Source organism: Pseudomonas sp. MWU13-2105, assembly GCF_023242315.1.
Taxonomy (GTDB): domain Bacteria; phylum Pseudomonadota; class Gammaproteobacteria; order Pseudomonadales; family Pseudomonadaceae; genus Aquipseudomonas.
This window is the reverse complement of the sequence record NZ_JALLIY010000001.1, coordinates 508,545-565,170: the sequence shown is the minus strand read 5'-3', so window position 1 is coordinate 565,170 and position 56,626 is coordinate 508,545. Positions and strand designations below refer to the sequence as shown.

Here is a 56,626-nt window from a genome sequence, read left to right as displayed (position 1 = left end):
GGCTTTCCTGGTAGAGACGTTCCAGGCGCGCGGTCAAGACCGTGTTCACCTGTTGGTCGCGTGGGTGCACTTTGAGTAGGGCCAAGGCCTGCAAGCGCTGCTCGATCTCTTCCGGCAAGAGCACGCCGGGGTTGTTCTCGATGATCAGCGAGTGTTGTTCGCTGGTCAGTGGAATATTGACCTGGGCCTCGAGCAGGCCGTTGTTGTCGTAGGTGAAGCGCACATCCAGCGCGACCTCGCCGGCCTTGCGCTTGGGCACCGCTATTTCCAGTTGGCCAAGAAAGACGTTGTCACGGACCAGGCGGCTTTCTCCCTGGTAGATTTTCAGCAGGACCACGGCCTGGTTGTCTTGCAGGGTACACACGCGCTTGACTCGGCTGACCGGTACGATGCTGTTGCGCTCGATGATGGGCAGGTAGTGCCCGCTGTCGATCTGCTGGCCGAACTGATGGGAGGTTTCGATGCCGAGTGTGTAGGAACAGACGTCGGTCAGTACCACTTCTTCCAGTGCGGCGGCGCGCGCCTTCAGGGCGGCCTGAACCGCGGCGCCGTGGGCCACGACTTCGTCCGGATTGAGGCTGATGGACGGGAAGCGACCAAAGAGGCCGGCGGCGAGCTTGCGCACCAGTGGCATGCGCGTGGTGCCGCCCACCAGGAGGATTTCGTCCAGGTCGTTGACCCGGATCCGGGCATCGCGCAACGCCCGTTCGATAGGGCCGCGCAGGCGTTCCAGCAGCGGTGCGTAGAGTTCGGCCAATTGTTGTTGGGTAATGCTCCGGCTCCATTGCCGGCCGTCGACACGCAGGCAGAACTCGGCGCTGGCATCCTGGCCCAACGCCTTGCGTACACGCTCGGCTTCGCGCCGCAGTGCCTGGCTGACGCTTGCCGGGGCGGGGAAGTCCGCGGCCCCGCGTTGACTGTCGATAAAGTAATCGAGCAAGACGCTATCGAAATCCTCGCCGCCGAGGAAGTTGTCGCCGGCGCTGGCGCGGACCTCCATGACCCCATCGAAGAGTTCAAGGATCGACACGTCGAACGTGCCGCCGCCGAGGTCGAAGACGAGGAACGAGGTCTCCTTGTCGCGTTGGTGCAGGCCATAGGCGAGGGCGGCGGCGGTGGGTTCGTTGATCAGCTTTTCGACTTTCAGGCCCGCCAGCTCGCCGGCGATACGGGTGGCCTTGCGCTGGGCATCGCTGAAGTAGGCCGGGACGCTGATCACGGCTTCGTGCACGGTTTTGCCGTAGGCACGTTCGACGTCTTCCTTGAGGCTTTTGAGCACCAGGGCGGACAGTTCCTCGGGGCGGAAAAGGCGATCGCCCAGGCGTACTTCCTGGGCGCTGCCCATATGGCGCTTGAACAGTGAGGTGGTGCTCTGGGAGTGGGTATGCAGCCGCTCTTTCGCCGCCTGCCCGACCAGTACCCGACCTTCATCGTCCAGGCCGACCACGCTGGGTGTGAGAAACTGGCCGAGGGCATTGGGTACCAACTCGCTGGCATCTCCACGCCAGACGGCAACGAGGCTGTTGGTGGTCCCCAGGTCAATCCCTACGATCATTACGACGAACTCCCTTTTCGCTCGGTAAAATTCTGAAACAGAATACTATCGGGCAAGGATATTACCGGAGTGCGGAGGGGGTAAAGCGGATAGTGGCTCTAGGCTATTGTTTGAGCGCCGTCGGGCATGACGGCAACTGCGGGAGCCTGGCTCCCGCAGGGCGGGGCGAGAGGAGCATGGGCCAGCCATCGACTCCTCTGAGTGCCGGTCTCAGACCGTAAAGCGCAAGGCGTTGGTCAGATCCCCCATCGGCTTCTGGCCACGGCCGACCATCGCCTCATCGCGCTGCTTGAGACCGTCGAGTTTCTCCAGTTGGAACACCCGGGTGATCAAGCGCAGGATCGAAGCGGTGTCATACACCGTGTGATCCACCGTGCCCTTGCGGGCGAAGGGTGAAACCACCAGGGCTGGAACCCGTGTGCCCGGGCCCCAGCGATCGCCTTGCGGCGGTGCCACGTGGTCCCACCAGCCGCCGTTTTCGTCGACGGTCACCACCACCACCATGTTTTTCCATTGCGGGCTTTCGCGCAGCACTTTCAACACGCGGTCGATATGCCGGTCACCGGACGCTATGTCGGCGTAACCGGCGTGCATGTTCAGGTTGCCCTGGGGTTTATAGAAGGTCACCGCTGGCAGCTTGCCGGCCTGGGCATCGGCGAGGAACTTGTTGCTGCTCGACTCGTCACCCAGCCCGCCATCGCGCAGGCGCTTGGCGCGCTCGCCGGGGTTTTCCGGCCCCTGCTGCTTGAAGTAGTTGAACGGCTGATGGTGGTACTGGAAGTTCGGGATCTTCGGAATGCCGCCCGAGTCCTTGAACTGGTCCAGGGTGACCTGCCAGGCGCCGGCGTACCAGGCCCAGTCGATGTTCTTCTTCGACAGCTTGTCGCCGATGTGTTCGTGGACCTGGGGCACCAGCACCGTGGGCAAGCCCGGCTTGGCATAGTCCGGATGTTCCGGGTCGCGGATCCAGGTCGGCCAGTAGGGCGGGGCCATGGTGTTGACCGCGTAGCCATCCGGCGTCAGTGCGCTGGGGCCGAACTGCGGCGCGCCGGTCATGGCGCTGGCCGGGGATTTGTCCAACGGCTTCAAGCGCGTGTCGAGCGGGTTGTCGCTTTGCAGGGTGGCGATCTGCGGCTTGGCCACCGAGTTGGCGGCATCCGGGTAGAAGGGCACGGCCGCGCTGATAAGGTATTGGTGATTGAGGAACGAACCGCCGAAGGCGCCCTGGAAGAAGTTGTCGCAGAGCACGAACTCCTTGGCCACGTCCCACAGGCGCAGCGAGTAGCGGTTCTGGGCGTAGTGGCCCATGGTCAGGCCACCGGAGTCGGCCCAGGCGACGAACTGGTCATTCTTGCCGCCGTTGATCTGCATCTGGTTCTGGTAGAACACGTGCCACAGGTCGCGGGTGACCAGGCTCAGGGGCAGGTCCTCGCCGCTCGGGCCCTTGAGGGCGTACGGCGCGTTGGGCAGGTTCTGCTGGAACTGGGTTTCCGCCGGATAGGTCACGCCGTCGACGGTTTGCGGGCCAAGCTGCAGGACACCGCCCCAGGCCGGCGGCAGGCTCTGCAGCAGGCTGCCATCGCGATCGCGTTGCTGGTAGTCCGCGGGCGCGAGGGCCGACAAGGGTTTCTCGAGGCCGGGGAAGTCGGCGAACAGGTTGTTGAAGCTGCGGTTCTCGGCGTAGATCACCACCACGGTTTTCACCTGGTCGCGCAACGCCTTGTCCAGCTCGGCGCCCGACAACTCGCGGCTGTCCGGCTTGTCGGGCGCGCTCGGGGAACCGCAGGCGGTCAGCGTCGCACCAACACCCAGCACCGCCACGCCACCGAGAAAGCGGCGACGGCTGGTGTCAGTGGGGTTATCGGTTTCGGGCGCTTGCGACTGGTCGAGGTCTTTCTCGTCACTCATCCTGGGTTCCTGCTGGCTGGGTTTGACGTATCAAAATATTTCGCATCGCAACTTAGCAATGCAATATGACGGAACGGCGACAGATCCTTTCCGCCGCCGGGCAGTATGCCTATTGTCGAGGGGATGGGGCAGGGATTGCGTTACGGAATTTTGCCGAGGTGTGAGTTTTTCCAGGAGGCTTACAGGGCCCCGGACTGAATCGCCGCGACCATTGCCGCGACTTTGTTGGTGGTGCCGGTCTTGGTGATCGCGTTGGCGATATGGAAGTTCACGGTGCGCACGTTGAGCTCGAGCAAGCGGGCGATTTCCGGTGCCGTCTTGCCTGCGCCCGACCACTTCAACACCTCGACTTCCCGAGGCGACAGCAGGTGCGCGGGCGTGCTGACCAGGTCGCGGGTGGCCGCCGAATGCAGGACGTTGCACAGCCACAGGATCGGTCCGGCGTGGTGGTAGAACTCATGGCGATCGATTTCCCCCTCGGAACGGGCGACGCACAGGATGCTCTGGTGACCCTGAACGTGCTGCACCGCCTGGGACCAGCCATGGCGTATGCCAAACGATTGTTTCTTCTTCCAGAACGCGGGGGTCTTGGCAAACATCTCCGGCGACCAGAACACCGGCAGGTGCGAATGTCGGACCCGGGTCAGCACCGGGTCGATTTCGCGGAGATTCAGGTCTTGATAGTGCTGGTTCCATTCCTCGGGATAGTTGTTCGTTATCCAGGGTTCGGCCCCGTGACTCAGTCTGACATAGCGGTAGTAGGGATAGCCCAGTTGCCTGACCAGGCCGGGCAGGAGTTCGAGCAGTTCCTGCTCGTCCTGCGTTGAACCCAGAAGCCGCAGTTGCTCTTCTTTCCAATGGTCCATGATTTGTCCACCTTGACACACGACGGGTGGGGCAGGGCACGCTCGGAAAAAAGCAGTGGTACGATCGTGCCGGTTTGTCCGGACAGACTAATACATGAGGTAATCGTTAACTCGGGGAATTTGCGTTCTTGCAGGCTTGTTCAGCATTAATTCAGCATTGTGACCATTAGCGTCGTCGTTTTTAAGCTTGCGCGTCCCTGGCTGGTTTTCAGGTCGCGGTGTGTAGCAAGAGCGCTGGCAACCAGCGCCCTTGAATCCGCTTGGGTGTTCAACCCGAACGCACGGGCAGGCTACGGCATTACCGGCCCGTTGTACGCCAGGGTGGTCCCCAGTGCCCAGAGCAGGAACAGTACCAATGGCGCATGCACCAGCAACTGTACGAAGGAGAAACCGATCAGGTCCCGCGCCTTCAACCCCAGCACGCCCAGCAGCGGCAACATGTAGAAAGGGTTGATCAGGTTCGGCAGCGCCTCGGCGGCGTTGTAGATCTGCACTGCCCAGCCCAGGTGGTATTTCAGGTCATTGGCCACCTGCATCACATAGGGCGCCTCGATGATCCATTTGCCGCCACCGGAAGGAATGAAGAAACCGAGCACCGCCGAGTACACCCCCATCAGCAACGCGTAGGTGTCGTGGGAGGCGATCTGGGTAAAGAAGGTCGAGATGTGATGGGCCAGGGTCAGCGCGTCGCCGCCCTTGACGGTGGTCATCAGCGCCGCGATGGAACCGTACAACGGGAACTGGATCAGTACGCCGGTGGTGGTTGGCACCGCCCGGGCCACGGCGTCGAGGAAGCTGCGCGGGCGCCAGTGCAGCAGCGCGCCGACCATCAGGAACAGGAAGTTGTAGGTGTTCAGGCCGGAAATGGCGCTGATCGCCGGTTTGCTCGAGAACTCATGGAACAGCCAGCCGGCGGCCAGCAGGGCCAGCAGGATGGTCAGCAGCGGGCTGTATTCCAGCCATTCGCCGGGGCGTGTGCGGGTGCTCAGGGGCGGCAGGTTGAAGCTCGGATCGACGCCGCAGGCCTTGGCATCCCGGGCCGAGTCGGGACCCGGTGCGGTGGCGTAGGCGATCACCAGCGAGACCACGATCAGCGCCAGCAGGAGCACGCCGGACTGCCAGAGGAAGATGGTCTGGGTGAACGGGATCACCCCGGTGATCGACAGGATCGACGGCGGCAGGCTGGCCGGGTTGGCCTGCAACTGCGCGGCGGACGAGGACAGCCCGAGGGCCCAGACGGCGCCCAGGCCCAGGTAGGCCGCGGCACCGGCGGCGCGGTAGTCCATGCGCAGGTCCGTGCGGCGCGCCAGGGCGCGGACCAGCAAGCCGCCGAAGACCAGGGACAGGCCCCAGTTCAGTAGCGAGGCGACCATGGAAATCAGCGCGACCCAGGCCACCGCCGAGCGGCCGTTCTTCGGGATCCGGGCCAGACGGTCGATCAGCTTCACCGCCGGGGGTGAACTGGCGACCACATAACCACCGATCACCACGAAGGCCATCTGCATGGTGAAGGGGATCAGGCTCCAGAAACCGTCGCCGAAGGCCATCGCCGCTTCACTCGGCTTGGCGCCGATGGCCAGGGTGGCCAGGGCCACGACTATCACCGCCAGTGCGGCAAACACCCAGGAGTCGGGAAACCAGCGCTCGGCCCAGTTCGAGCAGCGCAGGGCAAAGCGGGCGTAGCGGCTGGTTTCGATGTCAGCGGCCATTGGAAGGTCCTCTTGTTCTTGATTTTATTGGGGCGCCGCAGGCGCGGCGATGGGGGCGCAACGTGCGGGCAGGTGCCCACGATAAATCAATCCCGGGGCATTTTCCGATTCTCGTTAATAGCAGAGTGATATTGCTTCTCCGGCGGCCATTGGCGAGGTCGGCCCAATGCCTTTGGCAAACTCAGGTATCCTCCGATTTTTTGCAACGGCTGACGAACCGGCCGATGCTGTAGCCGAATACGTTGCCAGGGTATTTTCATGACTGCCGATCAGATTCCATACGCCCGTCGTTTTGCCCGGTCCGACTACAAGACCCTGGGCCTGGCGGCGTTGGGCGGTGCGCTGGAAATCTACGACTTCATCATTTTCATGTTCTTCGCCCTGACCCTCAGCGAGTTGTTCTTTCCCCCGCAAATGCCCGAATGGTTGCGCTTGCTGCAAAGCTTCGGGATTTTCGTCACCGGTTATCTGGCGCGCCCGCTGGGCGGCATCCTGATGGCGCACTTCGCCGACCGCCTGGGGCGCAAGCGGGTCTTCAGCCTGAGCATCCTGATGATGGCCCTGCCGTGCCTGCTGATCGGGATCATGCCGACCTATGCCCAGATCGGTTACTGGGCGCCATTGCTGCTGTTGCTGCTGCGGGTGTTGCAAGGCGCGGCCGTGGGCGGCGAGGTACCGAGCGCCTGGGTCTTTGTCGCCGAGCACGCGCCGCCCGGGCACCGCGGTTATGCCCTGGGGGTGTTGCAGGCCGGGCTGACCTTCGGCTATCTGCTGGGTGCCTTGATCGCGACCGCCCTGGCGCGGATCTACAGCCCTGGTGAAATCCTCGATTTCGCCTGGCGTTTTCCGTTCCTGCTGGGCGGGGTGTTCGGCGTGATCGGGGTCTGGTTGCGCCGCTGGCTCAGTGAAACCCCGGTGTTCATGGCCCTGCAGGCACGGCGTGAAGCCGGCGAGGAGGTGCCGCTGCAGGCGGTCCTGCGCACTCACCGGCGGGCGATCCTGCCGGCGATGTTGCTGACCTGTGTGCTGACCTCGGCGGTGGTGGTGCTGGTGGTGGTCACCCCGACCGTGATGCAGAAAGTCTTCGGCATGAGTGCCAGTCATACCTTCGCCTTGAGCAGCCTGGGGATCGTCTTCCTGAACATTGGCTGCGTGCTGGCGGGCCTGTTGGTCGACCGGATCGGTGCCTGGCGCGCGGTGTTGTTCTACAGCGCCATGCTGCCGCTTGGCATCGCGCTGCTCTACAGCTGCCTGATCCATGGCGCGGACTGGGTTGGCCTGGCCTATGCCCTGGCGGGCTTGGCCTGTGGCGTGGTGGGGGCGGTGCCTTCGGTGATGGTGGGGTTGTTCCCGGCGCGCATCCGCGTCTCCGGTATTTCCTTTACCTACAATATCGCCTATGCACTCTGGGCCAGCACCACACCGCTGTTGCTGATCGGCCTTATGCCCTGGAGTCCGTGGGTCTGCGTCGGTTATTGCGCGCTGATGGGCGGCGTCGGGGTGCTGATCGCGTTGTACTTCGGTCCGCGTGCAGCCGCGACGGCCGAGACTTCGAGTGTTCGCGGCTGCTGAGTCGCACCCGTCCTTGGCGGCTTTGCGCAGTCAGTGCGTCTCGGTCACCTTCTTGAGGAACCGTGGCTGGTCGGGATTGCGACCACGCAGTTCGGCCAGTTTGGCCGCCATCAGGTAAAAGCCCTGGATCATGCTGAACGGCTCCAGCAATGGGTGGGCCGTCGGCACGCTGCTCAGGTTCGCGCCGGGCGTGCCCCGTGGCGCGACCAGCAAGACCTGGGCGCCACGCTGGCGCATATCCTCGGCGAACGCCAGGGTGCCGGCCTGCTCGGGCCCGGACGGGGCGAAGAGCAGGACCGGATAACCGGCCTCGATGATCTCCATTGGCCCGTGGCGAACCTCGGCGCTGGAAAAGGCTTCGGCCTGGATCCCCGAGGTTTCCTTGAGTTTCAGTGCCGCCTCCTGGGCGATGGGCAGCGCCGGGCCGCGTCCGATCACCACCATTTTCTCGACCGGGCGCAAGACCTCGAGGGCCAGCGACCAGTCCTCGTCCACCGCCCGCGCCAGGGCGGCGGGCAAGCCTTGCAGGGCGACACCAAGGCCATGGTCCTGCCCCAGCCTGGCGCTCAGCGCCGCCACGGTCTGCACCCCGGCCATCAGCATGGCGACATAGCTTTTGGTCGCGGCCACGCTCTGTTCCAGCCCGGCCGGCAACAGCACTTCGGCATCACTGGCGGCGGCCAACGGCGACCCGGCGGTATTGACGAACGCCGCCACGCGGGCGCCCAGTTGTTTCAGGTAGTTCACGCTGGCGATCAGGTCCGGGCTCTTGCCCGATTGCGACAGCGCGGCGACCCAGCACTGCTTCAGGCGCAGCGGCGGCTGTTGCAGGCTCACCAGCGACAGCGGAATCGACAGCCAGGGAATTCCGACCTGGCTCATCATCGCGTAGCCGAAGTAGGCGGCCGCGTGATCGGAGCTGCCGCGGGCGACGCTGATGATCAACTCTGGCAGCGCGCTGGCCAACTGTTCGCCGAGGGCGGCGATGGCGTGGTCATCGTCGAGCATGCGCTGCACGACCGCGGGTATCGACAAGGTTTCCTGGAGCATCAGTGACATAACGTAAATACCTGGATGTCCGTCAGCCGCGTGGGCTGTCGGGTACGCAAAGAAGATCGCCGGGAATGAAGCTCAGGCCGGCGGCGTCCATGGCCATGCTCAAGGCGCCCCACAGTGGCGCGTCATGGGTAAAGTGGGCGGCGACAATCTCCGGGGGAAAAGGCACCACCTGGCCGATCAGTTGTTTCAGCGCCGGCGCCAGGGTCGAGGCCTGGTGAAACAGCCCGCCACCGATGGCAATGCGCTCGACGTCGAGGGCCACGGCGAGGTTGCTGACCTGCACCGCCATGCCGGCGATGCGCCGTTCCAGTGCCTGGCGAACCGTCAGGTCATCGCTGGCAAACAGATCCAGGGCCCGCTGGCCATGGCCGAGCATTTCCGTGGCCAGGCGGGTCAGCGCGGCGCCCGAGAAAAACTCTTCCAGTGGCGCGGCGCCTTGCGCGTGGGTGCGCCACAGCCCGGGGTACATCGGATCGAGAAAGGGCTCCAGCATGTAGCCGATTTCCATGGCCGCGCCGTTCTGTCCGCGTATCAAGCGACCATTGGCGATGGCCGCCGCCGCCAGGCCGGTGCCCAGGTTGAGGTAGATGGCGTTGTCGATCCCCGCCAGCGCACCCCAGCGGGCCTCGGCCAGGGCGCCGGCCTTGACGTCGTTGTCGAGCAGCACGGCCTGGGTGTCCAGGCCTTCGCCCAACAGCGCCGGCAGGTCGAGGTCTTCGAAACCCGGGGTGTTCGGCGCCATCAGCAAGCGGCGCCCGCGCACCACCCCGGGGAACACCGCGGCCACGCTGGCCACCCGCGAGGCGCCGAAGTCGGCGATGCAGGCACGTGCCGCCGCGAGGATGCGCTCGAGGGCCGGCACGCCACGGACGCCGTCGGCATGGGTGGTCAGCTTGCGGGTGCTCAAGTGCTGGCTGAGCGGGTCGTAGCAGGCGACCTGGGTCTTGGTGCCGCCGACGTCGATCGCCAGCAGCACGCCTTGGTTGGGCGCGGTGGCGCCCGGGTTATTCCGCGGTTCGTACGTCATGGGTATCGCTTGTCTTGTTGAAGGGCCAGAGTTGTTGCACCCGCGCCCAGAACAGATAGGCCACGCAACCGGCCGCGACCCACACCAGCGACCACTGGATCGGGTAGGCGCCAGGGGCGTTGTGGTTGGACGCCAGGTAAATGTAGACCCAGCCGAGCAGGGCGATCACCGCCGGCACCGGGTACAGCCACATGGTGTAGGGACGGCTCAGGTGCGGCTTGGTCTTGCGCAGCACGAACAGCGAAATGATCTGCGCCACCGACTGCACCAGGATCATCACCGTGGTCAGCAACTGGATCAGGGTGGTGAGGTCGGTCAGGCGCCCGATCATGAAGCCGCCGGAGGTCAGCACGCCCATGCTCAGGATGCCGTAGACCGGGAAATCGTGCTTGGGGTGGGTGACGCTGAAGGCGTTGAAGAACACCTTGTCCTTCGCCGCCTCGAACGGCACCCGCGATCCACCGAGCAGGCCGGCGAACACCGAGGCCACGGCGGTGATCAGGATCAGCACGGTGACCACCGCCGCGGCGCTGTCGCCCCAGGTTTCACTGAGCAGCACCGAGGCCACCGAGTTGTAGGCCGCCGACTTCTGATCGAGCATGCGGTGCCAGTCCACCACGCCGAGCACGCCGACCTGCATCAGCAGATAGATCACCAGCATGCCGAGCACCGACCAGACGATCGACTTGGGAATCACCCGGCCCGGTTGTTCGACTTCCCCGGCCAGGTAGGCCGAGGTGTTGTAGCCCAGGTAGTCGTAGATACCGATGGTCAGGCCACCGGCCATGCCGAGCCAGAAACTGCTGTCGCCGAGGTTGAACGCGCCTTCGGGAAAGCTGAAGGCCAACTCCGGATGGAAGTGCGAAAAGGCCGCGGCGATCAGTGCCGCGATGCTCACCAGCATGATCAGCCAGAGCACGATGCTCAGGCGCGCGATGGATTCGATCTTGCGCCAGAGCAGCACGATGATCAGCCAGATCAGCACCAGGCCGATGAGATTGCCGGTGGTCTGGCTCATGTCCGGCCAGAACCAGGTCAGGTACTGCACGAAACCGATGATCCCGGTGGACATGATCAGCGGGATGAACAGCATCGCGGTCCACACGAACAGGAACGGCAGCAGCTTGCCGGTGCGTTTGCCGAAGGCCTCGCGCAGGTACACGTAGGTGCCGCCGGCACCCGGCAACGAGGCGCCGAGCTCGGCCCAGACCAGGCCGTCGCACAGGGCCAGCAGCGCGCCGAGGATCCAACCCAGGTAAGCCTGTGGGCCGCCCATGATGACGATCATGGTGGGAATGGTGATGAACGGGCCGACGCCGCACATCTGGCTCATGTTGATCGCCGTGGCGGGAAACAGGCCGATCTTGCGTTTGCTGCCGGACGAACGTTGCCCGGGGGGATTGGAGCTGCTCATGGTGTGACGTCCTCTTGCGCGAGTGACAGAAAGTGACGGGCAGGTAGCGAAGGTGCTGCGTGCCGGCGACGCCTTGCATCGACTCGGTATCGTTATTGTTATGGGTTCTGGACGCCTGGGACCGCGGCGACCTGGGCAATAGAAAAGCACGTCACGAGTATTAATTCAACTTGATTTAATTAATTGGCAGCGCCGATCATCCGCCCATGAAAAGTCTCCAGAACACCCGCACGGTGACCACCGGCACCAACGCTGAACACGCCCGCCTGCACAACCGCCGGGTGATCCTCGAAGCCATTCGCCTGGGCGGACGCCTGACTCGCGCCGACCTGACGCGGCTGACCTCGCTGACCGCGCAGACGGTGTCGAACATCGTTGCCGAACTGGAGCAGGAGGGGATGCTCCTGGTGCATGCGGCCGAGAAGATCGGTCGTGGCCAGCCACCCGTACCGTTGTCGATCAACCCCGACGGGGGTTACGCCCTCGGTTTTCATGTGGCGCAGCACTCGATCATCGGCGTGATGCTCGACCTGCTGGGCAATACCCGCGCCCAGGTCACCCTGGCGGTGAACTACCCCAGCTTCGATCAGGCCTTGCCGCTGATTCTCGAGACGGTAACGGCGTTTCGCCGGCAGTTGCCCCGCGGCCGCTTCCTCGGCGTCGGCGTGGCCTTGCCGGGACCGTTCAGTGTCGAGGGCATGACCGCGGTGGGGCCGACGGCGATGTCCGGCTGGGACGAAGCCGATATTGCCCTGCGCCTGCAACAGGCCGTCGGGCTGCCGGTGCTTCTGGAAAACGATGCCACGGCGGCGACCATGGGCGAGCGCCTGCACGGTATTGCCAGCGACCTGCAGCACTTCGTCCACCTGTTTATCGGCAGCGGCCTGGGGGCCGGTTTGTACCTGGGTAATCGCCTGTATTCCGGGCACTGGCACAACGCCGGGGAAATCGGCCACATGACTGTGGTCCCTGGCGGCAAGGCCTGTCATTGCGGTAACCACGGTTGCCTGGAGCGCTACATCTCCATCGCCGCGCTGCTCGAACATCTGGGCCAGCGTGCCGACCAGGACATCAGTGCCTGGGACATGCGCGAGCCGCGTTTTACCGCCGGTGTCCAGGCCTGGCTCGACGAGGCGGTGCCGGCCCTGCGCCAGGCGATCAACATCCTCGAGTCGCTGCTCGATCCGCAGACCATCCTGATCAGCGGTTTTTTGCCGGCGGCGATCCTCGGCCGGCTGGTGGACAGCCTGGAGCCGTTGAGCCGCTCCATCAGCAGTCGTGGTGACCGGGAATATCCACGTCTGCAACTCGGCACCGCCGGACCCGATGCGGTGGCGCTGGGGGCGGCGGCCTTGATGATCCTGGCGGAGATCAGCCCGGATTACGAGGCATTGCTCAAGCCGGAATAAGCGCACGGTCAGGGGCAGTGCGCTGCCTGGCCGCGTGGTGGGAGCGCCTCAGGCCTGGCGCCAGCTCACTGCATCGATACCGAATTTCTCGGCCATGGGCTTGCTGGTTTTCTTCACCCGTTCGCGACCGAACTTGCCGATGCGGCCCACGCCGGCATCGCAACTGGCCCAGTGCCAGGCCTCGGCATTGTCCATGTGTTCCGAGCGGATAATGAAGGACCTGGGAATGCCATGCAGGGTGTAGTCGATAACGAAAAGCTTTGCCGTGCTCATAAACTTGAGAATCCTCCCTGGGATGCTTCCTTGTCGTTCTAAAGTGATCCCCAGGCGCGAGAAAAATTCAGTCGAATTGTCCGCTGGCTGCTCGCTGGAAATAACCCGGGATCCGCCTTTAGAAAAAACCGCCCAAGCCGATGCCAATGACTGATTACCCGCGCTTTCATTTGCCCATCGGTGCCACCCATGTTTAACAAAAGCTTGAAGCAGGAGCTCTCGGCTCTTCGCGAAGAACTCTCCAGCCTCCAGCAAGTCAAGGACAGCCTGGAGCAGGAAATGCTCGTGCTGACCCTGGACCCCGACGGTCGCATCGAATCGGTCAACCAGAACTTCACCCAGGAAATGCTCTACCCGAGCGGTTCGCTGGTGGGCCGTAGCCTGGATGAGTTGGTGCCGGAGTACCTCAAACGTTCGGATTTTCACCAGCGCTTCAAGAATGCCCTGACCCGGGGCGAGCATTTCAGCGGCGCGGTGCGCTTGTTGCGCGGCAACGGGCAGGAAGCCTGGCTGCGTTCGATCCTACAGCCAATTCGTGACTCCCAGGGGCGTATCCGCCATTTTTCGATTTACTCCAACGATCTGACCCGGACCATCGAGTCGTCCCGCGAGCACGAAAACCTGATCGGCGCGCTGTTGCGTTCCACCGCCGTGATCGAATTCAACCTGGCCGGTGAAGTGCTCACCGCCAACGACCGTTTCCTCAACGCCATGGGCTACAACCTGGCGCAGATCCAGGGCAAGCATCACCGCCTGTTCTGTGAACCGGCGGAATACAACAGCCCCGAATACCAGGACTTCTGGAAGCGCTTGAATGCCGGCGAGTTCGTCGCCGGGCGCTTCAAACGGGTCGACAGCCGTGGTCGCGAGGTCTGGCTGGAGGCATCCTATAACCCGGTGCTTGATGCCAATGAAAAGCTCTACAAAGTGGTCAAGTTCGCTACCGTGATCACTGACCAGGTGAACCAGGAGAAGGCGGTGGCCGAAGCGGCGAACATTGCCTACAGCACGTCCTTGCAGACCGACAGCACCGCCCAGCGCGGGACCACCGTGGTGACCCAGGCCGTGGACGTGATGCGCGACCTGGCGGCGCATATGCAAACCGCCAGCGACGGCATCGAGGCCTTGAATGCGCAGTCCCAGGTGATCGGTAGCATCGTCAAGACCATCAGCGGGATTGCCGAGCAGACCAACCTGCTGGCGCTCAACGCGGCCATCGAGGCGGCGCGCGCGGGTGAGCAGGGCCGTGGATTTGCCGTGGTGGCGGACGAAGTGCGGCAGTTGGCCTCGCGCACCAGCCAGGCCACGGACGAGATCGTCGGCGTGGTGCGGCAGAACCAGGATATGGCGCGCGATGCGGTGTCGCTGATGAACAGCGGCAAGACCCAGGCCGAGGAGGGTCTTGCGCTGGCGGCGGAGGCGGGCACGGTGATCGTCGAGATCCAGGACGGCGCGCAGAAGGTGGTCAATGCGGTCGGGCAGTTTGCCAACCAGCTGACTAATTGAGCGCCACCACCATATCCACCTCGACCGAGGCGTTTTTCGGCAGTTGGAACACCCCGACCGAGGTTCGTGTATGCACCCCGGCTTCGCCGAATACCGAATACAACACCTCGGACGCGCCGTCGGCGACTTCACTCTGTTGCGTGAAGTCCGCCGCGCTCTGCACATACACATTGATACGCAAGACTTTCCTGATCTGTCCCAGGTCGCCGTCGAGCAACTGCCGCAAAATTGCCAGGGCGCGCATGGTGCTGATCTGCGCCCCGTGGCGTGCCCGCTCCAGTGTGGTCTCGGCGCCGACCCGGCCGGTCACCATCACGGTATTGTCGACGCGCGGAATCTGCCCGCTGACATACACTTCAAGATCGTTGCGCACCGCCGGAACGTAATTGCCGCCGATCTTCATTTCACCGTCGAAGCTGTAGCCGAGTTCCCGGGCAATGGCATCGAATGAGGCGTTTCTGGTGTCTGACATGGTCCAGCTCCTGACAAGAGAGGTTCAGTGCGTGCGGGCCAAGCACGATCCGGCCCGCGCTAGGCCTTGCTACGAGGTTTGCGCAGCGTTGGGGAAAATAGCGAAAAGTGCAATGTCGTCGGTTACACTTCGATAATGTCAAAAGAACATCATGCAGTTTTGACCTTCGCCCGAATCTACAACAGCGTATTGACCCGATTGCTGGTGTTAGCGCTGTGCATTGTCGTGTCTGGCGCTATCGTGCGTTATTACGTGTTGACCAACTTTCTGCGCGAGGACCTGAGCGCCGTCGTGGAGGGCCAACAGTTGGCGTTGGCGACTTATGTCGCGCACGATGTCGATAGCAAGGTCATTCGGCGTCGGCTCTTGATCGAGCGCCTCGCGGCCAGCGTGCCCCTCGACTTACTGGCCCGGCCGGAACAACTGCGAGTCTGGCTGAAAGAGCGTTCACCCTACCAGGCCCTGCTCGCGATCGATGTTTTCATCGTCGACGCCAGTGGCAAGCGGGTAGCGGGCTACCCCGATCCGAAGGCGCCGTCCGATACCGACTATACGGATCGTGATTATGTTCAAGCCGGGTTGGCCGGTAAATTGTTTTTCGGCCAGCCGATCGAGGGCCGGGTCAATGCCGAACCGATGCTGCCGATCTCCGCGCCTATCAGGAATGCGGCGGGTGAGGTGCGGGGCGTCCTTGTTGGCATGATGGCACTGTCGGCCCCCGGGTTTCTTGATTCCTTGCTGCAGAGCCGTGGGGGAACCACTAGCGGGGAGTTCCAGCTGGTTTTCCCGGAAAGTCGCTTGCGGATCGAATCCTCCCGGTTTGGGATGGGCCTCCAGCCGACCTCGCCACCTGGCCTCGATGTCCTGCAGGACCGGGCCATGGCGGGTTTTCGCGGGACCGGGATAACAGTCAACGGCGAGGGCCGGGAAGAGGTCCGCGCCATGGTTTCCGTCCCCAGTATGGGCTGGTTCATTGTCGCCAGCCTGCCGGGCCATGAGGCGTTTTCAACCGTTGAGCGAACCCAGCGTTTCTTGATCAAAGGTGCGATCTCCTCGATTTTTCTGTTCGGCATCATCTGTTCCATCGTCATGTACTTTGTCTTTCGTCCGCTGTTCCAGGCCGCCGCGCAGGCGGACTGCATGACCCGCGACGAACTGCCGCATGCGCCCTTGCCGGTGGTGCGTAACGATGAAGTCGGTCACTTGATCTCGGCGTTCAATCGCTTGTTGCTCAAGCTCAACGAGAAACAGGCGGAGCTCGAAAAAATCGCTCATCACGACACCCTGACCGGCTTGCCCAACCGGCATCACCTCTCTGGCCGCCTGCGCCAGGTGTTGGCCCAGGCCCAGCGCAAAGGTACGCAGGTCGGTTTGTTGTTCATGGACCTCGATGGCTTCAAGCGGATCAATGACACCCTCGGACACGAGGCCGGTGACGAGGTGTTGCGTCAAGTGGCGAAGCGCTTTGGCGCCGTTGTGCGGGGCGGCGACACCCTGGCGCGCATTGGCGGCGATGAGTTCGTGGTCCTGCTGAGCGATCTTGGCGCCGATGCCGAAGAAACCGTGAGCACCGTGGCCACCAAGTGCATTGCTGCGCTGAGCATGCCTTTTCTCATTGCCGGTACGGTTTGCCAGTTGGGCGTCTCGATCGGTATCGCCCTGGGCAGCGGCGAAAGCTCCGCCGATGCGTTGCTGCTGACCGCGGATCGCGTCATGTACCAGGCCAAGAAAACCGGGCGTGGTCGCTACGTGACCCACAAGCTCTGAGGCGGGTCTCGCCCCTGTTGCAAGCGTAGCGGGCGCAACAAAGGTAAACTCCGGGCTTTCCCGAAGGAGTTCCTATGAGCCACTACCAGCCCGGCATTCTTGCCAAGCCTGTGCCCTTGCAGGCGCGCCACCTGTTCTTCGCCCTTGAGTCCGCCGAAGCCTTGCCGGCTGCACTCGACAATCTCACCCGGCTGGTGGATGTAAAGCACGCCGTGGTCGGTTTTGGCGAGTCGCTGGTGCAGGCGCTGGGCGCTCATGTCCAAGGGCTGCGGGCCTTTCCCGTGATCACTGGCGCGGGGGTGGATAATCCGTCGACCCAGCATGCGCTGTGGTGCTGGTTGCATGGTGAGGACCGTGGCGAGTTGTTGCTCCGCAGTCGTGCGCTGGAGCAGGCGCTGGCGCCGGCCCTGAAGTTGGTGCAGATGACCGAGGCGTTCCGACACAAGAGCGGCCACGACCTGACCGGTTATGAGGACGGCACCGAGAACCCGCTGGACGAAGCCGCCGTCGCGGCCGGGATCGCCGCGGACGGCGGCAGCTTTGCCGCGATCCAGCAGTGGCAGCATGACCTGGACGGTTTCGCCGCGCTGCCAGCCCATGAGCAGGACAACATCATGGGGCGGCGCAAGAGCGACAATGAGGAACTGGACGATGCGCCGGAGTCCGCCCACGTCAAACGTACCGCCCAGGAGAGCTTTGCCCCGGAGGCCTTCGTGGTGCGTCGCTCGATGCCCTGGTCGAACGAGCAGGGTGCCGGCCTGATGTTCCTGGCGTTCGGTCATTCCTTTGCGGCCTTCGAGGCACAGCTGCGGCGCATGAGCGGCCTGGACGATGGCATCGTCGACGGTTTGTATCGTTTCAGCCGGCCGATTACCGGCGGCTACTACTGGTGCCCGCCATTGAGCGAAGGACGCCTGGATCTGAGTGCCCTGAGCGGCGCTTGAGTCCCCCCGCTCGGCCTGAGCCCGCCCGGTGTCGTCCATCGGGCGCTTTCATCAGGGCGTTTGGCGACGGGTAGTGTTATCCGCTCTCGACCCGAGCTGAAATTGATCTAAGCAGGTTGCCGCTCTGAACTAGACTCAAAAGAGCGCATTCGCTGCAAAGTGAAATCCCCCTCGTCCGCGCAGCGCACTTGCCATCCAGGCGCCCACGCCTGCCTGCCGAATGAAATCAGGCGCCAATCCAACCTGACGGATGAGACTCAGGCTCCACGGGAGCCAGGGAGTGTTCATCATGATCTCCATGCGTGCTGTTTTGCTCTGCGCCTTGCCTGGCCTGGTGCTGTTGGCGGCGTCCCCGGCTGTCTGGGCGGCAGGTGAGAGTGCACCGATCAACCAGGAGGCGGTGCGGTTAGCGCCGCAAACCCAGAACGGCGTGTCTTACCTGACGGGGGGGATCGGCGAAGATGAAACCCAGGCATTGCTTCATACCAGTGGTTATAACCTGCATATTGTCCTGAGCGCGGGCCCCAAAGGGGAATATGTGCCCGATGTCGACATCACGATCCACAAGGCCGGGGGCGAGTCGGTACTGTCATTGAGCCAGGTCGGGCCGCTGGTGTACGTCAAGTTGCCTGCTGGCAAATACGAGGTGGTCAGCCGGCGTGATGGTCACGAAGAAAGGCAGGGTGTCGTCCTCGATGGGGAGGCCAGCCAGACGGTGAATTTGAACTGGAAAAACGAGTAAGGCGAGTCCTGCCGGCGCGCCGCTCGCCGCTCGATTGCCGGCGATAGCCGTGGTGCGCGGTGCATCGTAATGACCTGCAATAGCCGCGCTGCATCGTGCCGCGCAATCGTCGGCAAGCCAGTTCCTGCCGGGCTGGGGTGTTCAAGAAATTACCAATCAGGGGATGCCAAATTGCCGCCTTGCGAATAATCTGCGCACAGAGGGAATCCCCCTGGAACACAGATTTGGACACGAGGTCGGAAGATGGGCAAGTTGCGAGTCGGGATTATTTTCGGTGGCTTGGGGGCCGAGCACGAAGTGTCGTTGCAATCGGCGCGTAATGTGGTCGATGCGCTGGACCGCGAGCGTTTCGAGCCGATCCTGATCGGCATCGACAAGCAGGGGCGCTGGCACCTCAACGACAGTTCCAACTACCTGATCAATGCCGAGAATCCTGCGCTTATCGCCTTGAACCAATCCAATCGCGAACTGGCCGTGGTCCCCGGCAAGTCCAGCCAGCAGTTGGTGGACACCAGCAGCCAGGCACTGCTGGAGCAGGTCGATGTGATCTTCCCCATCGTCCACGGCACCCTTGGCGAAGACGGCTGCCTGCAAGGCTTGCTGCGCATGACTGACCTGCCTTTTGTCGGCTCCGATGTGCTCGGCTCGGCGGTGTGCATGGACAAGGACGTGAGCAAGCGTCTGCTGCGCGATGCCGGGCTGGCGGTGACACCCTTTATCACTGTGAACCGGGCCACCGCCGCGAGGCTCGGCTTCGAGGCCGCACAGGCAAAGTTGGGCCTGCCGCTGTTCATCAAGCCGGCGAACCAGGGCTCTTCGGTGGGGGTGAGCAAGGTCGAGACGGCCGAGGAGTACCAGGCCGCGCTGGCCTTGGCGCTGGACTTCGACGAAAAGGTCCTGATCGAATCGGCGGTCAGCGGGCGGGAGATCGAATGCGCGATCCTCGGCAACGACCAGCCGATTGCCAGCGGTTGTGGAGAGATCGTCGTGCGCAGCGGCTTCTACTCCTACGACAGCAAGTACATTGATGAGCAGGCCGCCGAAGTCGTGGTGCCGGCGGCGCTCAGCGAACAGGACAGTGAGCGCATTCGCGCACAGGCCATCGAAGCCTTCCTGGTGTTGGGCTGTTCCGGATTGGCGCGGGTCGATGTGTTTCTTACCGCGGACGGCGAAGTGCTGATCAACGAGGTCAACTCACTGCCCGGTTTTACCCGCATCAGCATGTACCCCAAGCTCTGGCAGGCGGCGGGGATGAGTTACAGCGAACTGGTCAGCCGCCTGATCGAACTGGCGCTGGAGCGGCATGCGCTGCGCAAGAATCTGAAGAACAGTCGCTAAAAGGCCCGCAGCCGCTTCGCGCGCTTCGGGCCTGGTAAACGCTTGGAAGAGCCTGGGTTTCAGGCTCCGGAGCGGGACGGGTCGAGATGGTCCAGGTCCGGTCGATGCCAGGGGTCAATGTGCGTCATCAGGTTCAGGACCCGATGACGCAGCATGACATTTTCCCGCGCGGCCACGGCAATCGCGTGGCCCTCCTCGACGGAAATCGAAGCTTCCACTTCGATATGCGCATCGACCGCGAGCATATCGCCCATTTTGCGCGTGCGTACATCGTGCACGCCCTTGATGCCGGGGGTTTCCAGGAGCGTGGTGCGAATGGAGGCCACCTCTTCTTCATCGGCGGCGCTGTCCATCAGGTCATTCAAGGCGTTCCAGCCGAACGACCAGCCCATCCTGGCAATCATGCCACCGACCACCAGCGCGGCAATCGGGTCGAGAATCGGATAGCCCGCCAGGTTGCCGACAATACCGATACCGACCACCAGCGACGAGGCCGCATCCGAGCGTGCATGCCAGGCGTTGGCGATCAACAGGCTCGATTTCACCTTCTTCGCCACGGTGAGCATGTAGCGAAACAACAGTTCCTTGGTCAGCAACGCGGCGCCCGCTACCCACAAGGCCGTCATATGCACCGTCTGGATGGACTCCGGGGTTTGCAGCTTGAGCACGGCCGAACCGATCATGCCGATGCCCACGGCCAGCAGCAGCAGGCCGAGGATCATCGAGGCGGCGGTTTCAAAGCGCAGGTGCCCATACGGATGGCCGTCGTCGGCGTCCTGCTTGCTCTTGTGGCTGGCGAACAACACCACAAAGTCGGCAATCAAGTCCGACAGCGAGTGAATACCGTCGGCGATCAGGCCCTGGGACTTCGACAGGATACCCACGACGATCTGGGTGCAGGACAGCGCCAGATTGACGGCCACGCTCGCCCAGGTGCAACGGGAAGCCGCAGTCGCTCGTTCGGCGGGAGTGCAGTATTGGTCCTCGGAATCTTCGGAGAACTTTTCATCGTTGATCATAGGCTTTTCCATTATTCACAAATGACTATCAGCTCACGGCACTCAAGGCGTTCCGGCTAATTAAGTGGCTGTTTTGATGTGATCGACAATCATTGGCGTTCGCCTTGAAACAGGCATGAACAAGGGACAAAGCATACTTAAAAGTTGGGAGGGATACACAGGCTATTTAAATAATCAGGGCGATTGAAAATTTGTTTCGTATACATATCGCTTGTGTTCTCAAATGCGAATCTTAATGTTTCGTCGACTAGTGTTCGAAGGCACTCGCACTGACGCCAACAACCTTCTATCCCATTATCGGCAGAGGACTTCCAGTGCGGGGATATTGCCTGGCGGGCGAGTAGAAAAGCGAAGGGGAACCTGGCTGGCTCCCCTGGCGATGTGCGGAATCAGTTGGTGGCGACGCGGTCGGTCTCACCCGAGGTGACCAGCGCCCTGAGCGAGGTATCGAACTGCTTCAGGGCGTTGACCTGCAAGTCGCGTTGCTGGTTGATTTGCGCGGCAATCTCCGGCGCGGCCTTGCCATGGACCCAGATCGACGGCAGCTCCTTGCCACCGAAACCTTCGGCCTTGCCGATGTATTGCAGGTTCGAATCGTAGAACGTGGCGACGAAGCGCGCTTCGAACTGGCTGTTGCGTTTGGTCACCAGGCGGCTGTAGGTGTCGAGCATCACCACCACGTCAGGACGGGCCTTCACCAGTGCATCAAGGTTGTCGTAGACGGTCACCGAGGTGAACTGTTTCTGCAGCGAAGCCATGAGCCAGTCGATGGCCAGTTTCGGATCGGAACTGTTGACGAACGCCTCGCTGATGCGCGGGTCCAGAGCGGCATTCTTCGCGCCGTTCAACGCAACGCTGTGATAGCGCTCAAGGTACTCAAGCGTACTGACAGTATTTTCGCTGTAGAGCACCCCGACCGACTGGGCATGTTTCAAGCTGGCGGCGCTGTCGGCCACCGGCAGGAAATGGCAGGCTTGATCGTCAGCCGCGTAGGCTGGGGCGGTGGCGATGAAACCACCGGTCAATACGGCGACAAGAGCCAGCAAGGTAGAAATTCTCATCGCGCGTTTTCCTTCTGAAGTCGGTTCGGCATAACGCTATCCTCCTCCTTTGACAGAAAAACAAAACTTGCATTCCTTGATGGTTACTATCAATTGAACGAATGATAGGCGGCCGTATGTTGCAGTGTAGCTGTCAATGGGGCGTGGCATTGCGTGCCTTGGTAGTGCCGCCTGTCTGCTTGTCCAGCAAAAGCCTGTTGTGTTGTACGATGACTGACGATATGGTCTGTGACGATGCCGCTGCGGCTCAAACCGCCCCTGGGAACTCGCCGCGGTTCCTGATAGCGGCTGCAAGGTCTGCGTTCCCCATAACAACAAGGAAATGCTTCATGAAAAAAATCAAAGTGCTTATCGGTTTCCTGTGCCTCTTCAGTGGCTATGTAACCGCCGCCCCTTCGGCGGGAGAGAAGGCCGTGGCCGATGCGGTGGACCATCTGACCCTGGCGATGTTGAACAGGGACATTCCCGAGTTGAACGCGTTGACCGCCGAGAGCCTGACCTACGGGCATTCCAGCGGGAAGGTGCAGGGCAAGAAAGACTTTATCGGCGATATCGAATCAGGCAAAAGTGCCTTCAAGACCCTGCAGATGCAGAACCAGACCATTACCCTGTCAGGCGATGTGGCGTTCGTCCGCCATCATTTTTCGGGACAGGCGATCAAGGGCAGCGAACTGGTGCCTACTGAAATCGAAAACTTCCAGGTCTGGCAGAAGCAGCACGGCAAATGGTTGTTGGTGGGGCGGCAGGCCTTTCATCTCTGATCGTTGCGTGACCGCGGGGGGGCTATGGATCTGGTGTTAAAAAACGGCTGACACCCAGTTCCGGCGTTAGTCCCCCGCAAACTATAGGAAAACAAACTGTTTCAGGGCCGCCATCATGGCGATCACCAGAACAGCGGCTCCCACCGCAGCGGTCCACTCGGATTACGGTGTGCCAGCGAACCATGAATCCTTTGCCGGATATTTACCTCGTGTGAGCAGTTTCACGACGGGCCAGCCGACGGGAAAGCAAATAGCCTGAAAAATAACGTCGGTTAGTATATCGAGCAATTTCGTACGTCCTTGTCACCAGTAAGAGCCGCAATGCCTGGAGTCTACAAGTTCGCCCTTGAATGAGCACTGATCGCCGCCAGTCGGGTGACAACCAGTGAAGCCTGTTCGCGCAACGCGTCCTCGAACAGGCTGACCAGCCTGGAGGCCGGGCGATGCAAAGGTCTGATCAGGCTGACGGTAAAGGGGATCGAAACGCTGAACGGACGGATCTCCAGGCCTTGTCCGAGAAAGTCCAGGGCTGTCAGCGGGTTGACGATGGCCAGGCCGACACGCTCGCGAACCATGGCACAGACCGAAGCGGCACTGTGGGTATCCAGCACCATGTGCCGCTCTACCTGGGCTTGGCGGAAGATCTCGTCGATCTGCTGCCTGTAGCTATCGAGGCTGGACAGGCTGATGAAGGGTTTTGCGGCAAAGTCTTCAGGTGCCAGCCGCGGTTTTTCCAGAAGTGGATGGCCGCTCGGCAGGACGCAGACTTCATCCACCGTCATCAAGGGCGACAGCTCTGTCCCCGGCGGCGCATTGGCCACTTCGGTCAGCCCCAGGTCGTAGCGCTGGGCCGACAGCCACTCCTCCAGCAACGGCGATTCTTGCGGCGTGATGCTTATGCTCGCCTTGGGGAATTGCGTAACGAAACGCTGGCATGCCCTGGGCAGCAAGGATTGCGAGAACACCGGCAGGCAGGCAATGGACAGTTGGCCCTGCTCGAACTCCCGCAATGACGCCGCGGTGTTGAGAATCCGCCCCAGCCCGAAGTAGGCACGTTGTACCTCCTCGAATAGCGAGAGTGCTTGTGCCGTCGGTCGCAGGCGGCCGCGCACGCGGTCAAACAATTTGAGTTGGGTGAGTTGTTCAAAACGCGCCAATTCGCGACTGACCGTCGGCTGGGAGGTATGCAACATGGCCGCGGCTCCCGTCACACTGCCGCAAGTCATCACGGCCCGGAACACTTCGATATGGCGCAACGTGGCTGACATGGAGCTGATCTCATGCTTGTGGAAGTCCATATCGTAAATGAATGGATTTGCTGAGTATTGGTATTTTATGACGGGTTGTTCTTTCTCCATCATGCCGCCGACGGCGCGATAGTCCCTTTGCTGCGCGCGCATTGCTTGCCTGAGGCCTGCTGATATGAAAACCCTCGCTGACAACCTGCTACTGCAACTGGCCGAGTGCCATGGCACCCCTTTGTGGGTGTATGACGGTCCGTTGATTCAAGAGCGTATCCGGCAACTGGCGGCATTCGACACCGTGCGCTTTGCCCAGAAAGCCTGCTCCAACCTCCATATCCTGCGTTTGATGCGCGAAGCCGGGGCGAAGGTGGATGCTGTTTCTCTCGGCGAGATCGAGCGTGCGCTGCGGGCCGGATTCAGCACGGGCCTCGTGCATGGCGTGGCCGGTGTCGTGTTCACGGCTGACGTGTTTGATCGAGCCACCTTGCAACGCGTAGTGGCGGCACAGGTCGAGGTCAATGTCGGTTCCATCGACATGCTGCACCAGCTGGGAGCGCTTTCCCCCGGTCACCGGGTATGGTTACGGGTCAATCCGGGCTTTGGCCACGGACACAGCCGCAAGACCAATACCGGCGGTGAAAACAGCAAGCACGGGATCTGGCACACCCAGCTGGAAGAAGCCCTGGTACTGGTTCGGGATTACGGCCTGCACCTGGTGGGCTTGCACATGCATATTGGTTCCGGGGTGGATTACCAGCATCTGCAGCGAGTGTGCGGCAGCATGGCGGAGTTGGTCGTGGGCCTGGACCAGGATATCGAGGCCATTTCAGCGGGTGGCGGTTTATCGGTGCCCTACCAGGCGGGCGAGCAGCCGGTCGACGTCGATCATTATTTTGCCCAGTGGGACCACGCCAGGAAGCAGATTGAGCGCCATCTGGGCCATCCGATCCGCCTGGAAATCGAGCCGGGACGCTTTCTGGTGGCGGAGGCCGGTGTGCTGGTATCGGAGGTGCGTGCCACCAAACCAATGGGGGGCAACCATTTCACCCTGGTCGATGCCGGCTTCAATGACCTGATGCGCCCATCGCTGTACGGCAGTTATCACGAGATATCGTTGCTGAGTCGGCGCGACGAGCCATTGCCCATGCGGGCGACGGTTGTGGCTGGGCCTCTGTGCGAGTCCGGCGACGTCTTTACCCAATCCGCGGGCGGGATCGTCGAGTCCCGCCTGTTACCCGCTGCCGAGGTAGGTGATTACCTGGTGTTCCATACCGCTGGCGCTTACGGCGCCTCCATGTCCTCCAACTACAATAGCCGTACCCAGGCGGCGGAAGTCCTGGTGAATGGCCGCGAGCATCGGCTGATCAGGCGGCGCCAGAGCTTGAGTGCGCTGTTGCAGCTTGAAGAGGGCCTCCAAGGACAGCGATTATGGCATTCGTAGTATTTATAACGGTGCGGCTACGATATCAAGATCCATCGGCGGTAGTTGCAACTTGCCATCCGAGGTAAAGACCTTGATCGTATGTTTTCCAGGGCTTGTCAGTATTGATTGGGGGACAACAATGGTGATGCCGGATTTTCCGACGAAAGTGAGTGATTTCAGTTCGGATATCGTCGCGTTCGACAACATGTCCGCCCGACTGTTCAGAGCCATCCACATGACAAGCGATCCATCTGGTTGTAGTGGTCCTTTATCGCCTATCTGATAGTCAGGCGTCCGACGATGCAAACACACGCAGCCGATGGCCGTCCGGATCAAGCGCGACAAAGGTGTAGCCAAAATCCATCTCCACCGGCTCCTGGAGAATACTCAGCCCCTTGGCCACCCAGGCTCGATAGGTCGAATCAACCAGGGTTTTTCCCGTGACGCTGAACGCCACTTCGCCGGCAACCCCGATGTCGGCAACCCGTGGCTCTACCGTGTGCTTCGACCAAAGGCCCAGCATGAACCCAGGGGCCAGGGCGAACATCGCAAACGTGGCCGAAGCTTCTGTCGGGGCGTTACCAAACAGGTCGGCATAGAAGCTGGCGCTGGATTCCGGGCTGTCGACATACAGGATGAAAAAATTGGGCTTGATCATGGGGGAGGGCTCCTGGCCGGGGATGGAAGTGGCGCTATCAGCACAGTGCTTGCTAGCGCCTCTTATCCTACGGATGCCACTACCCATTTTTGTCAGCAGTGATCGCCTACTGAGGGCAGATCCCTTCCTGCAGGCGCCAAGCCTTCAGCAGTGCCTGGCGTCGGCGTGGATATCGTTCCGGGGTTGTCTTGAACTCGGTAATCCGGTCACTGCGAAAGTGACGAAATCCGTCACGTAGTTCGCACCAGGCCACCAGCACACGGGAGTCATCAAAATAGCCCAGGGCGAATGGCCAGAGGGTTCGACAGGACTGCTCTCCCTTCAAATCCAGATAGACAATTTCCACCTTCAGTTCTGCCCTGATTGCCTGGCGGATCAGCGGCTGCACGATGTCGATCGGCAATGGCGAAGCTCTAGGCCCGATCAATAGCGCCGATGCGTCCAACTCGTCCCGGAGGTCCGATGGCAGGACTGCGGAGATTTTGTCCAGCGCATTACGTGCCGCTTGACCCAGGCGTTCATCGGCCCGCTCGGCGACCCAGCGCGAACCCAGGACGAGGGCTTCTATCTCGTCTTCTGAAAACATCAGGGGCGGCAGCATGAAACCGGGGCGCAACACAAAGCCGAGCCCGGCGGCCCCTTCGATATTGGCGCCTTGCTCCTTCAAGGTCCCGATGTCCCTGTAGAGGGTGCGCAGGGTGATACCCAGTTCCTGGGCCAGCACGGCTCCGGCAACGGGAAAACGGTAACGCCGTAAAATCTGGATCAAGGTCAGGAGACGTTGGGAACGGGACATTCAGGCAAGCTCAAAAGGCAATGCCCGACAGAGTTCCATATCCGGGAGGGGGCTTTCAACCGTCATGCGCCTTGAGATTGCGATCCCCCGCCATGATCAGTTAATATACGTTTCATATACATTTTATATCGAGTGGGTCCATGGGTATCGTCAAGATTTCAGAGAGCATGCACGAGAACCTGCGCGTCGCCAGCGATGCGTTGAGTCGTTCGATCAATGCCCAGGCCGAGCACTGGATGCGTATCGGGATGCTGGCGGAGTTGCATCCCAACCTGGATCACCGTGACATCAGCCGTTTGCTGGTCCGTGCTGAACTGGAGGGCGGCCTTGATGTGAAACAGTTGTGCGCGCTGGCGGATCTTTCGCAAGGTGCTCGGGCTCATGCCGCGCCAGGAGCCCAGCAATGAAGACAAACGTCAAAATCAATACACCGGCGCAAATAGCCCTGTCCGGCGCGGCGGGCAAGCTGGCCGCCGAAGTGCTGGCGATGATCGCTCCCCACGTCAAGGCCGGGGTTACCACCGACCAGCTTGACCAGCTTTGTCATGACTACATCGTCAACGTGCAGAAGGCCATTCCCGGCAATGTCGGTTATCACGGCTTTCCGAAAACCGTGTGTACCTCCGTCAACGAGGTAGTCTGCCACGGCATCCCGACGAGCAAGGCGCTGAAGGATGGCGACATCGTCAATATCGACATCGCCGTGGTCAAGGATGGCTGGTACGGCGACACCAGCCGCATGTACTTTGTCGGTGAGCCCGGCGCGCAGGCTCGGCGCCTGGTCAAGACCACCTATGAGGCCATGTGTGCCGGTATTCGCATGGTTCGCCCCGGTGCGACGCTGGGCGATATCGGTCACGCGATCCAGAGCGTTGCCGAGCGGGACGGCTTCAGCGTGGTGCGTGAGTACTGCGGTCATGGTATCGGCAAGATCTACCACGATGAGCCGCAGGTTTTGCATTACGGCTACCCGGGCCAGGGCCTGACCCTGAAAACCGGCATGATCTTCACCATCGAGCCGATGTTGAACGCCGGCAAACGCCATGTGAAAACCCTGGCCGATGGCTGGACGGTCGTCACCAAGGATCACTCGCTCTCGGCCCAGTGGGAGCATATGGTCGCCGTCACTGACGAGGGTTTCGAGGTGTTGACCCCTTGGCCGGACCAGCAGGACGAGTATCCCGCGGTAGTTTAGGTAGCCGGCGGCAAGGTAAGGGAATAGCCGCCTGGACGCGGTCTTATATATACAGGCACTTCTCCAAAGTTAATCTTTGAAAGACTGGATGCCAATCATTCGTAGGGGTATTTTAGGTGTTCGTAAAGCGTCCGGGCGTAGCTATTTAATTGGCTGCCAGTTTCATGTAACAAACCGGGTACAAGCTTTACAAAGTATTTACTTTGGCGCCGCGCGAATCTTCCAGGAAAAACTGTCTGATAAGTATTCCCGGAGATATTATTAAGTCAGCCGGTTCGGTGCGAAAAGAGGACTTGTCATGAATAGTCGACTCTCGAAAGTGAAAGTGGCTGTCTTGCTCATTGGTGTGCTCGCCGTTGCGGGGCAGGCCGAGGCCCGTGGCGGTTGGGGTTACGGTCACGGCTACGGTGGTGGTTGGGGCTGGGGTGGTCCGGCCCTGTTGGGTGCCGTTGTCGGCGGTGCCGTAGTGGGTTCGATCGTCGCCAATTCCCAGCCTCCGGTTTACGTTCAGCAGCCGGTTTACGTTCAGCCGCAGCCGGTGTACATCCAGCAACCGCCGCCGGTCTACTACCAGGCGCCGCCGCCGCCACCGGGCTACTACTACCAGCCACAACCGGCACCGCCGCGTTAGGCTCCGATGGGTAGTCGCTACGTTTTAATGATATAGGTCCTGCTCTAACGCGCGGACCGTTTAAAGCATTTAGTTATTTCCATATGATCTTTCCTATATGTCGAGAAATAAAAAGCCCCAGCGCATGCGAATGTCTGGGGCTTTTTGTGTCGCTGGCAGCGCGGGACCCGAATCCCGTCGAGTTGATACTCAACGCCAATAGAAAGCCGTGCGCCTGACAGGGCCACCTTGGTGCGCTTGTATCAAGCGCAATGCTTATCACTGAAATAGCCCGCGACCCCTGTTTCGCGGACTATTCCCCTCTCCATACTGGTGCTTCTGGAACCCACCAAGGAAGCCAATATGGAACAGTATCGAATGCGCTCGCTGATGATCGTACTTGTACACCTCGCGGCATTCGTCCTCGTCAGCCTGGGGTTGCTGAGCCTGACGGTGATGATGGCCTGGACCGGACGCTTGTTCTTCTAGCTCAACCGTTGGAGATGTCTGCGCTCAACGTACTGATCAACGCCTGCGCTTGGGCGTCGCGTTGCGCGGTATAGAGTACGATTTCACGCGAGGGCAGGGGGGGCAGGTCGATCCGCTGTGCCACGTCGACACAGCCGTTTGGCGCCATGCGCCCGACCATCGCGCCTATTCCAATGCCGGCGGCCACCGCTGCGCCGATGGCCAGAATCCCGCTGCCGACAAAGACTTCTTCCCAAGGACGGTTCTGTGTTTGCAGCGCCGCCATCACCATGCTGCGCATGCCGCAGGGCTCCGGTTGTATCGCCAGGGGTAAAGTTGCTCCGGGCGGCAGCTCGAAGTCTTGCGCCGCCATCCAGCTGAATCGCGCTGCACCAATCACCTCACCGTCCTGGCGTCGGTTGTCGTGCCTCAGGATCAAGGCCACATCCAGCTTGCCCTGTTCGTAGTTCTCCAGCATGTCCCGGGATGTGCCGAGGCTGAAGGCGACGATAACCTCCGGGTCGGTGTTCGCCATGCGTCGCAGCCACAGGGTGAGATCGGCTCCGACGATGTGATGGCTGACGCCGACCCGCAGGGTGCGTTTCTGCCTGCCGAAGCAGTTCATCGCTTGCTGGTAGTTATCCAGCAAGTGCCGTGCGCTGGCCAGGAAAGTCTGCCCGTGAGCCGATAACGTTACCCGTCGCGGCGTGCGTTCCAGCAGCTTGCGACCGAGGGTTTCTTCCAGGCGCTTTATCTTCAGGCTGATAGCCGCCTGGGTGCCGCCTATGACATCTGCAGCGCGGGTGAAACTCTTGAGTTCCGCGACCAGGACAAACGCCTGGATGGCATCGATGTCGGGCATTTTCATGGTTGCGCCTGAGGTCCTGTCTCGAAGGTAGTGAAGTTACCATGACAAGCGACATGTGTGCCGAAGGCGGCTTTCGCGACAGCCTTTTTTGAAAAAAAGCCCCTGGGCATTGTGCGTGCCTGGGGCTTTTCATTACGGATAGCGAGGGCTTTTGGTTGGAGCCGACACCGTCGCTGCTAAACGATTTGGGGGGGCAACTGTACGCAGGTTAGCAGACCGGTCGATTGGAGAACCCGGCGCACCCGAAGGTGCCCTGCGCACAGCCACCATAAAAGGCAGGCAATAAAAAGCGCCTGACTAAAGGGGGCGCTGTGCGCCAATCGACTCCGGGCTGCTAAACCCGATCACTGAAATTTGTCAGTGACGACTCAAGGCTAGCCAGCGAAATCGACAGGCGCAACAGGGCGGAAGTTTCTAGGAAATTTCAGGCGAGGGAAAGAGAGGTGTCTTGCTGCTCGAGCGAAAGCACCGGAGATAAAGTGTGTATTTGATGATGGGGCGCATCCGTCCGGTCATTGCGGTGAAGTGGTCAAATAAAGATCAAGCGATTGTCTGGGGGACGACGGTTGGAGGACAGCCCCAACTGCGGCTACATGGGTTGCACCAGCGTCAAGAAAGTTGTGGAAGGCTTGTCTGTCATGGAGAAGGTAATCCCTGAGATCCGGGAGCGGCTTGTTCGCGTCGAGACAAAACTCGACAGCGTTGAAAAGAACATGGCAACCAGGTTCGATGTGGAGGCTCTGCGCGGCTCAATCTCTACTGACGTTCAAAAACTCGTCAGTGACTCGACGTGGCGCTTCGTGCAAATTTCGGTCGTTCTCGCGGGGCTCGCCTTCACGACGGCAAAATTCATCCACCCGTAAATGCTGAGCTCCGCGAGGCCCGGTTTCGGGTCTGTCGTTGCTGCCTTCCTTGTCCACTTTTCTCCGGGCATAAAAAAACGGCCTACCTTTCGGTAAGCCGTTTTTAGTACTTGGTGGCTACACAGGGACTTGAACCCCGGACCCCAGCATTATGAATGCTATGCTCTAACCAACTGAGCTATGTAGCCAAGTGGCGCGCATTATTCGCCGGTAACGATATTGTGTCAAGCAAATATCTGAAAATTTTCTCTACGCTATCAACCGCTTAAGGCCCGACGGCGAAAACCGTGGGCCTTGGGTGCCTCAATTCAGGCGGAAACGCCCGGTATTGTCGCTCAGCGCCTTGCTGCCTTCGCTCAGGCTGTCCGCCGCACGGTTGACCGCGCGCGCGCCTTCCAGCAGCCGTACGGCCGCCTGGTCGATCTGCTGGATATTGCCGCTGACTTCGTCCGCCGTGCTTGCCTGCTCGTCCACCGCCGTGGCGATCTGCGCCAGGGTGTCGGTGACGGTCTGTACGGCGCCGGCGATTTCCACCAGCCGCTGGCCCAGTCCGGTCACCGATTGCGCGTCGGTCTCGGCCTGGATACAGGCCGCTTCCATCAGGGTCACGGCCTGGCTGACCGTGGAGCGCAGGCTGTCGACCGTGCTGGCGATCTGTGCGGTCGAGCTCTGGGTGCGTTGCGACAGGCTGCGCACCTCGTCCGCCACCACCGCAAAGCCCCGCCCTTGCTCGCCGGCCCGCGCCGCTTCGATGGCGGCGTTCAGGGCCAGCAGGTTGGTCTGCTCGGCTACCCCGCGAATGGTGTCGACCACCAACTGGATCTGCTGCCCCTGTTCGCTGACCCGGCCGAGGGCCGCGGCCGTTTCGTTCAGGCGCTGGTTCAGTTGCTGGATGCTCGCGGTGGTGCGCTGGCTGTCGCGACTGCTGTCGGAGGCGATGCGCTGGGTGTTCTGGGCGCTGCCGGAGGCCTGTTCGCAGCTCTGCGCCACGCCCAGGGAGGTGGCCGCCAGTTGCGTGGCGGCGGCGGCGATCTGGCTGATCTGCGCCTGTTGTGTCTCGACCTCGCTGAGGGCGCCGCTGGAGTGGGTATTGAGGGTGCGCACCGCCGCGCTCAGTTGCAGGGTCTCATGGTCGACCCCCTGCAAACTGGTGCGCAGTTGCACCACGGCGACGTTCAGCGCGGTGCTGATGGCCGCGAGTTCGTCGCGGCCCTCCACCGGCACTTGCAGGCAGAGATTGCCGTCACGCAGGGATTCGGCCAGCAGGGTAATACCGCTGGCACTCCGACGGATCGAGGCTTGCAGGCAGACGAACAGGTACAACGCCGCCAGCAGCAGGCAGCCGAAGATCCCCGCCAGCAGGCTGAACTGGCGGATGGCCGCGCCGTGGTAATAGTCCAGGCGGCTGTCGAGGGAGGTGAGGCTGTCCTGGCGCAAGCTGGCGAGTTCGCCGAGCATCTTGTCCAGGGTCTGTTCGAAGCCTTCGGGCTTGAGGCTGATGCTGCCGCCGAACATGCCGTCATCGAGCACCTTGAGGCCATCGTCCAGGTATTTCAGGCTGGCATGGTAACGTTCGGCCCAGCTTTTCAGCTCCGGTGGCAGGCGGCTTTCCAGCAGGTTGCCGGTCTTGGTCAACTGCTCGCGGGCATCGCCGATACGACCACGCAGGTCCTTCAATTGCAGGCGGCTTTGCAGGCTGAACTGGCCCGAGACCACGGACGCCTGGCCGACACTGGCCAGGCGGCCAACCCGCTCGATCAGGTCCGGCGCATGCTGGGTGGCGATTTGCGTGAGCAGGTAGGTCTCCATCCAGGGCGCGAGGATCAGGCGGCTGTCCATGGCGACCTGTTCGCGCAGCGCTTGCAGTGCACTCAGGGCGCTGGTGAAGCGATCATAGCCGTCCGGCCACCAGCCGACCTTGCTCAGGCTGGCGGAATCGAGGCCGGCGAGGGCAGCTTGCAGGGCCTGGTAGCGGTTCAGGGTGTCGGTGTCGGCGCCTTCGCTTTGCAGGGTCTTGCCCAGCGCCTCGACCGCCTGGTTGATTTCCGGTTGGGCCTTGTCCAGGGTCGCCATGGCCGCGAGGGTGGCCGGTGTCGGTTGCCGGTTGGTTTCCGTGGCGCGCCAACGGGCGGCACGATCACGCTGGGCCTCCAGCAGGTTGTCCAGCGAGTCGAGGGACAGCAGTTGATTGACGCCGGCACGCTCCTCGGTAATCAGTGCCAGCTTGCCGCGATAATCCTGGCCGATCAGGTACAGGCTGCCCATCAGCGGCACGATGAACAGCAGGAACAGTACCTGAAACTTGCGGGCGAACCCGAAGTGGCCCAGCAGTCGAATCCCCGGTGATAAAAAAGCGTGCATGGTCGACTACTCCTCAGGGCGCCACGCACGATTTTGGTGCAATCGTAACGGGGGCCGTCATTAGATACTTCGGAAGTCCGCCAGTCAGGCGTTGTAGGTCAGCTGTTGTAGCGAAACTTCCCATTCTCGGTCCCCTTTGTAAGGGGGCGTGCTGTAAGCACTCAGAGCACGCAAGATTCAGACCAATGGCTTTACGCTATTAGTCATTCCGTCGAGAAAAAACCGATTGTTAGCTCTACAAGTATCTGGCACGAATGCACCGAAAAATGGCACATTGCTGCACCTGCAACTGTGCATCCATCCGTGTTACGGAATCACTTCATGGCCCTTACCCAAACCTCTGGCGGCTCGACCTTGGCGTCGGCGCCGCCGCAAACCAGCCCGTTGGTGATGCGTGTGATCGGTGCCGTGGCGTTGGCGCATTTGATCAACGACCTGATCCAGTCGGTCTTGCCGTCGATCTATCCGATGCTCAAGGCCAACTATGGCCTGAGCTTCACCCAGGTCGGCCTGATTACCCTGACGTTCCAGGTGACGGCGTCGCTGTTGCAGCCCTGGGTCGGCTTTTATACCGACCGCCATCCCAAGCCCTTGCTGCTGCCGCTGGGGATGGTCAGCACGCTGATCGGGATCCTGATGCTGTCCCAGGTCGGCAGTTTTCCTCTGATCCTGCTGGCGTCGGCCTTGATCGGTGTCGGTTCCTCGACCTTCCACCCGGAAGCTTCGCGGGTCGCCCGCCTGGCCTCCGGTGGGCGTTACGGGCTGGCGCAGTCGAGTTTCCAGGTCGGCGGTAACGCCGGCTCGGCCTTCGGCCCGTTGCTGGCGGCGGCGATCATCATTCCGTTCGGCCAGGGCCATGTCGCCTGGTTCGGCCTGTTCGCGCTGTTTGCCCTGGGCGTGCTGTACGGCATCAGTCGCTGGTATCGCGCGCACCTGAACCTGTTCAAGCTCAAGCAGGGTCAGAAGGCCACTCACGGGTTGTCGAAGAACCGGGTACTCGGGGCGTTGGTGGTACTCGGTTTGCTGGTGTTCTCCAAGTACTTCTACATGGCCAGCTTCACCAGCTACTTCACCTTCTACCTGATCGAGAAGTTCCAGCTGTCGGTGGCCAGTTCGCAGCTGCACCTGTTCCTGTTCCTCGGCGCGGTGGCGGCGGGGACCTTCGCCGGCGGGCCGATCGGCGACAAGATCGGGCGCAAGGCGGTGATCTGGTTCTCGATCCTCGGGGTGGCGCCGTTCACCTTGATGCTGCCCTATGTCGACCTGTTCTGGACCACGCTGCTGAGTGTGGTGATCGGCTTTATCCTGGCGTCGGCCTTCTCGGCCATCGTGGTCTTCGCCCAGGAACTGGTCCCGGGCAATGTCGGGATGATCGCCGGGGTGTTCTTCGGCCTGATGTTCGGCTTTGGCGGGATCGGCGCGGCGCTGCTCGGGCACCTGGCGGACCTGCACGGCATCGAATACGTCTACACGATGTGCTCGTTCCTGCCGTTGTTCGGGGTGTTGGCGGTGTTGCTGCCGAAAACGAAAAAGGCTTGATCCTCTAGAACCCGGCCGCTCTGCAACAGACGGCCGGCCTCTCGCCCGTTTTGGGCTCTATCCTTCTGCGAGACGCCGGCGACGGGAATATTGCCCCGGGGTGGCGATCGTTTTTGTGTTTTTAATCCCTATATATGGGATGTTTATTTATATATTGAGATTTTGCGCGCGTCAGGTTTATAGTCGTCCTCATCAGCTCTACGCACTCACTGTCCAAAAACAACTTTCAGGTGAAGCGATGCAGGCGCAATTGATTGCGCTCGACTGGGGAACCACCTCACTTCGGGCTTACAAACTCGCTGCCGGCGGCCAGGTGCTCGAACAGCGTTCGCTGTCGTCGGGAATCATGCAGTTACCTGGCGTGCCGCGAATGATCGCCGGCCGGATGTGCGCCGATGGTTTTGAGTTGGCCTTCGATGAGGCCTGTGGCGACTGGCTCGATGCCCAGCCGGAACTGGCGGTGATCGCCTGCGGTATGGTCGGAAGCGCCCAGGGTTGGGCCGAGGCGGCTTACTGCGAGACGCCGGCGAATGTCGCCAATCTGGGACGCTCCTTGAATACCCTGCGCAGCTTGCGCGGTGTCGATGTGCACATCGTGCCCGGGGTGATTCAGCGTTCGCGCTTGCCGAATGTGATGCGCGGCGAAGAGACCCAGGTCCTCGGCGTGCTGCAAGGCCTGCCGGCCGGTGCGGGCGACAACCTGTTGATCGGCTTGCCGGGCAGTCATTCGAAATGGGTCGAAGTGGCCGACGGCTGCATCCGCCATTTCGATACCTTCATGACCGGCGAGGTGTTTGCCGTGCTCAGTGAACACAGCATCCTGGGGCGTACCCAGCAGCGTGGCGCGCCCTTTGCTGGCCGGGCATTTGATCGCGGCGTGCAGGTGGCGCTGTCCTCCGAGGGCGAAATCGGTCCGCTGTCGACCCTGTTCAGTGCGCGCAGCCTTGGGCTGACCGGGGAGCTGAGCGCGGCCGAACAAACCGACTATCTGTCGGGCTTGTTGATTGGTCATGAACTCGCGGCCCTCGCCAGCGTGCAGCGCCATCGACGGCACAGCGAACACTTGCCGTCGATCGTGCTGATCGGCAATGCACAACTCTGTGCCCGCTACAGCCGGGCGCTCGCTGCCTGCGGTTTTACCCAGGTGAGCCTGGCCGAACAGGCCACCGAACGCGGCTTATGGCAGCTGGCCGAAGCGGCCGGACTGCTCGGCTGACCGCCTGCGCCCAACTACCAAGAGGTCTGACATGCTCAAGCAAGCACTGGCGAAAAACGGTTTGATCGCGATCCTTCGCGGCCTGCGTCCGCAAGAGGCGGCGGCCATCGGCGAGGTGTTGTATCAGGCCGGTTTTCGCGTCATTGAAGTGCCACTCAATTCGCCTGAACCGTACGCCAGTATCCGCATCCTGCGCGACCTGTTGCCCGCCGATTGCCTGGTCGGTGCCGGTACGGTGTTGACCGCGGAACAGGTCGAGCAGGTGAAGGCGGCGGGCGGGCAGGTGATCGTCATGCCCCACAGTGATCCCAAGGTCCTGCGCGCGGCCAAGGCGGCGGGGTTGTACTTGTCGCCGGGTGTCGCCACGCCGACCGAGGCCTTTGCCGCGCTGGCCGAAGGCGCCGATGTGCTGAAGATGTTCCCCGCCGAGCAGATGGGCCCGGCGGTGGTCAAGGCCTGGTTGGCGGTGCTGCCGGCCGGGACCTTGCTGATTCCGGTGGGCGGGATTACGCCGGACAACATGCGGGTGTTTGTCGAGGCGGGCGTCAGCGGTTTCGGCTTGGGTTCCGGGCTGTTCAAGCCGGGGCTGACACCTGATGAAGTGGCGGTTCGCGCCAAAGCTTATGTGCAGGCCTGGAATGCGCTGCGATAAGACTTTTTGGCGCCATGTGCGCTGCCTCTAAATACAAGAGAGACAACAAGATGAAAATCACCAAACTGACCACCTTTATCGTTCCGCCGCGCTGGCTGTTCCTCAAGATCGAAACCGATGAAGGCGTCACCGGCTGGGGCGAACCCGTGGTCGAAGGCCGCGCCCACACGGTCGCGACGGCGGTCGAGGAACTGTCGGATTACTTGATCGGCAAGGACCCGCGCAATATCGAGGATATCTGGACCGTGCTCTATCGCGGCGGCTTCTACCGTGGCGGCGCCGTGCACATGAGCGCCCTGGCCGGGATCGACCAGGCGCTGTGGGACATCAAGGGCAAGGCCCTGGGGGTGTCGGTCAGCGATCTGCTTGGCGGCCAGGTGCGCGACAAGATCCGGGTGTACTCGTGGATCGGCGGTGACCGTCCGGCGGATACCGCCCGGGCGGCCAGGGAAGCCGTCGAGCGGGGTTTCACCGCGGTGAAAATGAACGGCACCGAAGAGCTGCAGTTCGTCGACAGCTTCGAGAAAGTCGATCTGGCGCTGGCCAACGTCGCCGCCGTGCGTGATGCGGTGGGCCCCAATGTCGGTATCGGCGTGGACTTCCATGGCCGGGTGCACAAGCCCATGGCCAAAGTGCTGATGAAGGAACTCGACGCCTACAAACTGATGTTCATCGAAGAGCCGGTGCTCAGCGAAAACTATGAGGCCTTGAAGGAACTGGCGCCGCTGACCAGCACGCCGATCGCGCTGGGCGAGCGGTTGTTCTCGCGCTGGGATTTCAAGCGGGTGCTCAGCGAAGGCTACGTCGACATCATCCAGCCGGACGCGTCCCATGCCGGCGGTATCACCGAAACCCGCAAGATCGCCAACATGGCCGAAGCCTACGACGTCGCGCTGGCCTTGCATTGCCCGTTGGGCCCGATTGCCCTGGCGGCATGCCTGCAGCTGGACGCGGTTTGCTACAACGCGTTTATCCAGGAGCAGAGCCTGGGCATCCATTACAACGAAAGCAATGACCTGCTCGATTACGTCAAGGATCCGCGGGTGTTCGACTATGACAAGGGCTTCGTGAAGATCCCCAATGGCCCGGGCCTGGGCATCGAGATCAACGAGGAGTACGTGATTGAACGCGCCGCCATCGGCCACCGCTGGCGCAATCCGATCTGGCGGCATGCCGATGGCAGTTTCGCCGAGTGGTGATCGCCGACTGATTCAGCACCCCTCGACGCTGGGCCGGTCCCAGCCCGGACAGCCGTATTCTTGCCAATCAACGCCCTCAATAATCATAAGAAGAGGCACTCCCATGCAGCCGGAAATCTTTACCGGGACGGTGTCGTTGGTGACGCCGAGCCGCAAGCGTTTTTTCATCATGCTGCTGCTGTTCATCACCGTGGTGATCAACTATCTGGATCGCAGCAACCTGTCGATCGCGGCCCCGGCGCTGACCAGCGAGTTGGCGATCGATCCGATCCATGTCGGGCTGATCTTCTCGGCGTTCGGCTGGACCTATGCGGCCATGCAGATCCCCGGTGGCTGGCTGGTGGACCGAGTGCCGCCGCGCATCCTCTACAGCGTCGCGTTGCTGCTGTGGTCGCTGGCCACGGTGCTGCTCGGTTTCGCCGCCAGCTTTATCGCGCTGTTCGTGTTGCGCATGGCCGTGGGCGCCCTGGAAGCGCCGGCCTATCCGATCAACAGCCGGGTGGTGACCACCTGGTTTCCCGAGCGTGAGCGTGCGACCGCCATCGGTTTCTACACCTCCGGGCAGTTCGTCGGGCTGGCCTTTCTGACCCCGGTACTGGCCTGGCTGCAACACCAATACGGTTGGCACATGGTGTTCGTCAGTACCGGGGTGGTGGGGATTCTCTGGGCCGTCGTCTGGTACGCGGTGTATCGCGAGCCACGGGATTTCAAGGGCGCCAACCAGGCGGAAATCGAGCTTATCCGTGAGGGCGGCGGGTTGGTCGATATCCAGGCCGAGACCGTCCGGCGCAAGGCCGCGTTCAGTTGGACGGACCTGGGCATCGTGTTGAGCAAGCGCAAGTTGTGGGGGATCTACCTCGGACAGTTCTGCCTCAATTCGACGTTGTGGTTTTTCCTGACCTGGTTTCCCACCTACCTGGTGAAATACCGTGGCATGGACTTCATCAAGTCCGGCCTGCTGGCGTCGCTGCCGTTTCTCGCGGCGTTCGTCGGCGTGCTCTGCTCGGGGTTCTTCTCTGACTGGTTGATCCGCCGCGGTGCGACGGTCGGCTTTGCGCGCAAGTTGCCGATCATTGGCGGCTTGCTGATTTCCACTTCGATCATCGGTGCCAACTTTGTCGAATCGACGCCCTGGGTGATTGCCTGCCTGGCGCTGGCGTTCTTCGGCAACGGCTTGGCTTCGATCACCTGGTCGCTGGTCTCGACCCTGGCGCCGGCACGCTTGTTGGGGTTGACCGGTGGGGTGTTCAACCTTATCGGCAATCTGGCGGCGATCACCACGCCGATCGTGATCGGCTTTCTCGCCAGCGGCGACTCCTTCGCCCCGGCGATCACCTATATCGCCGTGCTGGCGCTGATCGGCGCACTGTCTTATGTGCTGCTGGTGGGCAAGGTGGCGCGGATCGAACTCTAGCAAGCGCCAGACCGGGCGACCATAATGCCGCCCGTTCTCTCGCTCATTGTTGAAGGCCGGATATGCAGGAAGACGCCGCAAAAAATCCCAAGGACGCCGCGCCGACCGGGACCCAGACGCTGCTTCGTGGTCTCGGTGTGGTGCAGGCCGTGGCCAGCGGTGCGCGTGACCTCAAGGAAATCGCCCGGCTGATCGGCACGACCCGCAGCACCACCCATCGACTGGCCAGTTGCCTGGTGGATGAGCGCTATCTGCGGGTCGTGCCGCAAGTCGGTTACCTGCTCGGGCCCAAGCTGATCGAACTGGGTTTCCAGGCGCGTGAAGAGTTGCCGTTGGTGACCCTGGCCGGGCCGTACCTGGATGAGCTGTCGGCATTGACCGGCGACACCATTCACCTGGCGATTCGGGAAGACGATGACGTGCTCTACCTGCACAAGAACCCGGGGCGCAATGGTCCGGAAATGCGTTCTCGGGTCGGGCATCGCATGCCGTTGGCGCGCACCGGGATCGGCAAGGCGCTGATGCTCGATGACTCACCAGGGGAGTGGCAGCGCCTGTATCGGCTCAGTGTGCCGGTGGCCGGGAAAAATCTGTTATGGCCGCAGCTCCCGGAGCAATCCTGGGAACAATTCCAGCAGCGCATGCTGGAATACGTGGCGGGTGGCTACGCGTTTGACCTGGAAGACAATGAGCCGTCGATCCGCTGTGTCGCTGCACCGGTACGCGATGCCAGCCGGCGAATCGTCGCCGGGATCAGTATCGCCAGTACCGTGCCCTATATGCCGCTGGAGAAAATGGCCGAGCTGATCCCATTGATCAAGCAGGTCGCCGCCCGGCTCTCCGCGGAGTTGGGCGCCAAGGCCTGAGTCAGGCCCTCGCGGTCGCTCGGTCGAGCACCTGCTCTTGCCGTTGCGTTACAGCGGCGTGAGGACGTTCATCACGGCATCCAGGGCGACCCGGGTATCGTCAAGTTGTACCAGCGAAGCATGCCGCGCGCCGAGGGCGTCGCGATTCTTGATGGCGGTCAGTATCGCCTTGTGCCGGGGCAGGCTGAGCCGTTGGCTGTCGGGACGCTGGTTGGTGATGTTGATGGACTCGCGCAACGGCAGCGAAAGCATGTTGCACATATAGGCGAGCAAGTCGTTGCGGGTTGCATCGGCGATCGCCCGGTGAAAATCCAGGTCCGCCTGCAACAGGCTCGCGTGGGTCTGCGCCGCTTCCATGGCTTTGTAGGCTGTTTCGATGATCGCGATGTCCGCGTCGGTCGCCGTGGTGGCGGCCATCGCGGCGATTTCCGGTTCGAGGATGCGACGCACGCCGGCCAAGGTGTTGAAGAACTCGCTGTGCGGCGTCGACTGCATCAGCCAGGACAACACGTCCGGGTCCAGCAAGTGCCATTTCACGCGGGGGCGGACCACCGCGCCGACCCGTGGCTTGGAGTACACCAGCCCTTTGGCGCTCAGTACCCGAGTGGCTTCGCGCAGCACCGAGCGACTGACTTTATATTCCTCGCACAGCGTAGCCTCCATGGGTAAACGCTCTTCCGGCTTGAAACGTCCGGAGACAATGTGCATGCCCAGTTCCTGAACGATCTGGGCATGCATGCTCTTGCGTGGCTTGGGGGGCTGGTGATCCATAACAGGGAGGCTGCTCTGACGAAATACGCTGCATCATAGCATCGCTCCCGTTCCTTTCAGGCGCTGCTACGCGCCTGAACCGCCGGGGAATGCCGCCGCTTCATGACGATCAGTGGGAATGTCGCGGGACCTCGGCGCCGCGGCAACCCACCAGGAAGTCGAAGTCGCAGCCCTGGTCCGCCTGGAGCACGTGGTCGATGTACAGCTGGCGATAGCCGCCCACGATCAGGGGCGGTGGCGCTTGCAGGTCGGCCATGCGCGCCGCCAGCTCGGCGTCCGGGATGTCCAGGTGCAGACGCCCGTTGGCACAATCGAGTTCGATCCAGTCGCCTTCGCGCACGACGGCCAAAGGTCCGCCGGCCGCTGCTTCCGGTGCCACGTGCAAGACCACGGTGCCGTACGCCGTGCCGCTCATGCGCGCGTCGGAAATCCGCACCATGTCGGTGATGCCCTGGGCCAGCAGTTTGGCCGGCAAGCCCATGTTGCCCACTTCCGCCATGCCGGGATAACCCTTGGGCCCGCAGTTTTTCATCACCAGGATCGAGTTCGCATCGACCTCCAGCTCCGGGTCGTTGATCCGCGCCTTGTACAGGTCGAAGTTCTCGAACACCACCGCGCGGCCGCGATGCTGCATCAGTTCGGCGCTGGCGGCGGAAGGCTTGAGCACCGCGCCGAGCGGCGCCAGGTTGCCACGCAGTACGCAGATACCGCCGTCCGCGCGGATCGGATTGGCGAGGGTGCGAATCACTTCGTCCTGGCCGTAGATCGGTGCCTCCCGGGTGTTCTCGCCGAGCGACTTGCCGTTGACGGTCAAGGCGTTGGGGTGGGGAATCAGGTTGGCTTCGCCGAGGCGGCGTAATACCGCGGGCAGGCCGCCGGCATAGTAGAACTCTTCCATCAGGAAGCGCCCGGACGGTTGCAGGTCGACGATGGTCGGCATGCCGCGGCCGATGCGGGTCCAGTCATCCAGGTCGAGCTCGACACCGATGCGTCCGGCGATGGCTTTCAAGTGGATCACCGCGTTGGTCGAGCCGCCGATGGCGGCGTTGACGCGGATGGCATTTTCAAAGGCTTCCTTGGTGAGGATCTTCGACAGCTTCAGGTCCTCGCGAACCATCTCCACCGCGCGCATCCCGGACATGTGCGCGAGGACATAACGGCGTGCATCAACCGCCGGGATCGCCGCGTTGTGGGGCAGCGAGGTGCCGAGCGCCTCGGCCATGCAGGCCATCGTCGAGGCGGTGCCCATGGTGTTGCAGGTCCCCGCCGAGCGCGACATGCCGCCCTCGGCCGCGAGGAAGTCGTCGAGGCTGATGGTGCCGGCCTTGACCTGTTCGCTGAGTTGCCAGACCACGGTGCCCGAGCCGATGTCCTGGCCTTTGTGCTTGCCGTTGAGCATCGGTCCGCCGGTGACGACGATGGCCGGCACGTCGCAACTGGCGGCGCCCATCAGCAACGCCGGGGTGGTCTTGTCGCAGCCGGTCAGCAACACCACGCCGTCGATCGGGTTGCCACGAATGGCTTCCTCGACATCCATGCTCGCCAGGTTGCGGGTGAGCATGGCGGTCGGGCGCAGGTTCGATTCACCGTTGGAGAACACCGGGAACTCCACGGGGAAACCGCCGGCCTCGATCACGCCGCGTTTGACATGCTCGGCAATCTGGCGGAAGTGCGCGTTGCACGGGGTCAGCTCCGACCAGGTGTTGCAGATCCCGATGATCGGCTTGCCATGGAACTGATGGTCGGCAATGCCCTGGTTCTTCATCCAGCTGCGGTACATGAAGCCGTTTTTGTCGGCAGTACCAAACCACTGGGCGGAGCGCAGGTCGGGTTTTTTATCGGACATGGTCAGCTCTCTTATTGTAAGACTATATTGTTCTTTGCTGGGTCTAACATAAGCGCAAAATCTTGGGTTTGGAAGTGTTGTTGGGTAAATAGTAATACTATATAGTCGTTTGCAACTGAGGTATGACCCTGGCGGTTTTCCGCGAGAGGCGTCCCCCGAGCTTCCATAAAAACAACAATTGGAAATCGATCTCATGAGCCAGGAACTGCGGCTGATTCGTCGCATCACGCTGAAACTGATTCCGTTCCTGATCCTGCTGTACCTGATCGCCTACGTGGATCGCTCCGCCGTAGGCTTCGCCAAATTGCACATGGGCGCGGATATCGGCATCGGCGATGCGGCGTATGGGTTGGGGGCCGGCCTGTTCTTCATTGGCTACTTCCTCCTGGAAATCCCCAGCAACCTGATGCTCGACCGCTTCGGCGCGCGGCGTTGGTTCGCGCGGATCATGCTCACCTGGGGCGCCATCACCATTGGCATGGCGTTTGTCCAGGGGCCCTACAGCTTCTATTTGATGCGCTTGCTGCTCGGTGCGGCTGAAGCCGGGTTCTTCCCGGGCGTTCTCTACTACATCACCCAATGGTTCCCGGTGCGCCATCGCGGCAAGATCCTCGGGCTATTCATCCTCTCCCAACCCATCGCGATGATGATCACCGGCCCGGTGTCCGGCGGCCTGCTCGGCATGGACGGGATCCTCGGCCTGCACGGTTGGCAATGGCTGTTCATCGCCATCGGTACGCCGGCGATCTTGCTGACCTGGCCGGTGCTGCGTTATCTGCCCGACGGTCCGCGGCAGGTGGCCTGGATGGATCAGACGGAGAAGGACTGGTTGGCCGGCGAGCTGAACAAGGACCTGCAAGCCTACGGCCAGACCCGGCACGGCAATCCGCTGCACGCCCTCAAGGACAAGCGGGTGTTGCTGCTGGCGTTGTTCTATCTGCCGGTGACCTTGAGTATCTATGGCCTGGGGCTGTGGCTGCCGACCTTGATCAAGCAGTTCGGTGGCAGCGATCTGACCACCGGGTTCGTTTCGTCGGTGCCGTATATCTTCGGGATCCTCGGGCTGTTGATCGTCCCGCGCAGTTCCGACCGCCTGAATGATCGCTATGGGCACTTGGCGGTGCTTTACGTGTTGGGGGCGATGGGCCTGTTCTTCAGCGCCTGGCTGAGCGTCCCGCTGCTGCAACTGGCGGCGCTGTGCCTGGTGGCGTTCGCGCTGTTTTCCTGTACCGCGGTGTTCTGGACCTTGCCGGGGCGTTTTTTTGCCGGCGCCAGCGCGGCGGCGGGGATCGCGTTGATCAACTCGGTGGGCAACCTGGGCGGCTACATCGGTCCGTTCGTGATCGGCGCGCTCAAGGAGTACACCGGCAACCTGGCGTCGGGTTTGTACTTCCTTTCCTGCGTGATGGTGTTCGGTCTGCTGCTGACCGGGGTGATCTATCGGTTGCTGGAGCGTAAACATGTGCTGCCGGTCGATCAGTTTGCCGCCAGCGCTCGCGGCGCCACGCGTACTTAATCGGCAATCAGGAGAAGCTTCATGCGTTTAGTTCAGTTCGAATTGAGTCACGGCGAGCGTCGGGTTGGCGTGGTCGAGGACGGCCGGGTACGTGAGGTGCAATCGTTGCGCACGGTGCGCGAGCTGGCGCTGGCGGCCATCGAGGCGAGTGTCGATCTGCGGCAACAGGTACAGAGCCTCGGCTTGGGGGCCAGCCACGACTATGCCCAGTTGCTGGCCGAGCTCAGGGTGCTGGTGCCACTGGATCATCCGGACCCGGCGCATATGCTGGTCAGCGGTACCGGGCTGACCCATCTGGGCAGTGCGGCGGCGCGGGACAAGATGCATCAGCAGGCCGGTGACGACAGTGCGCTGACCGACACCATGCGTATCTTCAAATGGGGCGTGGAGGGCGGCAAACCCGCCGCCGGTCAGGCCGGTGTGCAGCCGGAATGGTTCTACAAGGGCGATGGCAGCATCGTCGTGCGTCCGGGCCAGGCATTTGCCGTGCCGCCATTCGCCGAAGACGCCGGCGAAGAGCCGGAAATTGGCGGCCTGTATGTCATCGGCCAGGACGGCAAGCCTTATCGCCTGGGGTATGCCGTGGGCAACGAGTTCTCCGATCACGTGATGGAGCGCAAGAATTACCTGTACCTGGCCCACTCCAAATTGCGCAATTGCAGCTATGGTCCGGAACTGCGGGTCGGTGAGCTGCCCCGCCACCTGGCCGGTACCAGTCGCATTGTGCGTGATGGTGAGGTGCTGTGGCAGAACGAGTTCCTCAGTGGCGAAGCGAATATGTGCCACAGCCTGGAAAATCTGGAGTACCACCACTTCAAGTACGCTCAGTTCCTGCGGCCAGGGGATGTACACATTCACTTTTTCGGCACCGCCACCCTGTCTTTCGCGGATGGCATTCGAACGCGGCCGGGCGATGTGTTCGAAATCAGCCAGGCGGAGTTCGGTGCGCCATTGATCAACGGTATTCGCGCGGTCGACGCGGTGTTTGCACCCGGAGCCGTAGGGACCCTTTAAGGAGACAGGCATGACCCGGTTTTTTGGTCACAACTACATCGGCGGCCAGCGCAGCGCGGCCGGCAGCGTCAGGCTTCAGAGTATCGATGCCAGCAGCGGGGAACGCTTGCCCCATGATTTCTACCAGGCGACCGAGCAGGAAGTCGATGCCGCCGCCAAGGCGGCCGCGCAGGCTTACCCGGTCTATCGGGCCCTGAGTGCGCAGCGTCGGGCCCAGTTCCTGGAGGCGGTGGCCGATGAGCTGGACGCGCTGGGCGATGAGTTTATCGCCTTGGTCTGTCGCGAAACCGCGTTGCCCGCAGCCCGCATTCAAGGCGAGCGCGGTCGTACCAGCGGCCAGATGCGTCTGTTCGCCAACGTGCTGCGTCGCGGCGATTTCTACGGGGCGCGTATCGACCGGGCACTGCCCGAACGCCAGCCGTTGCCGCGCCCGGATTTGCGTCAGTACCGCATCGGCCTGGGGCCGGTGGCGGTGTTTGGGGCCAGCAATTTTCCCCTGGCGTTTTCCACCGCGGGCGGGGACACGGCGGCGGCGCTGGCGGCCGGTTGCCCGGTGGTGTTCAAGGCTCACAGCGGTCACATGGCAACTGCCGAACAAGTCGCCGATGCGATCATGCGGGCGGCAGAAATCACCGGGATGCCCGCCGGCGTGTTCAACATGATCTTCGGTGCCGGAGTCGGCGAAGCGCTGGTCAAGCATCCGGCGATCCAGGCGGTCGGTTTCACCGGCTCGCTCAAGGGCGGACGAGCGTTGTGCGACATGGCGGCGGCGCGCCCGCAACCGATTCCGGTGTTCGCCGAGATGTCGAGCATCAATCCGGTGATCGTGTTGCCCGGGGCGCTGCACGCGCGGGCGGAAAACGTGGCCCGTGACCTGACCGCCTCGGTGGTCCAAGGCTGTGGCCAGTTCTGTACCAATCCCGGTCTGGTGATCGGCATCCGTTCGCCGCAGTTCAGCGCATTCATCCAGCAGGTCGCCCGACTGATCGGCGACCAACCCGCGCAAACCATGCTTAACGCCGGCACCCTGAGCAGTTATGGCAAAGGCTTGCAAAGGCTCCTTGCCCACCCGGGTATCGAGCACTTGGCAGGCACTGCGCAAGTGGGCAATCAGGCGCAGCCGCAGCTGTTCAAGGCCGATGCCAGCTTGCTGATCAAGGGTGATGAAGTGCTGCAGGAAGAAGTATTCGGCCCGACCAGCATATTCGTTGAAGTGGCCGATCAAGCGCAGCTCGGCACTGCGTTGAACGGCCTGCACGGCCAACTGACGGCGACGATCATTGGCGAGCCCGAGGATTTGCAGCAGTTCAGCGAGTTGACAGCACTCCTGGAGCAGAAAGTCGGGCGTATCCTGCTCAACGGTTATCCGACCGGCGTTGAGGTCTGTGACGCGATGGTGCACGGCGGGCCTTATCCCGCCACCTCCGATGCCCGTGGCACTTCAGTGGGGACCCTGGCCATCGACCGTTTCCTGCGTCCGCTGTGCTTTCAGAATTACCCCGACAGCCTGCTCCCGGATGCCTTGAAAAATGCCAACCCGTTGCGCATTCAACGACTGGTGGATGGGCAGCCCTGCCGCGACCCGCTGTAACGCGAAGCAATTTGTCGGCACCTGAAAACCCGAATACCCCAGGAGGCTTCATGTCGTGGACCGCAGTCACCGCACACCGTGCGCAATTGGGCGAAGGCCCGTTCTGGGACGCCCCCGGCCAGGCCCTGTATTGGGTCGATATCGCTGGCAAACAGGCCTTGCGCATGACGGGCGCCGACGTACAGACCTGGCAACTGCCGGAGCCGTTATCGGCGTTCATCCCCTGCGCAAGCGGCGATGCGTTGGTGACCTTGAGCAGTGGCGTGTATCGACTCGACCTGAGCTCCGCGGCACAAGCGCCGCGCCTGACGTTGCTTTGCGTGGCTGATCCACAACCGGGCAACCGGGCCAACGAGGCCCGCTGCGATGCCCTGGGCCGACTGTGGCTGGGCACCATGCAGAACAACCTCGGCGAGCAAGGCGAAGACCTTCCCGTGCGGCGCCGTAGCGGCGGTCTGTTTCGCATCGATGCCGATGCCCGAGTCACGCCTCTGGCGCACGGCCTGGGTATTCCCAATACCTTGCTTTGGAGCGAGGACCGCACGCAGCTGTATTTTGGCGACAGCCTGGAGGGCACGCTGTATCGGTATTCGATCGCTAGCGACGGCCAGCTCGGGCCGGCGCGGGAGTGGCTCGGGCCACACCCGCGCGGCGTCCCGGATGGTTCGGCGATGGACGTCGAAGGCTACCTCTGGAACGCCCGCTGGGACGGTGGCTGCCTGCTCAGGTTGGCACCCAACGGCGAGGTCGATCGGGTGATTGAGCTGCCCGTCAGCCGCCCCACCAGTTGCGTGTTCGGTGGCAAGGATCTGCGAACCCTTTACATCACCAGCGCCGCCAGCCCGCTCAATCACCCGTTGGACGGTGCGCTGCTGGCCATTGAGGTGGAAACCCCGGGAACTCTCTGTCACCGCTTTGCAGGATAAATGTCGAACACCAGGCTGTACCGGTTCACCACTCGCACTCACAACAAAAACAAGGAGTCACCTTATGAATCGTCGTCGTGCAATCCGTTCCCTGTGCTGCATCGCTCTGGCTGCATCGGCAGTCAGCCTGAGCAGCCTGTTGCTGGCCGCCGAGCCGGTGAAGATCGGCTTCCTGGTCAAGCAAGCCGAGGAGCCCTGGTTCCAGACCGAGTGGGCGTTCGCGGAAAAGGCCGGCAAGGACAAGGGCTTTACCGTGATCAAGATCGCCGTGCCGGACGGCGAGAAAACCCTTTCGGCCATCGACAGCCTCGCCGCCAATGGTGCCAAGGGCTTCGTGATTTGCGCGCCGGACGTGTCCCTCGGGCCGGCGATCATGGCCAAGGCCAAGGCCAATGACTTGAAGGTGATCGCCGTGGATGACCGCTTTGTCGATGCCAAGGGCAAGTTTATGGAAGACGTGCCCTACCTGGGCATGGCTGCGTTCGAAGTGGGTCAGCAGCAGGGCGCGGCGATGGCTGGCGAAGCGAAGAAACGCGGCTGGGACTGGAAAGACACCTACGCGGTGATCACCACCTACAATGAACTCGATACGGGTAAAAAACGTACCGATGGCTCGGTCAAGTCGCTCGAAGACGCCGGCCTGCCGAAAGACCACATCCTGTTTGCGCCGCTCAAGACCCTCGACGTGCCGGGCAGCATGGACGCCACCAACTCGGCCCTGGTGAAACTGCCGGGTGCGGCGAAAAAACTGATCGTCGGCGGCATGAACGACAACTCCGTGCTGGGCGCCGTGCGTGCCACCGAAAGCGCCGGTTTCGCCGCGGCCAATGTCATCGGTGTCGGGATCAACGGCACTGACGCCATCGGCGAGTTGAAAAAGCCCAACAGCGGTTTCTTCGGCTCGATGCTGCCCAGCCCGCATCTTGAGGGGTACAACACCGCGAGCATGATGTTCGAGTGGGTCACCACCGGTAAGGAACCACCGAAATACACCGCGATGGACAAGGTCACGCTGATCACGCGCGACAACTTCAAGCAGGAACTGGAAAAGATCGGTCTGTGGAACTGAAGATCGCTTGCTGTCCTCGGCGGCCTTGGCGACGGGGCTGCCTGATCGGTGTGATGAGGTGGTTATGCACGCGCAATTGAACAAACAACAGCACAGTGCCGGCGCCAGTTTGTGTTTCAACGGCATCGGCAAGACCTTTCCCGGGGTCAAGGCGCTGGACGGCATCAGCTTTACCGCCCACCCGGGGCAGGTCCATGCCTTGATGGGCGAAAACGGCGCGGGCAAGTCGACTTTGCTCAAGGTCCTCGGCGGTGCCTACACCCCGAGCAGCGGCCATCTGCAGATCGGCGAGCAGACCATGGCCTTCAAGTGCGCCGCCGACAGCATTGCCAGCGGCGTGGCGGTCATCCACCAGGAGTTGCACCTGGTGCCGGAAATGACCGTGGCGGAAAACCTGTTTCTCGGGCACTTGCCGGCCCGTTTCGGGGTGATCAACCGCGCTGCGTTGCGCCAGCATGCGCTGGCCTGCCTCAAGGGCCTGGCCGATGAAATCGATCCCCAGGAGAAGGTCGGCCGCCTGTCCCTGGGGCAACGACAGTTGGTGGAAATCGCCAAGGCGTTGTCCCGTGGCGCCCATGTGATTGCCTTCGACGAACCCACCAGCAGCCTGTCCGCCCGGGAAATCGAGCGCTTGATGGCGATCATCGAACGCTTGCGGGACGAGGGCAAAGTGGTGCTGTACGTCTCTCATCGCATGGAGGAAGTGTTCCGTATCTGCAATGCGGTGACCGTGTTCAAGGACGGTCGCTATGTGCGCACCTTCGAGGACATGAGCGCACTGACCCACGATCAATTGGTCACCTGCATGGTCGGTCGCGACATTCAGGACATCTACGATTACCGTCCGCGTGAACGTGGCGCGGTGGCACTCAAGGTCGATGGTCTGTTGGGGCCGGGCCTGCGTTCGCCGGTGAGTTTCGAGGTGCACAAGGGCGAGATTCTTGGCCTGTTCGGCCTGGTCGGCGCGGGGCGCACCGAGCTGCTGCGCCTGCTCTGCGGTCTTGAGCGCAGCACCGCCGGAAGTCTGCAACTGGCTGGCGAGGTGCTGCAACTACGTTCGCCGCGCGATGCCATTGCCGCCGGTGTCCTGCTGTGCCCCGAGGACCGCAAGAAGGAAGGCATCATGCCGCTTTCCAGTGTTGCCGAGAACATCAACATCAGTGCCCGTGGCGCCAATTCCGCCTTTGGCTGGCTGTTGCGCGACGGCTGGGAACGGGGCAATGCCGACAAGCAGATCAAGGCGCTGAAAGTCAAAACGCCTAATTCGACACAGAAAATCATGTACCTGTCGGGGGGCAATCAGCAGAAAGCCATTCTTGGCCGTTGGCTGTCGATGCCGATGAAAGTCCTGCTGCTTGACGAGCCGACGCGGGGTATCGATATCGGTGCGAAAGCCGAGATTTACCAGATCATCCATAACCTGGCCGCCAGTGGGGTGGCGGTGATCGTGGTGTCCAGCGACCTGATGGAAGTGATGGGCATCTCCGACCGCACCCTGGTGCTTTGCGAAGGCGCGATGCGCGGCGAAAAGAGCCGCGAACAGGCCAATGAATCCAACTTGCTGCAACTGGCTTTGCCGCGCCAACGCGCTGACGGCCTGGAGAATTGAGAGGTGACTATGACCATCCAAGACAACGCTTTACCAACGGCGCGTAAACCCCTGGACCTGCGCAGCCTGCTCGACAATTGGGCGATGCTGTTGGCGGCGCTGGGGATCTTTGTGCTCTGCACCTTGCTCATCGACAACTTCCTCTCGCCCCTGAACATGCGCGGCCTGGGCCTGGCGATTTCCACCACCGGCATCGCCGCGTGCACCATGTTGTATTGCCTGGCGTCCGGGCATTTCGACTTGTCGGTGGGCTCGGTGATCGCCTGTGCCGGGGTCGTTGCAGCGGTGGTGATGCGCGACACCGACAGTGTGTTGCTCGGTATTGGCGCGGCGCTGCTGTTGGGGCTGCTCGTCGGGCTGATCAACGGGATTGTGATTGCCAAGCTACGGGTCAACGCGCTGATTACCACCTTGGCGACCATGCAGATCGTACGCGGGCTGGCCTATATCTTTGCCGATGGCAAGGCGGTCGGCGTGTCCCAGGATCAGTTCTTCATCTACGGTAATGGCCAGTTGTTTGGCGTGCCGGTGCCGATCCTGATCACCATTGGCTGTTTCCTGTTCTTTGGCTGGCTGCTGAACTACACCACCTACGGGCGCAACACCATGGCCATTGGCGGCAACCAGGAAGCAGCGTTGCTGGCCGGGGTCAACGTCGATCGGACCAAGATCATCATTTTCGCCGTACACGGGGTCATTGGCGCACTGGCCGGGGTGATCCTGGCCTCGCGCATGACCTCCGGCCAGCCGATGATCGGCCAGGGGTTCGAATTGACGGTGATTTCCGCTTGCGTGCTGGGCGGGGTGTCGTTGAGCGGCGGGGTGGGCATGATTCGGCACGTGATTGCCGGGGTGCTGATCCTGGCGATCATCGAGAATGCGATGAACCTGAAAAACATCGATACGTTTTATCAGTACGTGATTCGGGGTTCGATCTTGTTGCTGGCCGTGGTAATTGACCGCTTGAAACAACGCTGAGCGTTGTTGTTCATGGCATTGCTCGGGGCGGGCATTGTTTGATATCGGCGTTGCTCGACGCCGGTATTGCCCGGCACCGGCACCGGCACCGCGACACTGACCGACACCGATATTGTAGGAGCTGTGGGTCTAGGTCTAGGCCGGGTCCGGCCCGGAGGTGGGCCCGCCCCGGGGGGGCGGGTACGCTTCAGTCTGCGGAGAACTTCAGGACGGTGCTCTGGGTATACGTCTGGCCTGGGTCCAACCGCGTTGTCGGGAAGCCCGGCTGGTTCGGCGAGTCGGGATAGTGCTGTGTCTCCAGGGTGAACGCACCCCAGTGGGCGTAGGTCTTGCCTGCCTTGCCCTTGACCGTGCCGTCGAGGAAGTTGCTGGTGTAGAACTGCACTCCGGGCTCGCTGGTATAGAGCTGCAAGCGCCGGCCGGATTGCGGGTCGCGCACGTCGGCGGCGAGCTGGCTGACGTCACCCTTGGTATCCAGGACCCAGTTGAAGTCAAAACCACCCTGTTTCGGCTCGGCGAATTTGAGCTGCGGATGATCATCCCTGATGTGCTGACCGATCGCGGTCGGTTGGCGAAAGTCCATCGGCGTGCCGGCGACCGGAGCCAGCTCACCGGTTGGAATCAGCGTGCCATTGACCGGGGTGTACTGGCTGGCGTGCAAGGTCGCGAGCTGTTTGAGCACATCGCCGTTACCGGCCCCGGCGAGGTTGAAGTAACTGTGATTGGTGAGGTTCAACACCGTGGGTTTGTCGGTGCTGGCCTTGTACTCGATGCGCAGCTCGTTGCTGTCGTTGAGGCTGTAGGTGACCTCGACGTTCAGGTTGCCGGGAAAACCCATTTCGCCGTCCGCCGACAGATAGCTCAGCTTCACGCCCACCGAATCCTTGCTCTTGACCGGTTGTGCTTTCCAGACACGCTTGTCAAAACCCTGGGCGCCGCCGTGCAGCGAGTTGGGGCCGTCGTTAAGCGGCACCTGGTAACGTCGGCCATCCAGTTCGAACGCGCCCTTGGCCAGGCGATTACCGTAGCGTCCGATGGTTGCGCCGAAAAATGCCTTGCCGCTCTGATAGCCCTGGACATCGTCAAAGCCCAGCACCACGTCATCGAACTTGCCGTTTTTGTCCGGTACTTTCAACGATTGCAGAACGCCGCCGTAGGTAATGACCGTGGCTTGCAGACCATGGCTGTTACGCAACACATATTGTTCGATGGCGGTCCCATCATGGGTTTTGCCAAACGCTTTGTGTTCGCTGGACAGGCCGCCAGCCTGGACGCCGAAGCTGCTGATCATCAGGGAAAGACCTAGGCCGGAAAGCAGGTATCGGGATTGTCGCATGGTTGAACTCCTTTTATTGTTGTTTGGTTAAATAGTTCTACTAATTTGCGATAATTTGCCAAAATGCCCACAAATTTATAGCCTGTAATGTCGATTTTGCAATATAAAATAAGACTAATTGGTGGCTTGGCTAAAGTGATCCATTCGTGTCCGGGCACGCCTTGAGTCCAACTGCTTGAATCGAAATGCTTACTGTGGAGTAACCGTCAGATGAATAACGAAACGGACGCCGGCCCGCAGGCCGTGTACGCGGACCTGGAAAATAAAACCGTGCTGATTTCCGGTGGGGCTTCAGGGATTGGCGAAGCCATGGTGTGCGCCTTTGCACGGCAGGGAGCCAAGGTTGCATTTGTGGATATGGCCAAGAGCCAGGGCGAACGGCTGGCGGCCCGGTTGTTGGCCGAGGGCCATAGGGTCGAGTTCGCTCACTGCGATATCACTGACGAGGTCGCTTATAGAGAAGCGATCGGGCGCTTTGCGCAAACCCTGGGGCCGGTGACGGTCCTGGTCAACAATGCCGCCAATGATGTCCGGCATACCTTGGATGAAGTTGACTCGGAGACATTCGACAAGCTGGTTTCCGTCAATCTGAAGCATGCTTTTTTTGCCGCCCGGGCGGTGGTGCCGATGATGAAGGCCGCCGGGGAGGGCGCGATCATCAATTTGGGCTCCATTGGCTGGATGATGGCCTCCAGCGGCTATCCGGTCTACGCGGCCAGCAAAGCGGCGACCCACGGTATGACCCGGGCCTTGGCACGGGAGTTGGGGCCGTGGCGCATCAGGGTCAACACCCTGGTTCCTGGCTGGGTGATGACAGAAAAGCAGCTGGCGCTCTGGGTGGATGATGCCGCCCGGGAGTTGATCAGTCGCAGCCAATGCCTGCCGGGTAGCGTGGAACCTTCGCATATCGCCAACATGGCGCTTTTCCTGGCTTCGGCGGCATCGTCCATGTGCTCGGCGCAAAACTTCATCGTCGATGGTGGTTGGGTGTAGGCCTTTTGCTGAGCTGATTTGAGCTGATACCGGAATCAGCTCACTCCTGTCGCGACAGGCTGATAGAAGCCTGCGGCTCTGCATCTTTGCTAAAAACAATATCTAGCTGTTTTGTATACGAAAAATCGGCGGATATGCCGCCAGATCAACGAGGCGGGCGCAGTGGCAAATCGCTATTTGTCCGTGTAGTCTGGCCATTCGCACCGCATTTCCTCGGATGGTGATCGTTACAATGAAGATAAAAAACAAGCTCGTTCTCGCCTTTGTGTTGGTCGCCTTCATCCCGGTAAGCCTGGTGGCGGTGATATCGGTATTGAATATTCGCTCTCAGGCGGTCGATCAGTTTATTGATGGCAGCACCCGTGAGATACGCCAGATCGACGGCAATATCCGGCAGTTTTTCGACGGAACTCAGCAGAACGTCGATCAGATGGCGACTGATCCTGTATACAAGTCGGTTACCAGCCTCAAGCACTATGAGACTGCCGATGCCGCCAGCCAGCCGATGCCGCCGGCCGCCCGGCAGGTCATCGATTTGTTTGCGCGTTATGGCTCGACGCACCCTGCCGCGGCGATCCTCTCCATTGGCCTGGAAGACGGCAGCTATGCCAAATGGCCGGACGACCCGCAGCTGTCGAGCTACGACCCGCGCGCGCGGCCCTGGTACAAGGCCGCCATGGCCAGCCCCGGCAAAGCGGTGCGAACACCCGCGTACTACTATGACAAGGACGCCGTGGCGCTGGTCGGCAGTGCCCGGGCAATACTCGATGACGCGGGTAAGGCCAAGGGCGTGTTTGTTGTCAGCGTTTCGCTGAAAAACCTCACCGAGCTGGTTAAAAGCATCAAGCTTGGCGAAAGCGGCTACGTGATGCTGATCGAGGACGGCACGGTGCTGGTCGATCCGCGTGATGCCGCGCATAACTTCAAGCCGCTCAAGGACCTGGGCGAGCCCTACGCCAAACTGGCGGCCACCCAGCAGGGCTCCACCGAGGTGCAGATCAACGGGGTCAGGTACATGGCCAATATCTGGACATCGCCCGGCCTGGGTTGGCGTTATGTCGGTCTGATCGAGTACGGCGAAGTCATGGGCGCGGCCACACGCATGACCTACCTGACGGCAGGGATCGTGGTCGTGCTGGTGCTGCTTTTTGCCTTGCTCGCCGCGGCGTTCGCCAAGGTGATTGTCAAGCCGATCGGCCAGGTCAGCACCGGCTTGCAGTCGATTGCCGAGGGTGAGGGCGATCTGCGCCGCGATCTCAAGGTACAGGGCAAGGACGAAACCGCTGAGCTGGCCGGCTGGTTCAACAAGTTTCTTGCCGCGATCCGCCAGTTGATCCAGCGTATCGGCGCCGCTTCGACCAACCTGCAGGATGCTTCACGGGTCAACAGCGAGGTGGCCAGCAATATGAACCAGGCGGCCGGTCGTCAGCGTGAAGCGGTGGAGTTGGTGTCCACGGCGTTCAACGAAATGGTCGCTACCGCCAACGAAGTGGCCCGCTCCTGTAGCACGGCCGCCAACTCCGCGGAGAGCGGACACCAGCGTGTGGCCGAAGGCAAACAGCAGATCGAGTTGACCACCCAGAACGTCAACCGCCTCGGGCGGCGTTTGAGCGAGTCTTCCCAGGCCATGCTCGAACTGGAAGCGGGCAGCCGCGACATCAACCAGATTCTCGGGACCATCCGCGCCATCGCCGAGCAGACCAATCTGCTGGCGCTGAACGCGGCGATCGAGGCGGCCAGGGCGGGAGACCAGGGCCGGGGGTTTGCCGTGGTGGCGGATGAGGTCAGGGCCCTGGCCAAGCGCACGTCTGACTCCACCGGGGAAATCGACCAGTTGCTCAACGCCCTCGGCAGCAAGACCCAGGAAGTCTCGCAGAAGATGGAAAGTTGCCTGGACCTGTCGCGCGCCAGTGTGTCCTCGATCGAGAGCGCCCGTGACAGCTTTGAAGGCATTCAGTTGTCGGTCAATGAAATCCGCGATCAGAACTTGCAGATATCGGCGGCGGCGGAGGAGCAGCACAGTGTCGCCGAGGAGATTAATCGGCATATCCAGCAGATCTACGACGAGGCGCAGTTGGTCGAAAACCTGGCCAGTTCCGCGCAAGCAGACTCCGGTCGGCTTTCGCACCTCTCGGATGAACTGAACGGGCTGGTGGGGCGCTTCAAGTCATAGCGGCATTATGCTATCGCCGGGTAGCTGACAGCCCGGCGATTCACTACACTTCAGTCGCTCCCTGGCTACCGGTTATCAGGTAGTCAGCCTAAGTAAAACCGGGACTCACAACCGGAACTTGAGGTAACAGGTTCGATGCCAGTGCCCCCGGAAAATCCACACAAGCAGTATGCCCGTCCCGAGTTCTGGCAGCTTTCCATGCGTTGCTGCCAGTTGGCTGGCGCGGTTGATGTCGCTTTCCTGTTTATTTTCCTCATGCTGGGCTCACCCATCCTGGCCTGGGTCAACGTGATCAGCGTGGCCATGTATGTCTATGCCTATCGTGCGTTCAGCCAGCGGCGGAATCGGCTGGCGATCCTGCTGATCCGCACTGAAGTGCTGGTGCATGCCGGGCTGGGAACCGTGCTGATTGGCTGGGAAAGTGGCTTTCACTATTTCCTGCTGATGTTCATACCGGCCCTGTTCGTGACCATGCGCCCCCGCGGCGCCTGGACCCTCGCCGCTTGCCTGTGGGCCTACTATGTGGGGCTGGATGTGCTCATGTGGTACATCCCGCCGCTGCAACCGATTTCCTCCAATGCCTTGTTGGGGGTGCATGTTTTCAACCTGACCGTGGTGTTCTGCATGTTCAGCTACCTGGCGCTGTTCTATGTGATCACTGTGACCCGCGCGCACAAGAGCCTGGCGCGGATGGCAACGACCGACTCCCTGACGGGCCTGTTCAATCGCCGGCACATGATTGCGCTGACCGAGAAGGCGCTGGAGCGGCACCATCGATGCCCCAGCAACCTGACCTTGATGTTGATGGATATCGATCACTTCAAGCACATCAATGATCAGTATGGCCACGATGTGGGGGACCGGGTGCTCAATGCCGTGAGCGACTTGCTCGATAGCTCAATGCGCGAACAGGATTATATTGGCCGCTGGGGTGGCGAAGAGTTCCTGGCGATATTGCCGGAAACCGATCTTGAGCAGGCGGCGGCAATCGCGGAGCGCATACGCAAGGCGATCCAGGCGTTGGTGATTG

Annotated in this window: 50 protein-coding genes, 1 tRNA gene and 1 pseudogene (2 of these 52 only partly in view); 31 read left to right on the top strand and 21 right to left on the bottom strand. The window is 61.7% G+C overall.

Going from position 1 to position 56,626, the window contains the following annotated elements:
• The 4 genes from M5B96_RS02655 to M5B96_RS02640 all read right to left on the bottom strand — a co-directional run.
• Nucleotides 1-1,555, bottom strand: the 5' portion of a protein-coding gene (locus tag M5B96_RS02655; protein WP_248794940.1) for a molecular chaperone HscC. 143 nt of this gene lie to the left of the window's left edge; 1,555 of the gene's 1,698 nt are visible here — the first part of the coding sequence; the start codon lies at nt 1,553-1,555; its stop codon lies beyond the left edge, outside the window.
• 210 nt (nt 1,556-1,765) lie between these two features.
• Nucleotides 1,766-3,463, bottom strand: coding sequence for an acid phosphatase (gene acpA / locus M5B96_RS02650; RefSeq protein ID WP_248794939.1), 1,698 nt, complete (start codon nt 3,461-3,463; stop codon nt 1,766-1,768).
• A gap of 179 nt (nt 3,464-3,642) precedes the next feature.
• Complete coding sequence (locus M5B96_RS02645) at nt 3,643-4,329, bottom strand: autoinducer binding domain-containing protein (RefSeq protein ID WP_248794938.1); 687 nt, start codon at nt 4,327-4,329, stop codon at nt 3,643-3,645.
• Nucleotides 4,330-4,619: 290 nt separating this feature from the next.
• Nucleotides 4,620-6,038 (bottom strand): short-chain fatty acid transporter, encoded by a 1,419-nt coding sequence (locus M5B96_RS02640; protein WP_248794937.1) that lies wholly within the window; start codon nt 6,036-6,038, stop codon nt 4,620-4,622.
• A gap of 258 nt (nt 6,039-6,296) precedes the next feature.
• On the opposite strand from M5B96_RS02640, the gene M5B96_RS02635 reads away from it, so the two are divergent.
• Nucleotides 6,297-7,610, top strand: a complete 1,314-nt coding sequence (locus tag M5B96_RS02635; protein ID WP_248794936.1) for an MFS transporter — start codon at nt 6,297-6,299, stop codon at nt 7,608-7,610.
• A 30-nt stretch (nt 7,611-7,640) separates the two neighbouring features.
• Here the strand turns inward: M5B96_RS02635 and M5B96_RS02630 are convergent, their stop codons facing one another.
• The 3 genes from M5B96_RS02630 to M5B96_RS02620 are packed head-to-tail and all read right to left on the bottom strand — an operon-like array spanning nt 7,641 to nt 11,110.
• Entirely contained in the window at nt 7,641-8,669 is a 1,029-nt protein-coding gene (locus tag M5B96_RS02630) for an SIS domain-containing protein (protein WP_248794935.1), read from the bottom strand.
• A gap of 22 nt (nt 8,670-8,691) precedes the next feature.
• Nucleotides 8,692-9,696: an ROK family protein gene (locus M5B96_RS02625; protein WP_248794934.1), complete on the bottom strand. Its 1,005-nt coding sequence runs from the start codon at nt 9,694-9,696 to the stop codon at nt 8,692-8,694.
• Nucleotides 9,674-11,110: an APC family permease gene (locus tag M5B96_RS02620; protein WP_248794933.1), complete on the bottom strand. Its 1,437-nt coding sequence runs from the start codon at nt 11,108-11,110 to the stop codon at nt 9,674-9,676. The genes M5B96_RS02625 and M5B96_RS02620 overlap by 23 nt, the downstream gene beginning before the upstream one ends.
• Before the next feature lie 206 nt (nt 11,111-11,316).
• On the opposite strand from M5B96_RS02620, the gene M5B96_RS02615 reads away from it, so the two are divergent.
• The gene (locus tag M5B96_RS02615; protein ID WP_248794932.1) at nt 11,317-12,519 is read left to right on the top strand and encodes an ROK family transcriptional regulator; all 1,203 of its coding nucleotides are present in this window, start codon (nt 11,317-11,319) and stop codon (nt 12,517-12,519) included.
• Between the two features lie 48 nt (nt 12,520-12,567).
• On the opposite strand, the gene M5B96_RS02610 is transcribed toward M5B96_RS02615, so the two are convergent.
• The gene (locus tag M5B96_RS02610) at nt 12,568-12,792 is read right to left on the bottom strand and encodes a DUF6555 family protein (RefSeq protein ID WP_248794931.1); all 225 of its coding nucleotides are present in this window, start codon (nt 12,790-12,792) and stop codon (nt 12,568-12,570) included.
• A gap of 189 nt (nt 12,793-12,981) precedes the next feature.
• On the opposite strand from M5B96_RS02610, the gene M5B96_RS32585 reads away from it, so the two are divergent.
• Complete coding sequence (locus M5B96_RS32585) at nt 12,982-14,298, top strand: PAS domain-containing methyl-accepting chemotaxis protein (RefSeq protein WP_318654821.1); 1,317 nt, start codon at nt 12,982-12,984, stop codon at nt 14,296-14,298.
• On the opposite strand, the gene M5B96_RS02595 is transcribed toward M5B96_RS32585, so the two are convergent.
• Nucleotides 14,291-14,770, bottom strand: a complete 480-nt coding sequence (locus M5B96_RS02595; RefSeq protein ID WP_248794930.1) for a RidA family protein — start codon at nt 14,768-14,770, stop codon at nt 14,291-14,293. The two genes, M5B96_RS32585 and M5B96_RS02595, sit on opposite strands and share 8 nt — an antisense overlap.
• Before the next feature lie 159 nt (nt 14,771-14,929).
• Between M5B96_RS02595 and M5B96_RS02590 the strand changes: the two genes are divergently transcribed.
• The 4 genes from M5B96_RS02590 to ddlA all read left to right on the top strand — a co-directional run bounded on the left by M5B96_RS02590 (nt 14,930) and on the right by ddlA (nt 19,561).
• Entirely contained in the window at nt 14,930-16,537 is a 1,608-nt protein-coding gene (locus M5B96_RS02590) for a sensor domain-containing diguanylate cyclase (protein WP_248794929.1), read from the top strand.
• Nucleotides 16,538-16,611: 74 nt separating this feature from the next.
• On the top strand, nt 16,612-17,481 hold the full coding sequence (locus M5B96_RS02585) for a Dyp-type peroxidase (protein WP_248794928.1): 870 nt from the start codon (nt 16,612-16,614) through the stop codon (nt 17,479-17,481).
• A gap of 280 nt (nt 17,482-17,761) precedes the next feature.
• Nucleotides 17,762-18,223 carry a carboxypeptidase regulatory-like domain-containing protein gene (locus M5B96_RS02580; RefSeq protein WP_412548574.1) on the top strand — a complete coding sequence of 154 codons (462 nt, stop codon included), beginning with the start codon at nt 17,762-17,764 and terminating at the stop codon, nt 18,221-18,223.
• A 243-nt stretch (nt 18,224-18,466) separates the two neighbouring features.
• Nucleotides 18,467-19,561, top strand: a complete 1,095-nt coding sequence (ddlA, locus tag M5B96_RS02575; protein ID WP_248794927.1) for a D-alanine--D-alanine ligase — start codon at nt 18,467-18,469, stop codon at nt 19,559-19,561.
• Nucleotides 19,562-19,620: 59 nt separating this feature from the next.
• On the opposite strand, the gene M5B96_RS02570 is transcribed toward ddlA, so the two are convergent.
• On the bottom strand, nt 19,621-20,580 hold the full coding sequence (locus M5B96_RS02570; protein ID WP_248794926.1) for a cation diffusion facilitator family transporter: 960 nt from the start codon (nt 20,578-20,580) through the stop codon (nt 19,621-19,623).
• Between the two features lie 389 nt (nt 20,581-20,969).
• On the bottom strand, nt 20,970-21,641 hold the full coding sequence (locus tag M5B96_RS02565) for an ATPase (RefSeq protein WP_248794925.1): 672 nt from the start codon (nt 21,639-21,641) through the stop codon (nt 20,970-20,972).
• 329 nt (nt 21,642-21,970) lie between these two features.
• Between M5B96_RS02565 and M5B96_RS02560 the strand changes: the two genes are divergently transcribed.
• The gene (locus M5B96_RS02560) at nt 21,971-22,402 is read left to right on the top strand and encodes a nuclear transport factor 2 family protein (RefSeq protein WP_248794924.1); all 432 of its coding nucleotides are present in this window, start codon (nt 21,971-21,973) and stop codon (nt 22,400-22,402) included.
• Nucleotides 22,403-22,734: 332 nt separating this feature from the next.
• Here M5B96_RS02560 and M5B96_RS02550 read toward each other — a convergent pair whose 3' ends face one another.
• Nucleotides 22,735-23,670, bottom strand: a complete 936-nt coding sequence (locus M5B96_RS02550; protein WP_248794923.1) for a LysR family transcriptional regulator — start codon at nt 23,668-23,670, stop codon at nt 22,735-22,737.
• 154 nt (nt 23,671-23,824) lie between these two features.
• Between M5B96_RS02550 and lysA the strand changes: the two genes are divergently transcribed.
• The gene (gene lysA / locus M5B96_RS02545; protein ID WP_248794922.1) at nt 23,825-25,087 is read left to right on the top strand and encodes a diaminopimelate decarboxylase; all 1,263 of its coding nucleotides are present in this window, start codon (nt 23,825-23,827) and stop codon (nt 25,085-25,087) included.
• Nucleotides 25,088-25,090: 3 nt separating this feature from the next.
• Here lysA and M5B96_RS02540 read toward each other — a convergent pair whose 3' ends face one another.
• From M5B96_RS02540 to M5B96_RS02530, 3 genes are all read right to left on the bottom strand, one after another.
• Nucleotides 25,091-25,306, bottom strand: a complete 216-nt coding sequence (locus tag M5B96_RS02540) for a hypothetical protein (RefSeq protein WP_248794921.1) — start codon at nt 25,304-25,306, stop codon at nt 25,091-25,093.
• A gap of 49 nt (nt 25,307-25,355) precedes the next feature.
• Nucleotides 25,356-25,727: a VOC family protein gene (locus M5B96_RS02535; RefSeq protein WP_248794920.1), complete on the bottom strand. Its 372-nt coding sequence runs from the start codon at nt 25,725-25,727 to the stop codon at nt 25,356-25,358.
• A gap of 106 nt (nt 25,728-25,833) precedes the next feature.
• Complete coding sequence (locus M5B96_RS02530; RefSeq protein WP_248794919.1) at nt 25,834-26,523, bottom strand: helix-turn-helix transcriptional regulator; 690 nt, start codon at nt 26,521-26,523, stop codon at nt 25,834-25,836.
• 140 nt (nt 26,524-26,663) lie between these two features.
• Between M5B96_RS02530 and M5B96_RS02525 the strand changes: the two genes are divergently transcribed.
• The 4 genes from M5B96_RS02525 to M5B96_RS32495 all read left to right on the top strand — a co-directional run bounded on the left by M5B96_RS02525 (nt 26,664) and on the right by M5B96_RS32495 (nt 28,817).
• Nucleotides 26,664-26,930 (top strand): ParD-like family protein, encoded by a 267-nt coding sequence (locus tag M5B96_RS02525; protein ID WP_248794918.1) that lies wholly within the window; start codon nt 26,664-26,666, stop codon nt 26,928-26,930.
• Nucleotides 26,927-27,718 carry a type I methionyl aminopeptidase gene (map, locus tag M5B96_RS02520; protein ID WP_248794917.1) on the top strand — a complete coding sequence of 264 codons (792 nt, stop codon included), beginning with the start codon at nt 26,927-26,929 and terminating at the stop codon, nt 27,716-27,718. Before M5B96_RS02525 ends, map begins: the two co-directional genes overlap by 4 nt.
• 298 nt (nt 27,719-28,016) lie before the next feature.
• The gene (locus M5B96_RS02515; protein ID WP_248794916.1) at nt 28,017-28,349 is read left to right on the top strand and encodes a hypothetical protein; all 333 of its coding nucleotides are present in this window, start codon (nt 28,017-28,019) and stop codon (nt 28,347-28,349) included.
• A gap of 342 nt (nt 28,350-28,691) precedes the next feature.
• Nucleotides 28,692-28,817: a hypothetical protein gene (locus M5B96_RS32495; protein ID WP_263859413.1), complete on the top strand. Its 126-nt coding sequence runs from the start codon at nt 28,692-28,694 to the stop codon at nt 28,815-28,817.
• Nucleotide 28,818: 1 nt separating this feature from the next.
• Here M5B96_RS32495 and M5B96_RS02510 read toward each other — a convergent pair whose 3' ends face one another.
• Complete coding sequence (locus tag M5B96_RS02510; protein WP_248794915.1) at nt 28,819-29,664, bottom strand: LysR family transcriptional regulator; 846 nt, start codon at nt 29,662-29,664, stop codon at nt 28,819-28,821.
• A gap of 638 nt (nt 29,665-30,302) precedes the next feature.
• Between M5B96_RS02510 and M5B96_RS02505 the strand changes: the two genes are divergently transcribed.
• A complete protein-coding gene (locus M5B96_RS02505) occupies nt 30,303-30,527 on the top strand; it encodes a hypothetical protein (protein WP_248794914.1) in 225 nt (74 codons plus the stop codon).
• Nucleotides 30,528-30,638: 111 nt separating this feature from the next.
• Here M5B96_RS02505 and M5B96_RS02500 read toward each other — a convergent pair.
• Nucleotides 30,639-30,715, bottom strand: a tRNA-Met gene (locus M5B96_RS02500).
• A 115-nt stretch (nt 30,716-30,830) separates the two neighbouring features.
• Nucleotides 30,831-31,985 (bottom strand): methyl-accepting chemotaxis protein, encoded by a 1,155-nt coding sequence (locus M5B96_RS32645; RefSeq protein ID WP_412548577.1) that lies wholly within the window; start codon nt 31,983-31,985, stop codon nt 30,831-30,833.
• Between the two features lie 1,224 nt (nt 31,986-33,209).
• Between M5B96_RS32645 and M5B96_RS02490 the strand changes: the two genes are divergently transcribed.
• The 6 genes from M5B96_RS02490 to M5B96_RS02465 all read left to right on the top strand — a co-directional run bounded on the left by M5B96_RS02490 (nt 33,210) and on the right by M5B96_RS02465 (nt 39,774).
• A complete protein-coding gene (locus M5B96_RS02490) occupies nt 33,210-34,427 on the top strand; it encodes an MFS transporter (protein ID WP_248794912.1) in 1,218 nt (405 codons plus the stop codon).
• 238 nt (nt 34,428-34,665) lie between these two features.
• A complete protein-coding gene (locus tag M5B96_RS02485; RefSeq protein WP_248794911.1) occupies nt 34,666-35,643 on the top strand; it encodes a 2-dehydro-3-deoxygalactonokinase in 978 nt (325 codons plus the stop codon).
• Nucleotides 35,644-35,674: 31 nt separating this feature from the next.
• Nucleotides 35,675-36,295, top strand: a complete 621-nt coding sequence (locus M5B96_RS02480) for a 2-dehydro-3-deoxy-6-phosphogalactonate aldolase (protein ID WP_248794910.1) — start codon at nt 35,675-35,677, stop codon at nt 36,293-36,295.
• Nucleotides 36,296-36,345: 50 nt separating this feature from the next.
• Nucleotides 36,346-37,494 (top strand): galactonate dehydratase, encoded by a 1,149-nt coding sequence (gene dgoD, locus M5B96_RS02475; protein ID WP_248794909.1) that lies wholly within the window; start codon nt 36,346-36,348, stop codon nt 37,492-37,494.
• Nucleotides 37,495-37,597: 103 nt separating this feature from the next.
• On the top strand, nt 37,598-38,908 hold the full coding sequence (locus M5B96_RS02470) for an MFS transporter (protein ID WP_248794908.1): 1,311 nt from the start codon (nt 37,598-37,600) through the stop codon (nt 38,906-38,908).
• A 62-nt stretch (nt 38,909-38,970) separates the two neighbouring features.
• On the top strand, nt 38,971-39,774 hold the full coding sequence (locus tag M5B96_RS02465) for an IclR family transcriptional regulator (protein ID WP_248794907.1): 804 nt from the start codon (nt 38,971-38,973) through the stop codon (nt 39,772-39,774).
• A gap of 48 nt (nt 39,775-39,822) precedes the next feature.
• Here M5B96_RS02465 and M5B96_RS02460 read toward each other — a convergent pair whose 3' ends face one another.
• Entirely contained in the window at nt 39,823-40,545 is a 723-nt protein-coding gene (locus M5B96_RS02460; protein ID WP_248794906.1) for a FadR/GntR family transcriptional regulator, read from the bottom strand.
• A 109-nt stretch (nt 40,546-40,654) separates the two neighbouring features.
• Nucleotides 40,655-42,391, bottom strand: a complete 1,737-nt coding sequence (locus M5B96_RS02455) for an IlvD/Edd family dehydratase (RefSeq protein WP_248794905.1) — start codon at nt 42,389-42,391, stop codon at nt 40,655-40,657.
• A 193-nt stretch (nt 42,392-42,584) separates the two neighbouring features.
• Between M5B96_RS02455 and M5B96_RS02450 the strand changes: the two genes are divergently transcribed.
• From M5B96_RS02450 to araH, 7 genes are all read left to right on the top strand, one after another.
• A complete protein-coding gene (locus tag M5B96_RS02450) occupies nt 42,585-43,907 on the top strand; it encodes an MFS transporter (protein WP_248794904.1) in 1,323 nt (440 codons plus the stop codon).
• 21 nt (nt 43,908-43,928) lie between these two features.
• Nucleotides 43,929-44,921, top strand: a complete 993-nt coding sequence (araD1, locus tag M5B96_RS02445) for an AraD1 family protein (RefSeq protein WP_248794903.1) — start codon at nt 43,929-43,931, stop codon at nt 44,919-44,921.
• A 10-nt stretch (nt 44,922-44,931) separates the two neighbouring features.
• Entirely contained in the window at nt 44,932-46,512 is a 1,581-nt protein-coding gene (locus tag M5B96_RS02440) for an aldehyde dehydrogenase (NADP(+)) (protein WP_248794902.1), read from the top strand.
• Nucleotides 46,513-46,562: 50 nt separating this feature from the next.
• Entirely contained in the window at nt 46,563-47,438 is an 876-nt protein-coding gene (locus M5B96_RS02435; protein ID WP_248794901.1) for an SMP-30/gluconolactonase/LRE family protein, read from the top strand.
• Between the two features lie 64 nt (nt 47,439-47,502).
• The gene (locus M5B96_RS02430; RefSeq protein ID WP_248794900.1) at nt 47,503-48,507 is read left to right on the top strand and encodes a substrate-binding domain-containing protein; all 1,005 of its coding nucleotides are present in this window, start codon (nt 47,503-47,505) and stop codon (nt 48,505-48,507) included.
• Between the two features lie 64 nt (nt 48,508-48,571).
• Nucleotides 48,572-50,116: an L-arabinose ABC transporter ATP-binding protein AraG gene (gene araG, locus M5B96_RS02425; RefSeq protein WP_248794899.1), complete on the top strand. Its 1,545-nt coding sequence runs from the start codon at nt 48,572-48,574 to the stop codon at nt 50,114-50,116.
• A gap of 9 nt (nt 50,117-50,125) precedes the next feature.
• Nucleotides 50,126-51,094 carry an L-arabinose ABC transporter permease AraH gene (araH, locus tag M5B96_RS02420; protein WP_248794898.1) on the top strand — a complete coding sequence of 323 codons (969 nt, stop codon included), beginning with the start codon at nt 50,126-50,128 and terminating at the stop codon, nt 51,092-51,094.
• Nucleotides 51,095-51,281: 187 nt separating this feature from the next.
• On the opposite strand, the gene M5B96_RS02415 is transcribed toward araH, so the two are convergent.
• Nucleotides 51,282-52,430, bottom strand: a complete 1,149-nt coding sequence (locus M5B96_RS02415; RefSeq protein ID WP_248794897.1) for an aldose epimerase family protein — start codon at nt 52,428-52,430, stop codon at nt 51,282-51,284.
• A 210-nt stretch (nt 52,431-52,640) separates the two neighbouring features.
• Here M5B96_RS02415 and M5B96_RS02410 point away from each other — a divergent pair, with 210 nt between their 5' ends.
• From M5B96_RS02410 to M5B96_RS02400, 4 genes and pseudogenes are all read left to right on the top strand, one after another.
• Nucleotides 52,641-53,423, top strand: coding sequence for an SDR family NAD(P)-dependent oxidoreductase (locus M5B96_RS02410; protein ID WP_248794896.1), 783 nt, complete (start codon nt 52,641-52,643; stop codon nt 53,421-53,423).
• A gap of 217 nt (nt 53,424-53,640) precedes the next feature.
• Nucleotides 53,641-54,741 (top strand): annotated as a pseudogene (locus M5B96_RS32640) (cache domain-containing protein); the annotation flags it as partial.
• 87 nt (nt 54,742-54,828) lie between these two features.
• The gene (locus M5B96_RS32635; RefSeq protein ID WP_412548576.1) at nt 54,829-55,596 is read left to right on the top strand and encodes a methyl-accepting chemotaxis protein; all 768 of its coding nucleotides are present in this window, start codon (nt 54,829-54,831) and stop codon (nt 55,594-55,596) included.
• Between the two features lie 135 nt (nt 55,597-55,731).
• A protein-coding gene (locus tag M5B96_RS02400) for a GGDEF domain-containing protein (RefSeq protein ID WP_248794894.1) crosses the window boundary here: on the top strand, nt 55,732-56,626 show its 5' portion. It continues 155 nt past the right edge of the window; 895 of the gene's 1,050 nt are visible here — the first part of the coding sequence; its start codon is at nt 55,732-55,734; the stop codon falls past the right edge of the window.

Excerpts from the sequence above, each read along its gene's own strand:
- acpA (WP_248794939.1), bottom strand. The coding sequence starts at position 3,463 with ATGAGTGACGAGAAAGACCTCGACCAGTCGCAAGCGCCCGAAACCGAT.
- M5B96_RS02645 (WP_248794938.1), bottom strand. The coding sequence starts at position 4,329 with ATGGACCATTGGAAAGAAGAGCAACTGCGGCTTCTGGGTTCAACGCAG.
- M5B96_RS02640 (WP_248794937.1), bottom strand. The coding sequence starts at position 6,038 with ATGGCCGCTGACATCGAAACCAGCCGCTACGCCCGCTTTGCCCTGCGC.
- M5B96_RS02635 (WP_248794936.1), top strand. The coding sequence starts at position 6,297 with ATGACTGCCGATCAGATTCCATACGCCCGTCGTTTTGCCCGGTCCGAC.
- M5B96_RS02630 (WP_248794935.1), bottom strand. The coding sequence starts at position 8,669 with ATGTCACTGATGCTCCAGGAAACCTTGTCGATACCCGCGGTCGTGCAG.
- M5B96_RS02625 (WP_248794934.1), bottom strand. The coding sequence starts at position 9,696 with ATGACGTACGAACCGCGGAATAACCCGGGCGCCACCGCGCCCAACCAA.
- M5B96_RS02620 (WP_248794933.1), bottom strand. The coding sequence starts at position 11,110 with ATGAGCAGCTCCAATCCCCCCGGGCAACGTTCGTCCGGCAGCAAACGC.
- M5B96_RS02615 (WP_248794932.1), top strand. The coding sequence starts at position 11,317 with ATGAAAAGTCTCCAGAACACCCGCACGGTGACCACCGGCACCAACGCT.
- M5B96_RS02610 (WP_248794931.1), bottom strand. The coding sequence starts at position 12,792 with ATGAGCACGGCAAAGCTTTTCGTTATCGACTACACCCTGCATGGCATT.
- M5B96_RS32585 (WP_318654821.1), top strand. The coding sequence starts at position 12,982 with ATGTTTAACAAAAGCTTGAAGCAGGAGCTCTCGGCTCTTCGCGAAGAA.
- M5B96_RS02595 (WP_248794930.1), bottom strand. The coding sequence starts at position 14,770 with ATGTCAGACACCAGAAACGCCTCATTCGATGCCATTGCCCGGGAACTC.
- M5B96_RS02585 (WP_248794928.1), top strand. The coding sequence starts at position 16,612 with ATGAGCCACTACCAGCCCGGCATTCTTGCCAAGCCTGTGCCCTTGCAG.
- ddlA (WP_248794927.1), top strand. The coding sequence starts at position 18,467 with ATGGGCAAGTTGCGAGTCGGGATTATTTTCGGTGGCTTGGGGGCCGAG.
- M5B96_RS02570 (WP_248794926.1), bottom strand. The coding sequence starts at position 20,580 with ATGATCAACGATGAAAAGTTCTCCGAAGATTCCGAGGACCAATACTGC.
- M5B96_RS02565 (WP_248794925.1), bottom strand. The coding sequence starts at position 21,641 with ATGAGAATTTCTACCTTGCTGGCTCTTGTCGCCGTATTGACCGGTGGT.
- M5B96_RS02560 (WP_248794924.1), top strand. The coding sequence starts at position 21,971 with ATGAAAAAAATCAAAGTGCTTATCGGTTTCCTGTGCCTCTTCAGTGGC.
- M5B96_RS02550 (WP_248794923.1), bottom strand. The coding sequence starts at position 23,670 with ATGTCAGCCACGTTGCGCCATATCGAAGTGTTCCGGGCCGTGATGACT.
- lysA (WP_248794922.1), top strand. The coding sequence starts at position 23,825 with ATGAAAACCCTCGCTGACAACCTGCTACTGCAACTGGCCGAGTGCCAT.
- M5B96_RS02540 (WP_248794921.1), bottom strand. The coding sequence starts at position 25,306 with ATGTGGATGGCTCTGAACAGTCGGGCGGACATGTTGTCGAACGCGACG.
- M5B96_RS02535 (WP_248794920.1), bottom strand. The coding sequence starts at position 25,727 with ATGATCAAGCCCAATTTTTTCATCCTGTATGTCGACAGCCCGGAATCC.
- M5B96_RS02530 (WP_248794919.1), bottom strand. The coding sequence starts at position 26,523 with ATGTCCCGTTCCCAACGTCTCCTGACCTTGATCCAGATTTTACGGCGT.
- M5B96_RS02525 (WP_248794918.1), top strand. The coding sequence starts at position 26,664 with ATGGGTATCGTCAAGATTTCAGAGAGCATGCACGAGAACCTGCGCGTC.
- map (WP_248794917.1), top strand. The coding sequence starts at position 26,927 with ATGAAGACAAACGTCAAAATCAATACACCGGCGCAAATAGCCCTGTCC.
- M5B96_RS02515 (WP_248794916.1), top strand. The coding sequence starts at position 28,017 with ATGAATAGTCGACTCTCGAAAGTGAAAGTGGCTGTCTTGCTCATTGGT.
- M5B96_RS32495 (WP_263859413.1), top strand. The coding sequence starts at position 28,692 with ATGGAACAGTATCGAATGCGCTCGCTGATGATCGTACTTGTACACCTC.
- M5B96_RS02510 (WP_248794915.1), bottom strand. The coding sequence starts at position 29,664 with ATGAAAATGCCCGACATCGATGCCATCCAGGCGTTTGTCCTGGTCGCG.
- M5B96_RS02505 (WP_248794914.1), top strand. The coding sequence starts at position 30,303 with ATGGAGAAGGTAATCCCTGAGATCCGGGAGCGGCTTGTTCGCGTCGAG.
- M5B96_RS32645 (WP_412548577.1), bottom strand. The coding sequence starts at position 31,985 with ATGCTCGGCGAACTCGCCAGCTTGCGCCAGGACAGCCTCACCTCCCTC.
- M5B96_RS02490 (WP_248794912.1), top strand. The coding sequence starts at position 33,210 with ATGGCCCTTACCCAAACCTCTGGCGGCTCGACCTTGGCGTCGGCGCCG.
- M5B96_RS02485 (WP_248794911.1), top strand. The coding sequence starts at position 34,666 with ATGCAGGCGCAATTGATTGCGCTCGACTGGGGAACCACCTCACTTCGG.
- M5B96_RS02480 (WP_248794910.1), top strand. The coding sequence starts at position 35,675 with ATGCTCAAGCAAGCACTGGCGAAAAACGGTTTGATCGCGATCCTTCGC.
- dgoD (WP_248794909.1), top strand. The coding sequence starts at position 36,346 with ATGAAAATCACCAAACTGACCACCTTTATCGTTCCGCCGCGCTGGCTG.
- M5B96_RS02470 (WP_248794908.1), top strand. The coding sequence starts at position 37,598 with ATGCAGCCGGAAATCTTTACCGGGACGGTGTCGTTGGTGACGCCGAGC.
- M5B96_RS02465 (WP_248794907.1), top strand. The coding sequence starts at position 38,971 with ATGCAGGAAGACGCCGCAAAAAATCCCAAGGACGCCGCGCCGACCGGG.
- M5B96_RS02460 (WP_248794906.1), bottom strand. The coding sequence starts at position 40,545 with ATGGATCACCAGCCCCCCAAGCCACGCAAGAGCATGCATGCCCAGATC.
- M5B96_RS02455 (WP_248794905.1), bottom strand. The coding sequence starts at position 42,391 with ATGTCCGATAAAAAACCCGACCTGCGCTCCGCCCAGTGGTTTGGTACT.
- M5B96_RS02450 (WP_248794904.1), top strand. The coding sequence starts at position 42,585 with ATGAGCCAGGAACTGCGGCTGATTCGTCGCATCACGCTGAAACTGATT.
- araD1 (WP_248794903.1), top strand. The coding sequence starts at position 43,929 with ATGCGTTTAGTTCAGTTCGAATTGAGTCACGGCGAGCGTCGGGTTGGC.
- M5B96_RS02440 (WP_248794902.1), top strand. The coding sequence starts at position 44,932 with ATGACCCGGTTTTTTGGTCACAACTACATCGGCGGCCAGCGCAGCGCG.
- M5B96_RS02435 (WP_248794901.1), top strand. The coding sequence starts at position 46,563 with ATGTCGTGGACCGCAGTCACCGCACACCGTGCGCAATTGGGCGAAGGC.
- M5B96_RS02430 (WP_248794900.1), top strand. The coding sequence starts at position 47,503 with ATGAATCGTCGTCGTGCAATCCGTTCCCTGTGCTGCATCGCTCTGGCT.
- araG (WP_248794899.1), top strand. The coding sequence starts at position 48,572 with ATGCACGCGCAATTGAACAAACAACAGCACAGTGCCGGCGCCAGTTTG.
- araH (WP_248794898.1), top strand. The coding sequence starts at position 50,126 with ATGACCATCCAAGACAACGCTTTACCAACGGCGCGTAAACCCCTGGAC.
- M5B96_RS02415 (WP_248794897.1), bottom strand. The coding sequence starts at position 52,430 with ATGCGACAATCCCGATACCTGCTTTCCGGCCTAGGTCTTTCCCTGATG.
- M5B96_RS02410 (WP_248794896.1), top strand. The coding sequence starts at position 52,641 with ATGAATAACGAAACGGACGCCGGCCCGCAGGCCGTGTACGCGGACCTG.
- M5B96_RS32635 (WP_412548576.1), top strand. The coding sequence starts at position 54,829 with ATGAACCAGGCGGCCGGTCGTCAGCGTGAAGCGGTGGAGTTGGTGTCC.